The sequence below is a fragment of the Akkermansiaceae bacterium genome, assembly GCA_024233115.1.
In the GTDB taxonomy this organism is placed as follows: domain Bacteria; phylum Verrucomicrobiota; class Verrucomicrobiia; order Verrucomicrobiales; family Akkermansiaceae; genus Oceaniferula.
Genome location: JACKQB010000004.1, coordinates 403,701 through 461,371, shown reverse-complemented (window position 1 = coordinate 461,371; position 57,671 = coordinate 403,701). Strand labels below are relative to the sequence as shown.

At 55.7% G+C, this 57,671-nt stretch carries 49 protein-coding genes (2 of these 49 cut by a window edge); 33 read left to right on the top strand and 16 right to left on the bottom strand.

The window, feature by feature from the left end; translation table 11 throughout:
* From nirK to H7A51_12895, 10 genes are all read left to right on the top strand, one after another.
* Positions 1-1,236, top strand: the 3' portion of a protein-coding gene (nirK, locus tag H7A51_12940) for a nitrite reductase, copper-containing (GenBank protein ID MCP5537119.1). 237 nt of this gene lie to the left of the window's left edge; the window shows 1,236 of its 1,473 coding nt (coding positions 238-1,473); its start codon lies off the left edge, out of view; the stop codon is at positions 1,234-1,236.
* A gap of 157 nt (positions 1,237-1,393) precedes the next feature.
* On the top strand, positions 1,394-2,107 hold the full coding sequence (locus H7A51_12935; protein ID MCP5537118.1) for a formylglycine-generating enzyme family protein: 714 nt from the start codon (positions 1,394-1,396) through the stop codon (positions 2,105-2,107).
* A 20-nt stretch (positions 2,108-2,127) separates the two neighbouring features.
* Positions 2,128-2,817, top strand: coding sequence for an SCO family protein (locus H7A51_12930; GenBank protein MCP5537117.1), 690 nt, complete (start codon positions 2,128-2,130; stop codon positions 2,815-2,817).
* Between the two features lie 20 nt (positions 2,818-2,837).
* Positions 2,838-3,536 carry a cytochrome c gene (locus H7A51_12925; protein ID MCP5537116.1) on the top strand — a complete coding sequence of 233 codons (699 nt, stop codon included), beginning with the start codon at positions 2,838-2,840 and terminating at the stop codon, positions 3,534-3,536.
* 33 nt (positions 3,537-3,569) lie between these two features.
* Positions 3,570-4,916, top strand: coding sequence for a cbb3-type cytochrome c oxidase subunit I (locus H7A51_12920; GenBank protein ID MCP5537115.1), 1,347 nt, complete (start codon positions 3,570-3,572; stop codon positions 4,914-4,916).
* Positions 4,913-5,725: a CbbQ/NirQ/NorQ/GpvN family protein gene (locus tag H7A51_12915; GenBank protein MCP5537114.1), complete on the top strand. Its 813-nt coding sequence runs from the start codon at positions 4,913-4,915 to the stop codon at positions 5,723-5,725. The genes H7A51_12920 and H7A51_12915 overlap by 4 nt, the downstream gene beginning before the upstream one ends.
* A 76-nt stretch (positions 5,726-5,801) precedes the next feature.
* Entirely contained in the window at positions 5,802-7,511 is a 1,710-nt protein-coding gene (locus H7A51_12910; GenBank protein ID MCP5537113.1) for a VWA domain-containing protein, read from the top strand.
* 144 nt (positions 7,512-7,655) lie between these two features.
* Positions 7,656-8,246, top strand: a complete 591-nt coding sequence (locus tag H7A51_12905; protein MCP5537112.1) for a cytochrome c oxidase subunit 3 — start codon at positions 7,656-7,658, stop codon at positions 8,244-8,246.
* Positions 8,247-8,250: 4 nt separating this feature from the next.
* Positions 8,251-8,490, top strand: a complete 240-nt coding sequence (locus H7A51_12900; GenBank protein ID MCP5537111.1) for a cytochrome C oxidase subunit IV family protein — start codon at positions 8,251-8,253, stop codon at positions 8,488-8,490.
* 28 nt (positions 8,491-8,518) lie between these two features.
* Positions 8,519-8,839: a hypothetical protein gene (locus tag H7A51_12895; GenBank protein MCP5537110.1), complete on the top strand. Its 321-nt coding sequence runs from the start codon at positions 8,519-8,521 to the stop codon at positions 8,837-8,839.
* Between the two features lie 7 nt (positions 8,840-8,846).
* Here H7A51_12895 and H7A51_12890 read toward each other — a convergent pair whose 3' ends face one another.
* The gene (locus H7A51_12890) at positions 8,847-9,869 is read right to left on the bottom strand and encodes a hypothetical protein (protein MCP5537109.1); all 1,023 of its coding nucleotides are present in this window, start codon (positions 9,867-9,869) and stop codon (positions 8,847-8,849) included.
* A 590-nt stretch (positions 9,870-10,459) separates the two neighbouring features.
* Between H7A51_12890 and H7A51_12885 the strand changes: the two genes are divergently transcribed.
* The gene (locus H7A51_12885) at positions 10,460-10,693 is read left to right on the top strand and encodes a hypothetical protein (GenBank protein MCP5537108.1); all 234 of its coding nucleotides are present in this window, start codon (positions 10,460-10,462) and stop codon (positions 10,691-10,693) included.
* On the opposite strand, the gene H7A51_12880 is transcribed toward H7A51_12885, so the two are convergent.
* Complete coding sequence (locus H7A51_12880; protein ID MCP5537107.1) at positions 10,621-13,047, bottom strand: heavy metal translocating P-type ATPase; 2,427 nt, start codon at positions 13,045-13,047, stop codon at positions 10,621-10,623. The two genes, H7A51_12885 and H7A51_12880, sit on opposite strands and share 73 nt — an antisense overlap.
* Before the next feature lie 5 nt (positions 13,048-13,052).
* Positions 13,053-13,412 (bottom strand): winged helix-turn-helix transcriptional regulator, encoded by a 360-nt coding sequence (locus tag H7A51_12875; protein ID MCP5537106.1) that lies wholly within the window; start codon positions 13,410-13,412, stop codon positions 13,053-13,055.
* Between the two features lie 921 nt (positions 13,413-14,333).
* Here H7A51_12875 and H7A51_12870 point away from each other — a divergent pair.
* From H7A51_12870 to H7A51_12855, 4 genes are read left to right on the top strand one after another with little or no spacing between them, the layout of a single operon-like run.
* Entirely contained in the window at positions 14,334-15,434 is a 1,101-nt protein-coding gene (locus tag H7A51_12870) for a TolC family protein (GenBank protein MCP5537105.1), read from the top strand.
* Positions 15,435-15,444: 10 nt separating this feature from the next.
* Positions 15,445-17,007, top strand: coding sequence for an efflux RND transporter periplasmic adaptor subunit (locus H7A51_12865; protein MCP5537104.1), 1,563 nt, complete (start codon positions 15,445-15,447; stop codon positions 17,005-17,007).
* A 56-nt stretch (positions 17,008-17,063) separates the two neighbouring features.
* Entirely contained in the window at positions 17,064-20,183 is a 3,120-nt protein-coding gene (locus tag H7A51_12860) for an efflux RND transporter permease subunit (protein MCP5537103.1), read from the top strand.
* Between the two features lie 4 nt (positions 20,184-20,187).
* Positions 20,188-20,790, top strand: coding sequence for a cation transporter (locus tag H7A51_12855; protein MCP5537102.1), 603 nt, complete (start codon positions 20,188-20,190; stop codon positions 20,788-20,790).
* Between the two features lie 57 nt (positions 20,791-20,847).
* On the opposite strand, the gene H7A51_12850 is transcribed toward H7A51_12855, so the two are convergent.
* From H7A51_12850 to H7A51_12825, 6 genes are all read right to left on the bottom strand, one after another.
* A complete protein-coding gene (locus H7A51_12850; protein MCP5537101.1) occupies positions 20,848-21,588 on the bottom strand; it encodes a two pore domain potassium channel family protein in 741 nt (246 codons plus the stop codon).
* A 78-nt stretch (positions 21,589-21,666) separates the two neighbouring features.
* Positions 21,667-22,215: a DUF3347 domain-containing protein gene (locus tag H7A51_12845; GenBank protein MCP5537100.1), complete on the bottom strand. Its 549-nt coding sequence runs from the start codon at positions 22,213-22,215 to the stop codon at positions 21,667-21,669.
* 50 nt (positions 22,216-22,265) lie between these two features.
* Entirely contained in the window at positions 22,266-26,195 is a 3,930-nt protein-coding gene (locus H7A51_12840; GenBank protein MCP5537099.1) for an efflux RND transporter permease subunit, read from the bottom strand.
* A gap of 44 nt (positions 26,196-26,239) precedes the next feature.
* On the bottom strand, positions 26,240-28,495 hold the full coding sequence (locus H7A51_12835; GenBank protein ID MCP5537098.1) for an efflux RND transporter periplasmic adaptor subunit: 2,256 nt from the start codon (positions 28,493-28,495) through the stop codon (positions 26,240-26,242).
* Positions 28,496-28,517: 22 nt separating this feature from the next.
* Positions 28,518-29,834, bottom strand: a complete 1,317-nt coding sequence (locus tag H7A51_12830) for a TolC family protein (GenBank protein MCP5537097.1) — start codon at positions 29,832-29,834, stop codon at positions 28,518-28,520.
* Positions 29,835-29,897: 63 nt separating this feature from the next.
* The gene (locus H7A51_12825; protein MCP5537096.1) at positions 29,898-30,248 is read right to left on the bottom strand and encodes a hypothetical protein; all 351 of its coding nucleotides are present in this window, start codon (positions 30,246-30,248) and stop codon (positions 29,898-29,900) included.
* 809 nt (positions 30,249-31,057) lie between these two features.
* On the opposite strand from H7A51_12825, the gene H7A51_12820 reads away from it, so the two are divergent.
* On the top strand, positions 31,058-31,792 hold the full coding sequence (locus H7A51_12820) for a TIGR02206 family membrane protein (protein MCP5537095.1): 735 nt from the start codon (positions 31,058-31,060) through the stop codon (positions 31,790-31,792).
* 38 nt (positions 31,793-31,830) lie between these two features.
* Here the strand turns inward: H7A51_12820 and H7A51_12815 are convergent, their stop codons facing one another.
* The 6 genes from H7A51_12815 to H7A51_12790 form a co-directional block, all read right to left on the bottom strand.
* Positions 31,831-32,313, bottom strand: coding sequence for a hypothetical protein (locus tag H7A51_12815; protein MCP5537094.1), 483 nt, complete (start codon positions 32,311-32,313; stop codon positions 31,831-31,833).
* 121 nt (positions 32,314-32,434) lie between these two features.
* Positions 32,435-34,012, bottom strand: coding sequence for a hypothetical protein (locus tag H7A51_12810; GenBank protein ID MCP5537093.1), 1,578 nt, complete (start codon positions 34,010-34,012; stop codon positions 32,435-32,437).
* Positions 34,013-34,416: 404 nt separating this feature from the next.
* Positions 34,417-35,979 carry an arylsulfatase gene (locus H7A51_12805; GenBank protein ID MCP5537092.1) on the bottom strand — a complete coding sequence of 521 codons (1,563 nt, stop codon included), beginning with the start codon at positions 35,977-35,979 and terminating at the stop codon, positions 34,417-34,419.
* A gap of 75 nt (positions 35,980-36,054) precedes the next feature.
* On the bottom strand, positions 36,055-36,726 hold the full coding sequence (locus H7A51_12800) for a C40 family peptidase (protein ID MCP5537091.1): 672 nt from the start codon (positions 36,724-36,726) through the stop codon (positions 36,055-36,057).
* A gap of 15 nt (positions 36,727-36,741) precedes the next feature.
* Entirely contained in the window at positions 36,742-37,899 is a 1,158-nt protein-coding gene (locus H7A51_12795) for a lipid A deacylase LpxR family protein (GenBank protein MCP5537090.1), read from the bottom strand.
* Positions 37,900-37,990: 91 nt separating this feature from the next.
* Entirely contained in the window at positions 37,991-38,641 is a 651-nt protein-coding gene (locus H7A51_12790; protein ID MCP5537089.1) for a hypothetical protein, read from the bottom strand.
* A gap of 99 nt (positions 38,642-38,740) precedes the next feature.
* Here H7A51_12790 and H7A51_12785 point away from each other — a divergent pair, with 99 nt between their 5' ends.
* Positions 38,741-39,652: an MBL fold metallo-hydrolase gene (locus tag H7A51_12785; GenBank protein MCP5537088.1), complete on the top strand. Its 912-nt coding sequence runs from the start codon at positions 38,741-38,743 to the stop codon at positions 39,650-39,652.
* Positions 39,642-41,027, top strand: coding sequence for a hypothetical protein (locus tag H7A51_12780; protein ID MCP5537087.1), 1,386 nt, complete (start codon positions 39,642-39,644; stop codon positions 41,025-41,027). Before H7A51_12785 ends, H7A51_12780 begins: the two co-directional genes overlap by 11 nt.
* Positions 41,028-41,049: 22 nt before the next feature.
* On the opposite strand, the gene H7A51_12775 is transcribed toward H7A51_12780, so the two are convergent.
* Complete coding sequence (locus tag H7A51_12775; GenBank protein MCP5537086.1) at positions 41,050-41,544, bottom strand: GNAT family N-acetyltransferase; 495 nt, start codon at positions 41,542-41,544, stop codon at positions 41,050-41,052.
* Between the two features lie 154 nt (positions 41,545-41,698).
* Here H7A51_12775 and rpmH point away from each other — a divergent pair, with 154 nt between their 5' ends.
* From rpmH to H7A51_12700, 15 genes are all read left to right on the top strand, one after another.
* Positions 41,699-41,887, top strand: a complete 189-nt coding sequence (gene rpmH / locus H7A51_12770; protein MCP5537085.1) for a 50S ribosomal protein L34 — start codon at positions 41,699-41,701, stop codon at positions 41,885-41,887.
* Between the two features lie 124 nt (positions 41,888-42,011).
* Complete coding sequence (gene rnpA / locus H7A51_12765; GenBank protein MCP5537084.1) at positions 42,012-42,374, top strand: ribonuclease P protein component; 363 nt, start codon at positions 42,012-42,014, stop codon at positions 42,372-42,374.
* An 18-nt stretch (positions 42,375-42,392) separates the two neighbouring features.
* Positions 42,393-42,662: a membrane protein insertion efficiency factor YidD gene (yidD, locus tag H7A51_12760; protein ID MCP5537083.1), complete on the top strand. Its 270-nt coding sequence runs from the start codon at positions 42,393-42,395 to the stop codon at positions 42,660-42,662.
* Positions 42,663-42,732: 70 nt separating this feature from the next.
* Positions 42,733-44,682, top strand: a complete 1,950-nt coding sequence (yidC, locus tag H7A51_12755) for a membrane protein insertase YidC (protein MCP5537082.1) — start codon at positions 42,733-42,735, stop codon at positions 44,680-44,682.
* 63 nt (positions 44,683-44,745) lie between these two features.
* Positions 44,746-45,090 carry a cupin domain-containing protein gene (locus H7A51_12750; protein MCP5537081.1) on the top strand — a complete coding sequence of 115 codons (345 nt, stop codon included), beginning with the start codon at positions 44,746-44,748 and terminating at the stop codon, positions 45,088-45,090.
* 31 nt (positions 45,091-45,121) lie between these two features.
* Positions 45,122-45,487: a CoA-binding protein gene (locus H7A51_12745; GenBank protein ID MCP5537080.1), complete on the top strand. Its 366-nt coding sequence runs from the start codon at positions 45,122-45,124 to the stop codon at positions 45,485-45,487.
* A gap of 104 nt (positions 45,488-45,591) precedes the next feature.
* Positions 45,592-46,011: a hypothetical protein gene (locus H7A51_12740; protein MCP5537079.1), complete on the top strand. Its 420-nt coding sequence runs from the start codon at positions 45,592-45,594 to the stop codon at positions 46,009-46,011.
* Between the two features lie 479 nt (positions 46,012-46,490).
* Entirely contained in the window at positions 46,491-47,522 is a 1,032-nt protein-coding gene (locus H7A51_12735) for an endo-1,4-beta-xylanase (protein ID MCP5537078.1), read from the top strand.
* A 66-nt stretch (positions 47,523-47,588) separates the two neighbouring features.
* Entirely contained in the window at positions 47,589-48,587 is a 999-nt protein-coding gene (locus tag H7A51_12730) for a TIM barrel protein (protein MCP5537077.1), read from the top strand.
* Between the two features lie 8 nt (positions 48,588-48,595).
* On the top strand, positions 48,596-49,447 hold the full coding sequence (locus tag H7A51_12725) for a sugar phosphate isomerase/epimerase (protein ID MCP5537076.1): 852 nt from the start codon (positions 48,596-48,598) through the stop codon (positions 49,445-49,447).
* A gap of 10 nt (positions 49,448-49,457) precedes the next feature.
* Positions 49,458-50,270 carry a sugar phosphate isomerase/epimerase gene (locus H7A51_12720; protein ID MCP5537075.1) on the top strand — a complete coding sequence of 271 codons (813 nt, stop codon included), beginning with the start codon at positions 49,458-49,460 and terminating at the stop codon, positions 50,268-50,270.
* 244 nt (positions 50,271-50,514) lie between these two features.
* Positions 50,515-51,108, top strand: coding sequence for a PEP-CTERM sorting domain-containing protein (locus H7A51_12715; protein ID MCP5537074.1), 594 nt, complete (start codon positions 50,515-50,517; stop codon positions 51,106-51,108).
* A gap of 164 nt (positions 51,109-51,272) precedes the next feature.
* The gene (locus tag H7A51_12710; protein MCP5537073.1) at positions 51,273-51,836 is read left to right on the top strand and encodes a sigma-70 family RNA polymerase sigma factor; all 564 of its coding nucleotides are present in this window, start codon (positions 51,273-51,275) and stop codon (positions 51,834-51,836) included.
* Between the two features lie 57 nt (positions 51,837-51,893).
* Positions 51,894-53,543: a FecR domain-containing protein gene (locus H7A51_12705; GenBank protein MCP5537072.1), complete on the top strand. Its 1,650-nt coding sequence runs from the start codon at positions 51,894-51,896 to the stop codon at positions 53,541-53,543.
* 108 nt (positions 53,544-53,651) lie between these two features.
* Positions 53,652-57,671 carry the 5' end (the start) of a hypothetical protein gene (locus tag H7A51_12700; GenBank protein MCP5537071.1) on the top strand. The gene runs 4,329 nt beyond the window's last position, so 4,020 of the gene's 8,349 nt are visible here — the first part of the coding sequence; its start codon is at positions 53,652-53,654; the stop codon falls past the right edge of the window.

Below are 57,671 nucleotides of genomic sequence, written 5' to 3'. Positions count from 1 at the left end.
GACTACACGTTCTGGACGTTCGGCGGTAGCGTACCTGGGAAATTCATGCGTGTGCGTGAAGGGGACTTCGTCGAGTTCCACCTCGCCAACCACCCCACCAGCAAGATGCCACATAACATCGACCTGCACGCCGTCACCGGTCCGGGTGGTGGAGCGGCCGCATCCTTTACCGCGCCAGGACACGAATCCGTGTTCTCATTTACCGCACTCAACCCCGGCCTGTTTGTTTACCACTGCGCCACGGCTCCCGTGGGGATGCATATCGCCAACGGTATGTATGGCCTGATCCTGGTCGAGCCCAAGGAAGGTTTGCCGAAGGTCGACAAGGAATACTACGTCATGCAGGGTGATTTCTACACCAAGGGCAAGTATGGCCAGGCCGGTCTCCAGCCGTTCAGCATGGAAAAAGCCATCCGCGAGGACGCCGACTACGTGGTGTTCAACGGTTCTGTCGGCGCACTGACCGGCGACAATGCACTGCAGGCGGATGTGGGTGATACCGTCCGTCTCTTTGTAGGTAACGGCGGCCCGAACCTTGTTTCCTCCTTCCACGTGATTGGTGAGATTTTCGACAAGGTCTACACGGAGGGCGGGTTCGGTCAGCCCAATCTCAACGTGCAAACCACCCTTGTTCCCGCAGGTGGCAGCACCATGGTCGAGTTTACCCTCGATACCGAGGGCACATTCATCCTCGTGGATCACTCCATCTTCCGCGCCTTCAACAAAGGTGCCATCGGCATGCTCAAGGCTGGCGGTGGTGACAAAGGCACCAACACGGCGGTCTATTCAGGAAAAACCGACGACCGCGTTTACCAGCCCGAGGGTGGAGCCATCCAATCGATGCCTAACAACGGCAAAGCCCAGGCTCCCGCCAAAAACAAGGAAGAGCGTATCGCACGCGGAAAAGACACCTACACCCAGATCTGCATGGCATGCCACCAGGCCAACGGTGCCGGTATCCCCGCTGCCTTCCCGCCACTTGCCCAATCCGACTACCTCAACGCGGACAAGTCCCGTGCGATCAGCACCGTGGTCAATGGCCTCGCCGGCGAAGTCGTGGTCAACGGCAACAAGTTCAACAGCGTCATGCCCAAGCTCGATCTCAACGATGAGACTGTCGCAAACGTCCTGACCTACGTCTACAGCCAATGGGGTAATAAGGGTTACGAGGTTACTCCTGAAGAGGTCAAAGCCATTCGTGCCAAAGGGGGCACAGCTCCTGACGGTGGGCACTAACACCTGGTGTTTCCGTCAAACAACAACCACGTAACCGACAATGAAAGCGCTCCACACCCTTACCAGCCTACTGCTTCTCAGCGGTGGTCTGGCGATGGGTGTGGAGCCTTCGTCTCCGGCCACAGAAACCAATGCTGTGGCGGGAGAGGAAGGCTCCATGGCGAATATCCCCGCAGGCTCCTATGTCCCGCTTTATACCACGGACAAAACACCACGCAAGGTCGCGGCATTCCGGCTCGATAAAACCTCCGTCACCAAGGGTCAGTTTCTTGCATTTGTCAAAAAACACCCGCGCTGGCAACGGTCGAAGGTCAGCCGCCTCTTCGCCGACAAATCGTATTTAAAAGATTGGAAATCTGACACCGATCCCGGAAACGGCCTCGATGCCCCGGTCACCCATGTTTCCTGGTTCGCCGCCCGCGCTTATGCACAGTCGCTCGGGAAGCGTCTGCCAACCGTTGATGAGTGGGAATACGTCGCCCGGGCGGACAGCACCAAGGCCGACGCCACCTCCGACGACGCCTACACCCAGGTGATCCTGAAGTGGTACTCTGAGCGACCCTCCACAGCCATGGCGTCACCGGAATCCTTTCCCCCGAACATCTACGGTGTCCGCGCACTCCACGGTCTCATCTGGGAATGGAACGAGGATTTTAATAACGCCATGGTCACCGGTGAATCGCGCGGTGATTCCGGCATCGAACGCAATCTCTTCTGCGCTGGTGGTGCGCTGACATCGACGGATGTCAACAATTACGCCGCCTTCATGCGCTACGCATTCCGCTCATCGCTCAAAGGTAACTACACCACGGCCAACCTCGGTTTCCGCTGTGCGGCTGACCTCGTATCCGACGATACGCCCGCCAAGTAATCATCAACCTATTTATTACCATGAAATTCACAGTGTCTCTCATGACAGGATGTCTTCTAACATTGGTGTTTTCATCCTGTGATTCCAAACAGCAAGCATCTAACACCGCCGAAGCCACCACCGCTGAGGAGGAGGCGAACGTCGGCTTCCCGGTGATTGCCGAAGGTGAGAAAAAATCCTGCTGCTCCGAACACCCCACGCCTGAAGCGGTGGAGGCTAGCGCCGATTCCATCTATCAGATTGACAGTGATTGGAAGGACCAGGGCGGCCACGACCGCAAACTCAAGTCACTCGGTGGCCGCGTCCAGGTTCTCACCATGGGATACTCCACCTGCAAGTTCGCCTGTCCCCGTTTGCTTGCGGACATGCGCCTGATCGAAGCAGGGCTGCCCAAGGACGTCGCCGCCAAGACGGGTTTCACCTTTGTTTCCATCGACCCCGAAACCGATACCCCGGCCCGGCTCGCCGAGTACCAGGAGGAAAATAACATCGACCCCACCCGCTGGACCCTGCTGACCGGGGAAACCTCGTCCGTGCAGGAGCTTGCCGTCGTTCTCGGCATACAATACCGCAAGATTGACGCCAGGGACTTCGCCCACTCCAACCTGATCACCGTTCTCAACGCCAAAGGCGAAATCATCCACCGTCAGGAAGGCCTCGCGGCCGACCCTGCCGCCACCATCAAAGCCATCATAGAAGCTACCCAATAAACCAACCCACAACCCGAATTATGTTATCCAAATCACAAGCGCGCGCCTTCTTTCTGGGAGGCACTGGCGTCTTTACCGCCGCCTTCCTCGCCCTCACCTATGACTCCCACAGGCAGGTGCCCAAACAGACCAACGAAGACAAGCTCACACCCGAGGTCATCGCCGGTAAGGTCATCTGGGAGGACAACAACTGCATGGGCTGCCACACCCTCTTCGGCGAAGGCGCCTACTACGCACCGGAACTCACCAAGGTGGTCGAGCGCCGCGGCAAAGGTTTTATCAGATCCTTCCTGAAAGACCCCCAGGCCATGTTCCCGGGTGAGCGGAAAATGACGAATTACAACTTCACCGATGAAGAAATCGAAAACGTCATCGCATTTCTCGAATGGTGTGGCGAGGTGGATCTCAATGGCTTTCCCGCCAAACCACCGCTTGGCCGCGTCGCCACGCAACCCGTGGTCACCAGCACAGTCCCCCAGCCTGAGCTGTTCACCACCAAGACCTGCATCGGATGCCACAGCGTCAGCGGCACAGGTGGAAACATCGGTCCCGCTCTCGATACCGTCGGCGCAAGGCTCACCCGTGATGAAATCAGGGCGCAGATAGAAAACCCACGCCCCGTCGAACCCGGCAAAATGATCATGCCCAAACTACCGATCACTCCTGAGGAGCTCGACATCCTGGCCGACTACCTCGAACAACTCGGAAAAACCAAGTAACAAGAACCCGTTCACTTCTAACATTTTACAATCATGAAATTCAAGACACAGAAGATCGCCTACTGGTTCTTCGCGCCCGCGCTGCTGTTGCTGGTGCTCCAGATCGTTTACGGTTTCATCATGGGCTTCGCCCACATGGGCTACGACGTCCTGCACGACATCATCCCCTTCAACACGGCCCGTGCGGTCCACACCAACCTGCTTATCGTATGGTTGCTGCTTGGATTCATGGGTTCGGCCTACTTCATCATCCCCGAGGAGGCCGATCGCGAACTCGCCTGGCCGAAACTCGCCTACGCCCAGCTCATCTCGTTCCTGCTGGTCGGCGTGACGGCGGTGATTTGCTATCATCTCAACATCTGGGAGGGACGCAAGTTCCTCGAAATCCCTCGCCCGCTCGACTATCTGGTCGTCGCCAACGTGCTGCTTTTCCTGGCCAACATCGGCTGGACGGTGTGGAACGGCAAACGTTTCACCACCACCGCCATCGTCCTCTACATGGGCCTGCTGGCCGCGGGATTGCTCTATCTGCCGGGCATGATCACCTTCGACAACCAGACGCTCGATTCGTTCTACCGCTGGTGGGTCGTCCACCTCTGGGTCGAGGGCGTGTGGGAACTGATCATGGGCGGCATCCTCTGTTTCCTGCTCATCAAGCTCACCGGCGTGGACCGCGAAATCGTCGAAAAGTGGCTCTACATCATCGTCGGCCTGACATTCATCTCCGGCATCCTCGGTACCGGCCACCACTATTACTACATCGGCGTGCCGCGCTACTGGCTGATCGTCGGCGGCATCTTCTCCGCCCTCGAGCCGCTGGCCTTCCTCGGCATGGCGATCTACGCGATCTACATGGCGAAAAAGGGCGGTCGCAAGCACCCGAACAAGACCGCCCTGACCTGGACACTGGGTTGCGCGGTCATGTCCTTCGTCGGCGCCGGCTTCCTCGGCTTCGCCCACACCCTGCCGCAGGTGAACCTGTGGACCCACGGCACCCTGGTCACCGCCATGCACGGCCACCTGGCCTTCTGGGGTGCCTATGCGATGATTGTCTTCGCGATGATCGCCTACGCGATGCCGCTGTTGACCGGCCGCAGGTTGTGGGACACCGCCGCCTCGAATTTCGGATTCTGGATCTCGAACATCGGCATGGTTTCCATGACCGGAGCCTTCGCAGTGGCCGGAGTGAGCCAGGTGGTGCTCGAAAGGCGCACCGGAGTGGATTTCCTGGAGGTGCAGAAGGAAGTCGAACCGCACTTCCTCGGCCTGGTGCTGGCCGCCGCCCTGTTCACCGTCGGCATCCTGCTCTTTGTTCTGAACTTCATCCGCTATGGGCGCCCGTCCGACGAGGCGCTCGGCAACGACCCCGCCGAGTCATGACACCGACCCTGATTCAGAACGCGCCTGCGATGGCAACGGATCTGCCGTTTTACCTGCCCGCCGGGCGCGAGGTGGAGCTGGGCGAAAAAGCCCACCGCTCGCAGCTCCCGCTTATGCTCAAGGGACCGACCGGCTGCGGCAAAACCCGTTTCGTCGAGCACATGGCCGCGCGCCTCGGCCGCGAGCTGGTCACCGTGTCCTGCAACGAGGACACCTCCGCCACCGACCTGCTCGGCCGCCACCTGCTGGTCGGCGGCGACACCGTCTGGAACGACGGTCCGGTGACCCGCGCGGTGCGCTCCGGCGCCCTGCTCTACCTCGATGAGATCGCCGAGGCCCGCGCCGACGCCGTCGTCGTCATCCACTCGCTCACCGACCACCGCCGCGAGATCTTCCTTGATCGCACCGGCGAGCGCCTGCGGGCGGCCGGCGACTTCATGCTCGTGGTCAGCTACAACCCCGGCTACCAGCGCAGCCTGCGCGAGCTCAAGCCCTCGACCCGCCAGCGTTTTGCCGCCCTGAATTTCGGATACCCGACCGAAGCCGACGAAATCACCATCGTGGCCACGGAGTCCGGTGGCGATGAGGCGACCGCCAAGAAAATCGTCCGCATCGGCCGCAAAATCCGCCAGCTCACCGAGCTGTCGTTGATGGAGTCGGTCTCGACCCGCCTGCTGATCGCCGCCGGCAAGCTCATCACCGCCGGCATCCCGCCGCGGCTCGCCTGCACCACCGCCATCGCCGAACCCCTCAGCGATGACGAGGAAGCCGTCGCCGCGATGCGCCAGGTCATTGAAATTAGCATTTAAAACCACGGAAGACACAGAAGGCACGGAAGTTTTACCTGCTTGCAACCCGCTACCAGCTACCCGCTACTAACAAAACATGTTTGAATGGGAGGAAAGCACGTTTTTGGGGCTGAAATCGCTTTACCAGCGCTTTGTCACCAAGCCGCAACAACGTGAAATCGAGGACCGACAAGCCGGGCTAAGCGACCACCGAGGCTCGCTCATCCTCCTTGCGCGTATGCTGTCGGGGAAAAACCTGGGCATTTTTGAAACCGGGCACCGTATCCTCAGCACCAAGGACCGGGTTTGTTTGCCACCGCAGTTTCATGAGGCGGACTCCGTTGAGGCGAACACCCGGCTCTACGAACTGAAAACCATCGTCGCGGCACTCGCCATGCGCGACGACTGGACGGGCAACGTCTACGAGCTTGCCAATTACGTCAACCAGCTGTCTGACGAATTCCCCTTTCTGGCGGAAAAAGTGGTTTGGTTGGAAAACAGGCTCGTGGATGACGAGGATACCCTCTGGGATATCCTGGGCGCCCCCAAGCATACCGTCGAATCGACAGCTAAAGACCAGCTCTCCGCCGCCGTCGAGGAGCTTGACCAGGCTTCGGTGGATATCACCACCGAGATCGAGGGTAAGGGTCAGATGGATGTCGAGGTGCTCGCCGCACCCGAGGACGATGGCCATGGTGCCGACATGCCGATCCACACTTTTGAAAAAGCCGAGTGTCTGGAGGAAACCAGTGGCCTGAGCCGTAAGACCGACGATGAGGACGAGCTGGAGGAACACGCGGAAGCGCTCAAGGAAGTCGATATGAAGGAGGTCATGCGTTCGCAGGAACGGCCCAAGTCGATTTACCGGAGTGACATCATCCTCGACGGACTCAATCTTGAGGTCAACGACACCACACCTTCCGCAGGCATCCCCTACCCGGAGTGGGACTACCGTAAACGTGATTACAAACAGGACTGGTGTTATCTCCAGGAAAAGAGAAACCGGGAAAACCACCCCGACTGGATTGCCGCTACGGAAATCAAACACGCCGGCCTGGTCGCGCAGCTGAAGCGGCAGTTTGCCAGTCTGACCTCGGAGTATCTCAAGCTGAAGCGGCAACCTAACGGAAATGACTTTGATATCGATGCCGTGATCGATTCCCAGGTGCAGCTTCGCACTGGCCACACACCGTCCGAGGCGATCTATCTGAATCAGAAAAAGGACATCCACGATGTCGCCGCGGTGCTGCTCCTCGACCTCAGCTTCTCCACCGACGCCTGGGTGCGCGACGTGCGGGTGCTCGATGCCATCATGGAAACGGTTTACTGTGTCGGTGAGGTCATCGACGGCGCCATCGAGTCCTTCGCCGTCGCCGGTTTCTCGTCGAACACCCGGCGGTCGTGCCGCTACGAACTGCTCAAGGACTTCCACGAACCGTGGCGGAAGGCGAAGCTCCACTTCGGCGCGCTCCAGCCGCAGGGCTACACCCGGATCGGCCCGGCGCTGCGCCACGCCCATGAGATGCTTCTCAACCAGCACGCCTCGCACAAGGTCGCCATCCTCGTCACCGACGGCCGTCCCTGCGACTACGACCGCTACGAAGGCACCTATGGCATCCGCGACGTGCGCAAGGCGATCGAAACCGGCAAGCTCCACGGGCTTCGCACCCACGCTTTCGCCATCGAGAAGCAGGCCACGGAAACTTTTCCGATGATGTTCAGTCGTCACCACTTCGATGTTGTCAACTCCCCCCAACAACTCAGCCAGTATATGAGCAAGCTGTTTTCAAAACTGATTGCCAGTTAGATTTGTTGGACAGCATGAACAGAATGAATCAAATTAAGAAAACTCTTAGTGATGGCGTCTAAAAAATTCTGTTACACTCTGTAAATTCTGCCCAGCGCCGCAGGCATCAACCCTGGAAATTATCCTATTCACCCTATCAAAATAATGTCTGCCCAAGCCACCACATCCATCGATCCGAAAAGCATCTGGTACCCGCCGGGCGGCCTGTTGATTTGGTCGCTCGTATTAATGGAGCTGTTTACCTTCGGTGTTGCCCTGATCGCATTCATGGTATCAGCCCAAAACGACCCCGGGGTATTCCACGCATCACGCCTCCTGCTGAACCCGCTGTATGGCGTGATCAACACGGTTTTTCTGCTGACCAGTGGCTATTTCATGGCGTGTAGTGTGGAGCAGGTCAAACGTGGCGACATGCAGCGCGCGCACCGTTTGTTGTTATTCACCATGCTGGGCGGCCTGCTGTTTCTTGTGCTCAAAGCCGTCGAATATCATGGGAAAATCCAGGATGGCCTGGTCCTGGGCTATGACACCTTCTTTACCTTCTACTGGTTGCTCACCTGTTTTCATGTGATGCACGTCCTGGTCGGGCTTGTGATCCTCGCCAGCATGGCATTCCGACTCAAAAACCCGAACAAAACGATTGCAGCGGAGGACTACGAGGCCGGGGGCGTCTTCTGGCACATGTGTGACCTGATCTGGCTGCTGCTGTTTCCGGTCATCTACCTACTTGTCTAAAGCTATGAAAAACATCACCACGCTTGGCGTTCTACTATTACTAACAGCCATCGCTGTATTCGCCGCAAACATGCTACAGGACAGCGGCTACCTGGTCCTGGCCGTGCTTGGTCTCGGTGTGGTCAAACTCCTTCTCGTCGCCTTCCAATTCATGGAACTCAAAAGAGCCAACCTTTTCTGGAAGGCCGCGTTATCGATGGTGGTCGTGCTCTTCCTTGCCTCCTCCTGCATTATCCTCCACTGACCACAGCACAGCGATTATTCATAAAACCATGCGAAAGAAAAAGCCCCACCTCTTTGTAGCCCTTGGCGTCCTAATGATGATCGTTGGAACTGTTGCCATGGGAACCTGTATCTTTGGTGGTCGGCTTAGCCCGGGGGAATCCTTTGCGCTTCCGTTTGGTTTTGTCACTGTCGCCGTGGGTGCCATGTTGCTGACCCGGTCCGCCATCTCGGTCTTTTTCCTGTTTCTCTACGCCATCACCATCCTGGTCATCAACATCGTCCACGGCGATTTCTTGAACCCGCTTCCCGTCTCCTGTCTTATACTGTTAGGTTTGTGTTTTCCCCTGGCGAAGAATGCCAGGAAGTAGCCGGGCACTACTTCTCGAACCTGAGCGTGTGCAGGACTTGCTGGACATAGCCGTTGTTGAGTCGTTGCTGGAGTTTTTGGGGGTCTCCTGTTGAAGGGTCGAGCATCATGACGGCGACCAGACCATCGGCTTTACCGGGCTGAATGATCGCTACGAACTTGACGAAGTACTTTTTGTCATCCTTGCCGGACATTTGTCCCAACAGGACACCTGCGTCGTAGGGGCCGACTTTGGTCTGGTAGCGGTCGACAATTTTTCCACCGACGTAGCCGTTAAAAAACTTCGGCACCATCTGACTTTCGATCATGGCCAGAGCCTTTTGCACCCGCAGTTTGGAGGAGTCCTTCACGCCGACCTTCAGGGAGGTAAAGCGGATGTTTTCCATGAGTTTCTTATCCTTGGTAGCCAGGCTAACACGAATGATCTCCGGCACCTTGGGTTTTCCCGTGATAAAGATGCCTTGATCAGCTGCCGCTTTGGGTAACACAATGGAAAATGGTGCGTCTGGCGCCTCATCCGACCCTTGTTTCCTCAGGTATGCCTTATCGACAACGATGAGCTTGCCTTTGTGGCGCATGTCGTCGACTTTCTCCTCGACGGCCCTTAGGTCTGTTAGGGTGGGCGCTGTGGGGGATGGTGCCTTGGGAAAGGTGAATGCCGGGAACTGTGCCCCGATGAGCTGTTTAAGCCATACCGATTTACTTTTATCGGCCATGTCGAGCATGCTGGCCTTTTTATCGGGTGTTGTCCGGGTGACAAACTGTCGGCCAATCAACGTTTTCCCATCATGGGTGGTATGGAAAAAGAAAAGGTTGAACTCCACGACCTGCTCATTGGACTGCACAAAGGAGATCGCCGCAGTTTGATCGTTTTTCATCGGCATGACCTCGTAGCTCATGCCTTGTTTTTTGAGGTTTTCCGCCATGGCATTGACACGCGCCCTGGCATCGTTTGTCCCCGGATAGATGAACATGCTCAAGAGCCTCGTCCAGTTCTTCACCCCTTGTTTTGGCGGAAAATACTCGTTCACGAGAGTATGTTTGTTCCCGCCAACATATCCCAGAGTGAACCGGGTACCAGTAAAAGTGACCTATGGCGGGGTTGGCCTGACTTCTCCAGCGTCATCCGTGGTCGCCGGTGCTTTTTCCTGGGCAGCCAGTGTCAGGCTCCCCATCAGCCACGTGCAAAGAGTTAAAAAATGCCGACGAGTATGATGGTAATGAATGATCACGTCTGTCACCTTAGCATAAACTTACAGCACCAACAAAGTAGATATGGATAAAATAGGGAGAGCCGGAATAGGATGGATGGTCGTTCCCAGGTCTCGTAAACAGACAAGGACCAGGAGGGATGCAGATGGATGTGCTCAAGTTGCACACCTGTTTAGCCTGCCTTCAAAGGGGCCTCATTTTTATTTGGATCCAAGGTGAGCTTTCCTTGGACAATCATTGTTTCTTCTGCCCGATACGCAAGAGCTCGGGGAGTATTTTTCGTTCTGTGTCAACCAGGGCCTGTTGGGCTGGCGTTACTTTCGCGCTTTCATTCCCGAGTATATCGGTGCGGTAGATATGCATCATGAGGTAGGCTGCGTCGAGGAGCCTGAACCCGTCAAAAAACAAGATGCCACCGGGCATCATGTGGGTGCATCAGGGCGCGCTGCTGTTTAAACAAAAGATCGTCGTCACCGATCCGGAAAACTTCCACCTGGTCCTCCGCACCTATGCCCAGGTGTGCGATGAAGAACGGTGCAGCGAACTGCGGGCCGTCTATGCCAATCAGGGTCAGGGAGTCATTTTCACCGAGTATCGCGGAGACTTTGAAGAGCTGCCCAAGGTTGATTTGGACATTTCATAACGCTTGAGCCTGAGGGCGTTGACGATGACGGAGACGGAGGATGCGCTCATCGCCGCGCCGGCAATCATCGGGCTGAGCAGATGCCCTGTTAGCGGATAGAGCACTCCGGCGGCGACGGGGATACCGACGGCGTTGTAGGCGAATGCAAAGAACAGGTTTTGGCGGATGTTTTTCATCACGGCCTTGCTCAGTTGGATGGCTTTCAGGATGCCGTTGAGGTCGCCTTTGACCAGGGTGATGGCGGCACTCTCGATGGCAATGTCCGTGCCGGTTCCCATCGCGATTCCCACGTGGGCTTCGGCGAGCGCGGGCGCGTCGTTGATGCCGTCTCCGGTCATCGCGACGATGGCTCCCGAGGCCTTGAGTTTTTTGACAATCTTGATTTTGTCCTCCGGTGACAGCCCGGCATGGACTTCATTGATGCCCGTGGCTTTTCCCACGGCTTCGGCGGTGGCCGGGTTGTCTCCGGTGCACATGATCACCCGCACACCGATGGCGTGCAGCCGTTCGATGGCTTCGGACGAGGTGCTTTTGATCGGGTCGGAAATGCCGAGGATCCCGAGCACCCGGTCGTCCTCGGCAACCCAGACGATGGTTCTGGCATCCTTTTGTAAATCGTGTGCCGGTTTTTCGAGGAAGGCGGGAATGGCGATGCCGCTGTCCGCGATGAACTCCTGCTTGCCAACCCAGATGGTTTTTCCATCGACCACTCCGGTCACCCCGCCACCCGTTTTGGACTGGAAACCGGTGGCATTGGGGATGTCGATGGCCAGATCCTTGGCTGCGTCGATGACTGCCTTTGCCAGTGGATGCTCGCTGCCCCGTTCCAGTGCCGCGGCGACTGTTAGCATGTGTATCTCATCGACACCATCAGCGGGTATCTTGCTGGTGACGCTCGGTTTTCCTTCGGTGAGCGTGCCCGTCTTGTCGGTGACCAGGGTGTCCACTTTGCCGGCGGTCTCGATGGCCTCGGCATTTTTTACCAGCACGCCCGACTGCGCAGCCCTGCCGACACCGACCATGATCGACATCGGAGTGGCGAGTCCCAGGGCACAGGGGCAGGCAATAATCAGTACGGACACGGCATTGACGACGGCAAAGGCCATCGCCGGCGCCGGGCCGAAGACCGCCCAGACAACCAGGGTGACCACGGATACGAGCAGCACGATGGGGACAAAGTACCCGGCGACGGTGTCGGCGACCTTCTGGATCGGGGCGCGGCTGCGCTGGGCTTCCGCAACCATGTGAACGATCCGGGAGAGCACGGTATCACTGCCTATTTTCTCGGCCTGCATCAGGAAGGTGCCGGTCTGGTTGACGGTGGCGCCGATCACGGCATCGTCCCGGGTTTTGGAAACAGGAACGGGTTCGCCCGTGATCATGGATTCATCGACGTTGCTTTGTCCCTCGGTGATGTGACCGTCGATCGGGATTTTCTCGCCCGGACGTACACGTAGAATGTCTCCTATCTGGATATCCTCGATGGCGATTTCCTGTTCGTTGCCATCGGTGACGCGGAAGGCGGATTTGGCGGCCAATCCCATCAGCGCCTTGATCGCCTGCCCCGTCTGGCTGCGTGCCTTGGCTTCTAGCAGCTGCCCGAGCAAAACCAGCACTGTGATGACGGCCGCAGCTTCAAAGTAGAGACCGACCTCGCCATGGGAACGGAACGAGTCTGGGAAAATGTTAGGCAAGAAGACAGCAATTGTGCTGTAAACATAAGCAGAGCCAACACCGAGCGAGATCAGGGTGAACATATTCAGGTGCCGGTTTTTGACGGAATTCCAGCCCCGCATAAAAAAAAAGCCGCCCGTCCAGATCACCACCGGGGTGGTCAGCACGAACTCAATCCACTTGGAGGTTTTTTTGGATATGATCGACTCAATGTCCAGCCCCGGAAACATCCCCGCCATGGCGATCACAAAGACGGGAACCGTGAGGATGAGGGCGATCCAGAATTTTCGGGACAGCTCGGCGATTTCCTGTTGGGCATGATCGTCACCAGAGTCGCCTTCAATGGGCTCCAATGCCATGCCGCATTTGGGGCAGTCGCCGGGCACGTCGGAAATGACTTCAGGGTGCATCGGGCAGGTCCACTGTCCGGGCGCGGCTTTCATTTCGTGTGATGCGGTGGGTGCAGAGTCGCCACCCTTATGGTAGCAGCAAGATGAATGCTCATGATCCATCGTGTATGAATCGGGATGAGATTTGAATTTCTCCAAGCAGCTCTCGCTGCAAAAATAGTAACGTTTCCCCGCATGGTTACACTGGTACGCGGTGTCACTGGAAACGGTCATGTTGCAGATAGGGTCTTGGTGCTGATCGTTTTTTGGGAATAGTTTGTTAGTAGTCATCGAGGTTAGATTATTTTGTCGCAATTAGCGTCACCTAAATCCCTCAGATTCCGAGCCGTCAGAGTCAGGGAATAGATAATGAATTTCCCATCCTTTTTGAATTCCACGAGTCCGGCTTTTCTCAGTATTCTGAGGTATTGTGACGCTGTAGGAATCGGAATACCCATGACGTGAGACAAATCGCAGACACAGCAAGGCTCCAGACTTAGCAAATGCATCACCTGCAAGCGGCACGGGTGCGACAGCGCCTTGTAGATAACCGCCATGTCAATGAAGGTATTCTCAGCCAACTCTTTTTTTAGACGGGATACTTTGCTTGTATTAAGGCACTTAGGGGTATCGGATGTTGCAGGAACGGCTTTCATTATACGAAATTGTAAAATAATACTTGATTGGTTCAAGTGTTGAATTACATTATACGCAATCGCATATCGTTCGTGCCGTGTAAAGAAGCCGTTTGATGAATGAAAATGATGTTTCGTAAGCTTACAGCAACAGTTTTGCTTTGGTTGATGTTAGTGGTAGTCGCCACTTCGCAGCCAGGCCTTGGCTATTGTCTTTGCCTACATAAAGTTTTCGTGGGAGAATGCGAGTGCCTTGATATTACTCCCGAAGGAACCTGCTCACGTGTTAGTGGTGAAGGCTCTTGCAAATGTTCTTCGCAAGACACCTCTGAGATTGATGCTTCCCCTAAGCGAGCCCAAGATTGTTCGCTAAATCTCTGCATCGGGCTAGACAATTTTGTTGTTGTAGATGCTGCTCAAACCTCTAGCCGGGACGGGTCTGACTCCATGGCCCCTCCAAGGCAGTTTGGGGAAACCGCCGCCGCCATTTCGCATAGAAGCTCCATCTATGGCATACGTGGAAGCCCACCGTTTGTGGGGCTCATTCCCTCTGTACCTTTTCGTGTGAGGTATTCAGTGTTTCTCGTTTGATTCACTGGTTTGACAGCGAGAGCTCATTTTTTGCGCACGCTTTTTTGTGCCCTGAAGCCGCCGTTATTTTTTGCGACATCTCAGCCATAGCCGAGTCCTCTGTTAGGACAGGCACCCATTCAAACCAAGTGACTTCAAACCTATATTCCTATGTATTTAAGGCTCCCTATTTATATTATTTCTCCACTACTATTCATTTCCTGCGCCTCTGACCCCCAGTCTCGATCAAGCAGCGAATCAGCCAATGGATTAACTTCGGGACACAACACCCGAATACAATCAGCCCCTCTTTTGACGGGGGTCATCTCCCGCAATCGTGCTATCCGATATGCGTTGACCTATAGCCCCAGATTGCAGTCCCAACGCGCAGAACTCCGGGCTCTTCAGGCGGAAACAATCCAAGCCGGACTGCGACCTAATCCCGAACTCGGACTGGACTTGGAGAACTTCGCCGGAAGAGGTGGCAGCAGGGGTTTCAATGGAGCTGAAATCACAGCAGCTCTATCTCAGAAAATGGAACTCGGAGGTAAACGATCCAAGCGAACGATGATCGCGGCACTAAAAGCCGCAGAACTGAAGGCCGAGATTGCCAGCGACGAACGGAATGTCCGGATTGCCGCCGACATCGCTTTCACGACTCTTCTTGAAGCCCGGAAGCTTCGCGAATTGAGCCAACGAAATCTTACCCGTGCAGAAGAAAACTTGAGCACGCTGAATACTTTGCTTGAGGTAGGAAAAAGCAACCAGATCGATGTCGGCAAGGCGAAGCTAGCCATCTCCGAGGCTAAGGAAAGTCTTGCCGAAGCACGTTCTGCGGAGAGTGCCGCAGCCGCAGAGCTGAGTCAGATATGGGGAGGCGGCGCAGCCAATGTCACCGCAGCCGGATCGCTTGGTCCGCCGCAAGGCGCTGCGCCGTCAAACCCAGAATCTGCGATCTCCCGCCATCCGGCGATGCGTGCCGCGGCTCTCCGTTTTGCCCGTGCACAAGCCACCTACGATCTCGAAAAAGCAAAGCGTTTTTCTGATGTGGAAGTAGGTGGTGGAGTCCGCGAAATGCACGATTCCAATGAAACGGCGGCGGTTGTCGGCGTTCGCATTCCCCTACCTCTATTCGACCGTAATCAGGGCAATATCCAAGCAGCCAAGGAACGTCTCGACAGCTCCCGGGCCAATGGACGCGCCACCGAAAGCGAACTTCGCTCCCGGATAGCGAAACTCTCCTCAGATCTCCGTGCCGCCCGTAGCCGTGCCAGCGAGTTCGACTCACGAACGGTCGATGCAGCCCAACAAGGACTGAAAGACACCCTCGAAGCATACAACGCAGGCAAAGCTTCTTTGCTCGAAGTTCTCGATGCCCGCAAAACACTTTTCAAGGTCGAGCGCGGTCAGACCCGCGCCCAGGCCGATCTTCTCCGCGCCCACAATTCCCTAAAAACAATGACTAACACCTAAAACTACCACTATGAAATCAATACAAAAACTAAGCCTGGTCATCTGCCTCGGAATTCTATCTGTTTTTCTGGCCGCGTGCGGCTCCGAAAAAAACAAGACGACCAAAACCTCCGAATCCAGCAAGGAATCCTCCGGTGGTGAAATCGAAGTCCATGCCAAGGCCGACTGCCCCACCGGAGAAGGCTGCTTCATTTGCGATGCTTCAAAACGAGATGCCAAACGTCTCTGGTGCAAGGAGCACGACCGCTACGAAGATCGTTGCTTCCTTTGTCACCCGGACATCAAAGATCCCAAGAGATTGTATTGCACCGAGCACGGTGTCTATGAAGACGAATGCTATCTTTGCCATCCAGAATTAAAGGGAAAGGGCGACAAGACCGGAGCCGCCGCACCATACGCACCTGCTAATGTTTTGATGTGCAAAGAGCATGGTGTCCCGGAAAAGGAATGCGCCGTCTGCCAACCTCAGCTCGCAGCCGGCCTCAAGGCGGGGCAAAGTCTCAAGATTCGTGTCGCATCCGCCGAGTCAATGGAGAGAGTCGGAGTTAAAGTTTCCAATCCCGAAACGACCACTGCTCAGGCTGCCGTCGAAGCATACGCAACGGTCGATTACAATCAAAACAAGGTCGCGAAGATCACTCCTTTGGTCGAGGGCATCGTGCAGAAAATTGCCGTGGTTCCTGGTCAGAAGGTTGCCGCCGGTGAGGTTCTCGGCACAGTGAATTCACCGGATTTTGCCGAAATGAAAAGCCGTTTCCTCTCTGCGAATGCCACTAAGAAGCTCGCTGACCTACAGGAAAGCCGTGAACGTAAGCTGGCGGACAAACGGATCTCAGCAGCCGCCGATCTTGAAGCCGCCGCGGCCGCAGCAGAAGTCGCCGAAGTAAATTTGTCTGCAGCACGCCAGCGCTTACTCAATCTCGGATTGAGCGATAGCGAAATCAATCTGCTCGCCACCGATGGTCGTCCGACTTCTTTGCTCACTCTGAAAGCTCCTTTCGCAGGAACCATCGTTGACCGCGATGTCTCCGTGGGAGAGCGGATCGAACCTGGCGAAGCGATCTTCGTTCTGGCCGATCTCTCGACCATGTGGCTTGAGCTTTCTATTCCTGCCCGCGATGCCGCAGGCCTAACACTAGGAATGGAAGTAAGCGCAACTTTCACGGACATACCGGATACAGTCATCACCGGCAAACTTGTATGGGTGGCGAGTGCGGTTGATGAAAAATCCCGACGCATCCAGGCACGCGCTTTGGTCAGCGCACCTCCAGCCTCTTTGCGCAAAGGCCTGTATGGGGAAGCGCGCATCCACCTTGGCAAGGCCAACCCTTCGCTCGCAGTTCCCACAGGCGCGATCCAGACCATTGATGGAGTGCCTTTCGTCTTTGTCCGCCAAGAACCCGCACTCTACGCAGCAACCCGCGTCGAACTCACACCCGGAGCAGCTTTCGGAGAACTGACCGCGATCCACAGCGGACTCGCACCCGGCGACAAAATCGTCAGCCAAGGCAGCTACATCCTCCGCTCGGAGTTTCTCAAATCACTTCTTGGTGCAGGCTGCGTCGATGATTGATAGCCGCCACACCAGCCACACACCGATCTTTCTATTTTTTAATCTATTCCGCATCCATGTTCACACACCTCATACGTTTCTGTCTGGCCAACCGCCTGTTGGTATTTCTATTCACCGCTCTGATCGCAATCGCCGGGATCTGGGCGGGATCGCGTGTACCCGTTGATGCCTTTCCGGATACCACTCCGATCCAGGTTCAGATCAATACCGTCGCTCCGTCTCTCAATGGCGAAGAGATCGAGCAACAGATCACTCTACCCGTTGAACTGGAAATTTCCGGCCTTCCCGGACTCGTCAGTGTTCGCTCAGTATCCAAATTCGGATTATCCCAAGTTGTCGCCACCTTTGATGACGATACGGAGATCACCACCGCCCGACAGTATATTTCTGAAAGGCTCCTCACTGTCGAGCTGCCCGATGGAGTTGGTACACCGCAGATGGGACCGATCTCGACTGGGCTCGGTGAAATCTTCCACTACGTGATCCGCAGTAACGATGGCAGCCGCAGTCTTGAACAACTGCGAACCATCCATGACTGGATCATCAAGCCCGAGCTTCGCAAAGTCCCCGGCGTTGCAGAAGTAAACTCTTGGGGAGGCCTCGAAAAACAATACCACGTCGTTGTCGATCCAGAGCTGCTGGTGAAATTCAACTTGTCCCTCTCTGATGTCGTCGAAGCTTTGGAAAAAAATAACCGCAACGTGGGCGGAGGCCGGGTCACCGTCAGCGGTCAGGATTTGCTGGTCCACGGCATTGGACGCGTTACTTCCATTCCGGAAATCGAGCGTATTCAGGTCGCCTCCAGCGATGGCACTCCGATTCGTGTTTCGGACATCGCGCAAGTCCGCATCGGCAGCGAGTTGCGCCGTGGCGCGGTCACCGCCGATGGACAGGGCGAGGTCGTCCTCGGCCTCGCCTTCATGCTGATGGGTGAGAACGCCCAGGAAGTCACCCAGGCACTCAAAGTCCGCTTGGAGGAAATCCGACCGTCACTCCCGGATGGAGTGGATGTCCAAATCGTATATGACCGAACCGAACTGACCGATTCGGTGCTCGATACCGTGACTCACAACCTCGTCGGAGGCGCGATACTCGTCACCCTCACCCTATTGATCCTTCTTGGAAACGTCCGCGCCGGCCTGCTGGTCGCCGTCTGCATCCCGCTTGCCATGTTGTTCGCTGTGCTGGGAATGAACTATTTTGCCATCACCGCCAGCCTATTGAGCCTCGGCGCCATCGACTTCGGACTCATCGTTGATGGCTCGGTGGTCATGACGGAAGCCAACCTGCGTGGACTCGCCGAACGCACCCGCCAGGCCGGGCGGAAACTCACCATCGCTGAGCGCTTCGATTGCATCCTCGAATCCAGTCGCTCGGTCGCCCGCCCGATCCTCTTCGGCATGGGCATCATCGCCGTCGTCTTCCTGCCGATCCTCACCCTCGAAGGCACCGAAGGGAAAATGTTCCGCCCCATGGCCATGACCTTTATCCTCGCCCTGATCGGCGCGCTTGTCATCGCCATCGTCATCTCACCGGTCCTGGGCCATCTCTTCCTTCCCCGCAAATTCAAGGACAAGGAGGGCTGGTTTTCGCGCAAGCTCACCGGCGGCTACTCGGCGATCCTCGGCATGGTTCTGAAAATCCGTTGGATCGTCCTCGCCGTTGTCCTCGCGCTGCTCGTCGTCACTGGCTACGTCTCGACCCGTCTTGGCGGTGAGTTCATCCCGCGCCTCAGTGAAGGTGCCGTCGTGGCAAACACCATCCGCTTGGCCGGAACCTCCATCGATACCTCCACCGACTACAACACCCGTATCGAAAAACTGCTCAAGGAAAGCTTCCCCGATGAGATCCGCCACGTCTGGAGCCGCATCGGCACCGCCGAAATCGCCACCGATCCGATGGGCACCGAACTCACCGACATCTTCCTTTCCCTCACTCCCCGCGAGCAGTGGACCCGTGCCGAAACCCAGGACGAACTCGTTGCCAAGATGCAGAAAACCGTCTCAACCCTTCCCGGTGTGAACATCCTCTTCACCCAGCCCATCGAAATGCGGCTCAACGAAATGGAATCCGGCGTGCGCTCAGATGTGGGCATTCTGATTTACGGCGATAGCTTTGAAACACTTACCCGCCTAAGCGATGAAATCCAGAAAGTGCTCGTGGATATCGACGGACAAGCCGACGTTTCCACCGACCAGATCAGCGGCCAGCCCGGACTTCGGATCGAGCTGCAACCTGAAAAAATGGCTCGCCTTGGAATTTCAGCATCCGAAATTTTACCCTACATTGAGGCAATAGGAGTGCTTCGCGTCGGCGAAATCTACGAAGGTCAACGCCAATTTCCACTCGGCATTGTCCTGCCAGAAAAATATCGCACCAACATTGAATCTGTTAGAAACTTGGTCATTCCGACCGCCGACGGTATTCGGGTTCCTCTCTCCGAGGTCGCGGACATCGTCGAAGCACCCGGTGCTGCCACCATCAACCGCGAATGGGGTCGCCGCCTGATCCGGGTACAGAGTAATGTCGATGGCCGGGACGTGGTTTCGTTCGTCGAGGAAGCCAAACGCAAAATCGCTGAAGAGATCGATCTTCCTGAAGGATATGTCATCGAGTGGGGCGGCCAATTTGAAAACCTGGAACGCGCCCATACCCGGCTTTCCCTGGTCGTTCCACTAACCATGATCCTCGTCTTCGTGCTGCTCTATCTCAGTTTACGCAACCTCAAGGATGTCGCCCTGATTTATCTCGGGATTCCCTTCGCCCTTGTCGGCGGTGTCCTCTCCTTGTGGCTGCGTGACATCCCATTTAGCGTCAGTGCGGCCATCGGATTCATCGCGCTCTTCGGAATCGCCGTGCTCAATGGCCAGATCCTGATCGAGGCGATCCGCTCCAATCTACAGGACGCGTCCGATGCCGTCACCGCCGTAAAAGAAGCGGCTACCCAACGTCTGCGTCCCGTCTTGGCGACCGCCATCACCGATGCCATCGGCTTTCTTCCAATGGCCATCTCGACTGGTGTAGGTTCTGAAGTCCAGAAGCCTTTGGCCACCGTCGTTATCGGCGGAGTCATCACCTCCACCGCCCTCACTCTCGTTGTGCTGCCCATTCTTTATCTGATGGTGAACCGTAAACGGCAGAACGCATCAACTCTCGAAGCCACTCCAGCCCAATAGATCCATGTCTTCTTGCGACTGCCACATCGAAGTCACTGATGCCTCACAGAAAGGAATTCTCCGCAAACTGCTCGCCCTGAACGTGACCATGTTCGTCACCGAACTCGTCGTTGGCATCATCGGCGAATCAACCGGTGTCCTTGCCGACTCGCTCGATATGCTGGCCGATGCACTCGTTTATAGCGTAGCTCTTTACGCTGTCGGTCGATGCTCCAGCATCAAAACCAAGGCAGCCTTCCTCAGCGGTGGATTCCAAGTGTTCATCGCCTTGGGAATTGGCACTGACATCGTCAGACGGGCGATCACTGGTAGCGAGCCGTCGTCGCTCCTGATGTTCATCGTTTCCATTATCGCACTCACTGTGAACGCTTACTGCCTGAAACTCATATCGAAGGAAAAGGAAGGAGAAGTCCACATGCGGGCAAGCTACATCTTTTCCAAGAACGATGTCATTGCCAATTCCGGTGTCATTGTGGCAAGCATCATTATCTACCTCACGGACTCAAGGTGGCCGGATCTAATTATCGGCACAATCATTACTGGGGTCGTGCTAAGGGGTGGAATCCGCATACTTGTGGGCGCTCGGTACCAAAGCATGAGGGACTGAAGCCTAGTTTTTAACAGGTTGCCGATTGTCTATGGCTAAGATCTAAAATAGCTTGTTTTATGTTATGTTCTTGGACGCGTGCTGTGAAGCGCGAACGACATGTAACCCAACCAAGCGAGCGATTAAGATGGTAAGGAAAAGCTGGCCTGTAATAGCCTCGGTGCAAGTCAAGACGCGTGCAGCAAGGGTCAATGGTGCGAAATCGCCAAAGCCTAGCGTTGTCAGGGTTGCGAAGCTAAAATAACAATAATTGGCTACTAAGGAGGCCAATGTGTCATCGTTAGAAAATAGTAATGGGATTTCACTGTGTAGTGGAGTGGCACCAGTGACCGAATGTAAAACGATATAGCCATAGGCAAAAGTGATACCGATTAGAACGTAGGCCGAAGCCGCACCGATTAGGTTGTTTATGCCAATATTTGATGAACTAAGTATGCCATAGAGGAGAGAGGATGTGATGAATATCAAAAAGAATAATGTTAGGGTGTTTATTGAGGTGAAAACCCATCCATGAGAATCGCCTAGAAACTGGTAGCAAATCAGGCCTGATATGCCGAGCAAGATGACGAGGAAGCCAAGAAGTCGGGTGACCTTTTTAATAAAAGTCTTGTAGCTGGTGCAATAAGTGGCTGTTAGGAGCATTCCCCAAAATACAAATGTCCAAATAACCAAGCCCATGTCTTGGAATTCAAGAATGGGGTAAAACAAAGCGAGGATCAGTAGCGCAATACCCAGAAGATAATACCTCGGCTCATCTTGTTTGAGATCTGCAACGCTGAGTAATGTTCTGAATTTCATGAGTTTTGCTATTGGTAAATAATTCTTTGGTTGCCGGTGATGTTAGATACATCGGCAACCAAAGCATTTATGTTGGACTTATTTTTTGAAACTCCCGCAGTGAGCCATTGCTGCTCCGAAGTATGGGTTGTTCACTCTTGTGTCGCTGGCTTTCTGGAGCCAGTCTCCACCTTTGTTTCCATTGGCCATTGGGCAGTGCGCGACTTTCCATTCCTTACTAGTTTTAGCGATCTTAATGGCAGCAGCACTCAGATCATTAAATATTGAGCGAGCTTCCTTGATGGTTTTGGCTTGGGATAGCTTCTTGGCGGAAGTAGCCATGGAGCTTTTCTCATCATGTTTAGCTAAATTAGCCGCAGCTTTCTTGGCTGATCCCAAATCATCTTTGTAAAGAGCGGTTGCAACTGCATTGTAGCCCTCTAATATACTGTTGGAGTTAGAAACTGCTGTTCCTGAGGTTATAGTTTCTGTTGAGGTTGATTTACTAGCCGGTGTTGTTTTATCCCCACAGCATCCGCCTTCAGTAGGGGGCGGGGTTTCTCCGCAACAGCCACTTTGTGCAAGCAAGTTGGTGCTGGAAAATGTTAATCCGAGGGCGCATATAGCGATGGTTTTTATTGGTTTCATTGGTTTTCTGTTTATTGGTTTCTGTTGGTTGCCTCGTTAGAGGCGAGAGTTTACAATTTCCTTTTCACCTCCTGCATTGCACAAAAGAGAACCGGAACGACAAACATGGTGAGTAGTTCCACGAGCATGCCTCCGAAGATAGGCACGGCCATGGGTCCCATGATGTCGGCTCCGCGCCCAGTGGATGTCAGCACGGGGAGCAGGGCTAACAGAGTAGTGGCGGTGGTCATCAGGCAGGGGCGGCAACGGCGTTTGCCCGCGGTGACGGTGGTGGCGCGGATTTCAGCAAGGCTCTGCGGCTTGTCTTTGGCAAAGCGCTGGCGCAGGTAGGTGGAGATGACCACACCGTCGTCGGTGGCGATGCCGAAGAGGGCGATGAAACCGACCCAGACGGCGGTGGACAGGTTGACGGGGTGGATCTGGAACAGCTCGCGCAGGTTGTGGCCAAAGACGGTGACGTTCATGAACCCGGGCTGGCCGTAGAGCCAGAGCAGAAGGAATCCTCCGGAAAAGGCGACGCCGATGCCGCTGAAAATGATGAGGGTGTTGAGCACGGAGCGGTTTTCCAGGTAGAGAATCAGGAAAATCGACAGCAAGGCCAGCGGCATGACGATCATCATGTTTTTCTCAAACTCGAGCGCGGACTCATAGTTGCCGGCAAATTCGTAGCGGATGCCGCTGGCACGTTTTAGATGGCCCTCTTTTTCTTGTGTGTCGAGATAGGCCTGGATTTCCTCGACCACATCCACCTCGGCAAACCCCGGATTGGCGCCGAAGGTGACGTATCCTGTTAGGAACGTGTCCTCGCTTTTGATGACCTGCGGGCCGCGGACGTAGTTGATCTCGACGAGCTGGCCGAGCGGCACCTGAGCACCTTCCTTGGTTTTGATGAGGATTTTTTTGATCGATTCAATCGAGTCGCGCGCCTCGCGGGCGTAGCGAACCTGGACACCGTATCGCTCGCGCCCTTCCACCGTGGTGGTGACAATCTCGCCGCCGATGGCGGTCTGGATCGTCTGGTGGATGTCGATGACGTTGAGGCCGTAGCGTTTGGCCGCCTCGCGGTCGGGGTGGATTTCGAGGTAGGGTTTGCCGACAATGCGGTCGGCGTTGATGCTGTTGGGGTCGAGTCCGGGGATACCGCTTTCACGCATCAGCCGCTCAATCTGGAGGCCAAAATCCTCGAGGCTGAGAAGTGTGGGTGCCTTGATCTTGATTCCCATGGGTGCGCGCATACCGGTGCGCAGCATGACCAGTCGGGTTTCGATCGGCTGGAGCTTGGGCGCGCCAGTGACACCGGGAACCTGGGTGACCTTGCTGATTTCCTGCCAGATGTCATCGGCACTCTTGATGTGGGGCCGCCACTGGCGGAATGGCTTGCCGCGTATATCCGGAACGAGTTTGCCTTTGCTGTCGTAGATGTAGTCGCCGTTCGCACTGACGGCGAAAGTGAGCACGTGGCCCTTTTCATCCGTGCGGAATTCCGGGCGGTAGTTGACGATGGTTTCGATCATCGAAATGGGTGCTGGATCGAGTGCCGACTCGGCGCGGCCGATTTTCCCCACGACCTGGGAAACCTCCGGGATGGCGGCGATGGCGGCGTCGAGGGCGCGCAGTGCCTCGGTAGCCTCCTCGATGGAGGCGTGCGGGCTGACCGTGGGCATGACGAGGAATGAACCCTCGTCGAGCGCGGGGCGGAACTCTTTGCCGAGGCCGGGGAACTTTTTGTCAAGATCCTGGTAGAGCGAGGTTTCACGGATGCCATCGGGCAGCCCGGACATCAGCTTTCCAAAACCCATCCAGATGCATCCCGCCGCGGCGAGCATCATCAGCGGAATACTGAGGAACAGCGCCTTGTGCTCAAGACACCAGCCAAGGATGCGGGCGTAGCCGAGCTCGAATATTTTAAAGGAAACAAGAAGTCCGCCGAGCAGGAAGGCAACAAAAAGGAAATTCGTGAATGTGGCGGAGGCCAGCCCGAGGGGCATCCAGTTTTTAGCCAGCAGCCAGCCGACAATCAGGGCGGTGCCGACATTGATGCTTATCACGCCCGCTTGTTGCAGCCTGGCGGGGAGCCGGGCGTGGAAGGCGTTAAGGAGCGCCAGGACGACAAAGGCGGAAGCGAGAGGCGCGGAAAACCCGAAGGAAATGCCTGCTCCAATTCCCAGGAGCGCGGTAATGAGATAACTGCGGCTAAGGATTTTGGCCGACCATTTCCGATGGTCGTTTTCATCCTTTTTCAACCAGCGTGGTAGAACACCTAACAAAAAGTGCGCTATCGGCGGGATGATGGTGAGCGCGACAATGATGGAGGCGATCAGGGCGAAGGATTTGGTATAGGCGAGCGGACGGTAGAGGCGGCCCGCCTCACCCGTCATGGTGAAAACAGGCAGGAAACTCACCACGGTGGTCATCACCGAGGTGGTGACGGCACCGGCAACCTCGGTAACGGCCTCATAGATCACGGCGGCGGAACTGGCGCCGGGCTTCGCCTCCTTGAGGTGCTTGATGATGTTTTCCGTCAGCACAATGCCGACATCCACCACCGTTCCGATGGCGATGGCGATGCCTGACAGGGCGACGATATTGGCATCGACGCCAAACAGCTTCATGGCAATGAAGGTGAGCAACACCGCCAAGGGCAGCATGGAGGAAATCAGGATACTGCTGCGAAGGTGCAGCACCATGATCACCACCACGATGATGGTCACGAGGATCTGCTGATAGAGCGCCTCGTCGAGGGTGTTGAGGGTTTCATCAATAAGGCCGGAGCGATCGTAAAAGGGGACGATGGTGACCTTGGAGGTGTTCATCCATGCGGGCCAGTGGTCCCGTGCATGGGTATTGGCCCACGCCAGCCACGCCTCCTGGCTCAGGCTTGTGTCTGCCGGGGCTTCACTGGCAAAGGGGGGGGAGATGTTGTGCTCGCCGGCAAATTTTGCAACGGCGGCGCGATCGGTTTTCTGCCAGTCAACCACGACTTTCATCGGCAGGGCCGCGGAGACCTCCCTCACCTTCGCCTTGGTGTTTTTGATAGTCTCCAAGGGATTGGCTCCGTAACGGGCGACCACGATTCCGCCTGCGGCGTCGGCTCCGTTGACATCGATGACACCGCGCCGCAGTGCCGGGCCGAGCTGGACGGTGGCCACTTGCGCCACGGTGACCGGGGTGTTGTCCCGCACGGCGACCACGGCATCGCGCAGGTCGTCGAGTTCACGGATGTATCCGGTGCCACGGAGGATGTATTCCACGCCGTTGACCGCGAGGTTTCGGGCGCCTGTTTCCATGTTGCTTTTGCGCACGGCATTGGCGACGTCGGCCAGGGTGACGTTCCACGCCTGGAGTTTGACCGGGTCAACCTCGACCTGGTATTGTTTGACGAAACCGCCGACGGAGGCGACCTCGGCGACCCCGTCGGCACCGAGCAGGGAGTAACGCACATACCAGTCCTGCAGGGAGCGAAGCTCCTCCGGGTTCCACCCTGGGGTAGGGTTGCCGTCTGGATCGCGCCCTTCCAGATAATACTGAAACACCTGTCCTAGTCCTGTGGCATCCGGGCCAAGTGTCGGTGTGGTGCCACCAGGAAGTAGCCCGGCGGGAAGGCTGTTGAGTTTTTCCAGAATGCGACTACGGCTCCAGTAGTAATCAACGTCTTCCTTAAAGATGAGGTAGACATAAGAAAACCCAAACATGGAATAGCTGCGAACTTCCTGGACCCCGGGAATGCCCAGCAACGAGACGGTGAGCGGGTAGCTGACCTGGTCTTCCACGTCCTGGGGTGAGCGGCCCATGTACTCGGTGAAAACGATCTGCTGGTTGTCGCCAAGATCAGGAATGGCATCGACCGCAACAGGATCACGGGGGATGGTTTTTGTATCCCAGTCAAAGGGGGCAACCCGCACACCCCAGCCAATGACGACAGTAAGCAGAATGAGAACAACCAGTTTTTGGTTGAGGCAGAAGTGGATGAGTTTGTGCATTGGGAGTATTCAGTATTCAGGAAAAGCGGGAAAAGCGGATGCTTCTAGTGACCGCTGTGATCCTCTGTTGGAGTTTGGATTTTAGAGTTTGAATCTTCTAACGAAAGGGTGTCGGTGACTGAGCCGCAGTCATACATGGCATCACCAAAGTAGGGGTTTCTGACCCGGGGGTCGGCGGATAACCAGTCGGCTCCCTGGCCATTGAGGGCCATCGGGCAGTGCATGACATAAACATTGCCGATATAATCCAATCCATGCTGTCGGATGAGGTGGATCAATGAATCGCTGACCGGCTTGAACGCCCTGCGTAATGCCTTGACGTCCTTTTCTTTTAGGAAATCGGCGACCGCCTTCCGGAGGGTCACTGTTTCATCTCCCTCGGGGATGGATGACAAGGCCCCGGCGAGTGCGGCGGCGGCCTTGATCGCTTCCCCCGGCTTATCATCGGAAAGCGCCTTGCTGACTTGCAGGTAGGCACTTGTCGCAGCCTTGAGTGAAGAAATCCACGACTTCTCTGGAGAGATGGATGGAAGGGCCTTTGATGATAATCCAAGATAGCGGCCCGTCTGGTTTATTTGATCGCGTACAGCAGAGAGTGTGGCGCGATCCATTTTCCGGGTCTTTGAAATGGTAAGCGTGTTATCCAACCGCATGTAAAATTCTTTCCAGAGCGCGAGTTCCCTTGGTTGGAGTTGGGAATGCTCAATCCGCTGAAGCGCATAATGCATGGATGTTAGGTTTTTGCTCGCACTGGCAGGATCTCCCTGCTGGATACTTTGCTCAAACTTTCCGTATGCGCGCAGTACAGGTGACCATTGTCCGGTGATCTGACCGGCGGCCCGTTTGGCGGGACGCTCCTCCAGTCCGGAGTCGGGATTCATCATCGATGGACGGGCTTTGATTTGCAGCTCACTGTCGAGTTTGAAAGCACCTTTGGTAACGACCATTTCACCCGCATCGAGTCCACTATAGGCGATGAAATAATCGCCTGTTTTAGGTCCCAAAACGATTTCGCGTCCTTCAAAAACCGGTTCCTCCTTTTCCGGGATACGCACGTAAACAATGGCACGGTTACCTGTGCGTAGTACTGCCGATGCCGGGACAAGGATCGGATTTTCCGTTGGTTGATCTGATGCCACAAATCCAAATTTTTCAGTGGGGACAAGTGGCATACCGCAGATGTCGCACTCGCCAGGACCGTCTTTGACGATTTCCGGATGCATCGGGCTGATCCACTTGCCGGCAAGGTCGGCACTGAGTACGCGGCCATGGAGAGCAACTTTGGACTGCGCGGATGCGTTGGCAAACATGCCGGGTTTGAGCAAGCGCTCTTTATTCTCGACGTTGACGCGAACTCTTACAATGCGACGTTTGGGGTCGAGCTGTGGATCGATAAAAGCGATACGTCCATGGAAGGTTTTCCCAGGGATTGCTTCGACATGAAAGGAAACATCCTGGGCATATCGCAGCCATGGGAGGTCCGACTCATAGGCTTCCATTTTCAGCCAGACAGAATCAAGATTAGCGATGCTGAAGAGCGGCTCTCCTGTCTTGAGATACTCCCCCTCCTTGACGTTGAGCTTGACAATAATGCCATCCTGAGGGGCGGTCAGGGTAATGTGATCACTGGGTTTATGCTGTTTTTCTATCGCAGCAATTTGCAGCTCAGTGAGTTCTAGCAAACGTAGCTTTTCACGGGCGGCCGTCAGGAAGTCGGTTCGTATCTTACGGACGTTAGGCGTTGAGGATGTGGTGAGGGATTGCACCGCCTGAATGAGTTCCTGCTGGGCTACATATATTTCCGGGCTGTAGATCTCCGCGATGGCATCCCCCTTGCTAACCGACGTGCCGGTGAAGTCGGCAAAGAGCCGATCAATCCGGCCGCTCATGCGTGCGGTGGTGGTGACAACACTGCGTTCATCGTAGTCGATTTTTCCGAACATCTTCACATCCACTTGCGCGGGTGCACGGAGCACAGGGCTAACACGGAGGTCGAGTAGTGCGGCGGCTTCGTCACTGACCGTGATTTCCCGCAAGCCCTCGTCACTGTTTCCAGTTTCCAGAGGAATGAGGTCCATGTTGCAGATCGGGCATAAGCCGGGGTTGGGCTGGCGGATTTGCGGGTGCATGGAACAAGTCCACACCTGGTTGCTTGCCGATGCCGAGGCTCCATGATGATCGTGTTTTTCCGATGGCAGGCCGAACCACCAGCCTGCAAAAAAGAGGACAACGGGTAGTAAAATGGCTACTGGTTTTTTGCTTACCAAAGCAATGGTTTTGAATACGTTGGAAATTTTCATGGCGAGATGTAGGTTAGTGGGATTAACGAATGGCGGCAGCACTTCTGAGAGAAGCAGAGGCTTTTCCTAATGAGGCACGATTACCTTCTTGCTGGAGTTGAAATTTGAGCAGGAGTCGCCAGGTATCGATTACATCGACGAACGACTGGGTGCCTACGCTGTAGGCTTGCAGTGCCAACTCATGAGCTTGCTGGGCATCGGGGATGAGCCGGGTATCGAACAAGGCAATCATTTCCCGTGATGAGTTGGCTCGGAACCATGCATCTTCGACACGTTGGCGGAGTTCTGCACGCGAGTTGGCAATGCTTGCCTGCATTTCTGCAATACCCGCCTCGGCTTCGCGGATTTTTGCCTGGCGTGGTTTTTGCCAGAGAGGAAGGGTCATACCGAGAGTGAACATGGTTTGATCATGACCATTGGCGACGGGTGACAGACCTGATTCGGAGACCCACGAGTGTTGAGCGCCGATCAGAAAATCGGGATAGGCATCGAGCTTTGCATTGCGGAGCCGATGTTGGAAAGCAGTAAGGCGTGCCTGACCTGCCTTGACGCTGGGATGGGCTGACTCAGCTCTTGCGATGAGACTGTCAAGCTTGCTGGAAGAAGGAACAGAGGAGCGTTTGGGATATGGTAAGCTGGAATGGCTAGGACGATTAAGCAATGCGTTCAGCGTGGCCTTGGCGCTGCCTGTTTGCTGCCTCGCAGCAATGAGTTGTTGATCAACCTTGCTGATCTCAGTGGAAATTCTGAGCAGGTCGGCCTGGGTTCCTTGGTTGGCTTTGACCCGTGCCTGAACGACTTCTTCGATGGTTTTTAAAACCTCTTTGCTCTCGCGGCTGATACGTTGATTTTGAGCTGCAAGGTAGTAATCCCAGTAGGCAAAACGGACGCGCTCGGCGATGCGGAGTTTCAGGTTTTCCCGTTCCGCTCTGGCGGCGTCAGCTTCTTTCTGGGCTGCATTTGCCTTGGCGCGTCGTTTGCCGGGAAACGGGATCGCTTGTTCGACACCTGCCATGGCATCAACTTGTCCAGCGGCTGTCTCAGCAAGACTGCCTGCACTGATCCTGGCCTTGGGATCGGGTAATGCTTGTTCCTGTGCGACTTTGGCTTGGAGTCGATTTATTTTCTGGCCTGCGGCAACGAGTGCCGGGTGATGTTGCAGGGCATGGGAAACAAGCTGCTCTACGCCGGCACTGGATGGTATGCTGTAGTGGGCTGCTTGCGTGGGCACTGGTGACAAATCGATCGAACCCGGTGACCTGTTATCGTTAGAGCTCGGTGTCTGGCACCCTGACAGGGCTACAATGACGATACCGGGAAAGAGGGTGGGGATTTTCATTTTTTGATGGAGTTAGAGTATTGTGGCCCCCGGGGATAACCCCCCGGGGACCAATTCGAATATTTACTCGTGGTTGTGGCCACTGTGATCCTCATGATCATGAGCATCGGTGCTAGCTTTTCCCTTGTTCAACATGGCCAGGTATTTGTCTGGGTCGGCGTTGAATTTCTTGAGGCATTTTTTGCAGCACATTTTGATTTCCTGGCCTTGATGGACGAAGACGTAGGCATCGCCCATGGAGCCAAGTTCCTCACCGGAAACGACACAAGTATCGAGCGGGTAGGGTTTGACGGCTGGGTTTTCGGTATCGGCTTTTCCGGTGCCGCCCTCTGTTTTTTTCTCCCCACATGAGGTGAGTATAAGAGGAGCAGAAATGAGAATAGCGGCCAATTGGATGTATTTTTTTGTTTTCATGGAATTGATATTGGGTTGGTTGTTATTGTGAAAATCGCGCCTGTTTTTGAATGATGCAGATACGCGGGCACGAGGACGCTGGACTGCTGTTTGATCAGCCTGTGGTCGTGGGCACAAATGTCCTGATAATCGCGTAGATGACCGCCGCAATCGGGCTATTGTGGCCCGGTGCGATGTTGATGAAATATACACTAACGAACTAACGCGTGGACAGTTCACCAGTCATCCATAGATCCGCAGGGATGCCCGATGACACAGGGGCACGCGGATAGGTTCCGTTTATCAAAGGCGGAAAACTGAATAGAGAATACGGAGTGAAACCCCAGGAGGGTCGTGTGTTGTCCGTGGTGGCTTCACCACACGTATGGGTACACATGGATCCGTTGGTATCGTAACAACACAAGGCTCGGGAAGGAGTGCATAGACCGGATTATGAAGATCTGTTTTCCCTTGTTCTGTATACTGCTTGTTGAGCGAGCACATGCATTGGTGGTCGTTCTTGGAGGGGGATTCATCATCACCCTGATCCTCGGATGACCCGCCGCAGCATGATCGAACAGGTGTTTTCTCAGTTGCGGAACCACACCCATTCAAAGCACAGCAACAGGCCGGGTTGACCAGTAGCAGCGCCAGGAAAGCGGTGATGATGTTCTTTACGAGTTTCATGGTGCTGAAAATAACACGCGGAGTCAGTTTACTACTATGAGTGTCTGAAAGCAAACTCTATTTCCAGTGGAAATTAGCCGACGAATCACTGTTTTTTGATTTTAACATGGTACCATCAATGAAACAATCCCCACCCAGCCATCATGGACAGCAGGGAATTTACGGCATTTGGAGTTTCGCATTGGGCGGCATTGGCAGCGACGGCGGTCGCGGCCGTGGGCTTGATTGTGTTCGAGCGGTCAAAGGTGTCCGACACCATCAAACGCAGGGTCGAAATTGGTCTCGGCATTTTGCTCATCCTCAGTGTGCTGGCCGATCCGCTGACAAACTGTTTGCGTTACTCCCGTGGAATCGACGGCTCGGTGGGGCAGGCCCTGGAAATGATTCACGACAACTCGTACCCGTTCTACCTCTGTGACGTGGTGGCGATTGTGTTGGCGGTGGCACTTTTCCGCCGCAGCCAGAGGCTTACCGAGCTCGGCTATCTCTGGGGGGTGGCGGGGACCTTGCAGGGGATGATCACACCCACGCTCTACTTCAATTGGGATGCGCCGGAATACTATGCCTTTTTCCTGCAGCACGGCGGCGTGCCGGTTGCGGCACTGACGCTTGTCTTCGGGCTCGGCCTCAAACCGGAAAAGGGCACCTTCATCCGGGTCGTGCTCTGGGGCTGGGTTTATATGGCTATCGTCATCGGGTTGAATGCCCTGTTAGGAACCAACTATGGTTTCCTCAACGGCAAACCCGGTGTGCCGACCCTGTTCGACTACATGGGGCCATATCCCTGGTATCTGGTCACGCTGAACGTGATAGCTTGTGTGTTGTACGGATTGCTTTTGCTTCCGTTCAGGCAAAGGGAGCGGAGTCGGATCAACTAGCTTGTCACTGCAATGGAGCGAGCGTGCATGGGATTCCACTACCTCCTTTTGTTATTCTTCTTATTGTTTTTCTGATTCTGCTTCTTGGCCGCGTCTGCCGCCTTTTTGTTCGCGGCCCTGGCCTTTTCGGCGAGTTTGTTGTCTACCCGTGCGGTGATACGTGTCGCGATGTAGGTGTTATCCGCACCGTCTTTGCCGTAGGTATGAATCCGTGCGGAAACCAGTGCCTGCATACCTGCCCTGAGCTGACCGGTCGTTCCTTCCTCACCGTTGATAAAGACTTTGATGTTATCGGCGAAGTAATAGATCTTGCCATTGAAGACGATGGAGTCTTTTTTAACGGAATTGATTTTGGGAAGCTCCGAGGCCGCGCCTTTTTTCGAGGCGGGCTGCTTGTTCTTGTTTTTGTTTTTATTGTTGTTTTTGGCATCGAGTCCTGTGGGCAGGCAGAGGGTTGCGATGATGACAACGCAAAACAGGCGGCTTAAAAAACCGGGGTTGAAGTAGGTGTGGGATTTCATGGCCGTGGGTAGGATATCCTAGAATACGAGAGGATTGGGACGCAGGGTAACGGGTCACGACCATTTTTCCCAGCCTTAAATCATGGGGGCCAGTGCGGGTCGTCATTCAATCGCCAACTGGCTATTCGGCTGTCATGGTTTGGCCTTTGGAGCGTGCCCAGTCGGTGATGGCTTTCATCTTGGGGGCTTTGCCGGGATCGTCATCGTAATACTGCATGGCGCCCCAGCTGCCCCATTTGGTCCACTTGCCTACAGATGAGAAGCTTGCAAACAGGCCACCCCCTTCCGTATCCCAGGCGGTGAGGTATTTCTGATAGATTTTCCCCATCCCCGGGTGCTGGTTGGCGGCGATAAAGAGGTCTGTCATCTTCTGGTTGTTTTCTCCGCCGGCGACACCGACCATGTGCTGGCCGCCCTCGTAGGCGATGAGTTTGAGTTTGTACTTGTCGGCGACTTTTTTGGAATCCCGGATCGCCTTGATGGATCGTGGCAGGGAAACCGATTCCAAATGAGCCAGCGCCTGGTCCACCGACCATCCAGCGACCTGTGACGCCGTGAGCTTGTTTCCGTTTTGCGGGACGTTCATACCCATGTAGGGAGCGATGGCGAGTGCATCCGCCTGTTTCCAGGCGTCGTTGTGGGTGAGTACGATGTTTTCCATCCACCATGTGTTGCCCGCCTGCCAGGCGAGGACACGGACCAGGCGATTGCTGTCGCCAAACACCTTTTCCCAGAGATTGAAAATCTCCACCGACCTCTGGGCATAGTACATTCCCGCGCCTTCCCATGGCCGGTCTTTGTTTCCCAGACCTAACAGCGCAGACTGTTTCTGCGCATACTTATGCTGTGCAAATATACCGTTCCAAACCTCGTTGGAGTATTCGATGTAGATCTTCAGCCCGGGATCGAGCCTCTGTTTCACCATTTCTGCAAACCGGCGGATGTAGTCGTCGTCTGCCTGGTGGGGCATGCAGAACCAGGCATCGGCTTGTTGAAGGTTGCAGAGCTCGATCATGCGCTCGAGGGCGATGCCTTTCTTGGAATAGGTGGCATCTGTTAGTTTGGGTCGATCCGACCAGGTTTTTACGTTCGAGCCATTGGTATGCATCCAGTCCATAAAGCGGATACAGGTAACGCCGTTCCAGCGTTTGAGGAAGGCGGGGTGAAAGGGTTGCCTTTGATAGGTTTTTTCGAAGCCGGGCATCACCACGCGAATATTTCTTACATAGTTGGCAGGGTTTGTTTTCATCACCCTGAGCCAGATGGCGCCTTTGGAGGCGTCCGCCTGAATGATCATGTGCCCGTTTGCCTCGGATAGCGTTTTGGCAGCACCAGCGAAGGCCAGTTTTCCCTCACCCTCGAAATACACGTGATAGCGTCCGGACGGGTAATGGTTTCCTTCGATGGTGCAGAGCGGGGTTTCGGCCCAGCAGTCGGGTTCGAGTTGTTTTACCCAGCCGTGTTGATCGAGCTGGAGAGCGGGGCCTTTACCCCATGCCTGGCCTTTTCGTTGGCTGATCCATGGTCGGGACATCCGGAAAACATCGACGAAGGGCAGCTCGGTGTTCCAGTCGGCGGGGCCTGCAAGGTTGATGCCGAGTCGGGCTTTGGGCTCGGATTCCCGGGCGCAGAGGGAGCTGTAGGAGAGTGACAGGATCGCCAGGGTGGCTATCACAGGAGAGTATTTGCCAGGTTTCATACTGCCGGCATAGTGGTAAATCCTAGATCGTCCGTCCAGCCTGATGATGTGGGGCGTGGGCAGGTGCCTGCACTTTGGGAGTGCGGGGATGTGAATCACCGCTTTTGATTCTCCCTGACGCTCGGCCTCGTAGACTCAGGTTCGTCCTCTTTAAAACTGCACCTTTTCTTTCGCTTACATGCGTATTGGCGGTTGGGAGGTTTATGGCGTAGTGGCGCCGCACCAGAATCCAAAGCGCAGAGCCCTCCTGGCGTCGGGGTCCGCGCACTCCAAGGCGATGTACGGTGCTGGCAAGCTAAACCGCGATTTGCCCACACCTTGCAATTACATTCCTGATGACGTGCGGGTGGCTCGGGGGAAGTTGTTGGGCGAGGCGGTTGAAAACCGCCGCCACGTCCGGCGGGTTACTTACCCACGGCGTCACGCACTCCCTTGGTAGACTTAACCATTTTTTGCAGCAGCTCGTCCATGGCTTTGGCGCGCTCCGGATGTTTGTCGATGATGTTGGTTTGTTCGCCGATGTCGTCGTCTAGGTTGTAGAGTTCGCCTTTGGGCTGTTTGGCGGGTTTACCTTTGTTTCCTTTCCTGGCTTTTCTCGGCTGGATGTATTTCCATGGGCCTTGACGGAGAGCCACTCCACCGGCTTCTTCGATCATCGAGGCGAGGCCCTTGGGATCTTTGCCGAGAAGGGCGGGAAGCATGTTGCGGCTGTCGATACCCTGGTCAGCCTCCAGTGCAACGCCGACGAGATCGGCGAACGAGGCCATCAGGTCGATCTGGCTGAACAGCGCCCTGGAGGTGCCGGGTTGGATTTTTCCAGGCCAGCGGATGGTAAAGGGAACGCGGGTGCCGCCTTCGTAAATCTGGTACTTGCCACCACGATAGGGGCCGGAGCCGTCGTGACCGCGGTCGTTTTCCTTAGTCGAGGTATGCACCTTGGTGCCGTCTTCATAACCGTCATCGTAGACAGGGCCGTTGTCGCTTGAGAAAATCACGATGGTGTTGTCGGCGAAGCCGTTATCCTCCAGTGCCTGGGTGATCTCACCCACACACCAGTCGAGCTGCACCATGGCATCGCCTCGGTAGGAAAGTTTTGATTTGCCCCTGAAGCGAGGGTTGGGGGCGCGGGGCACGTGGATGTCCGCAGCGGCCCAGTAGAGGAAAAACGGCTCCTGTTTGCCTTTGCGTGAGGCGAGGTATTTTTTCGCCTGCTTCACAAACTCGTCCGCCATCGTTTCATCGTTCCAGAGAGCGGATTTGCCACCCCACATGTAACCGATGCGACCGATACCGTTGATCACGGAGTTATTATGACCGTGGGTGCTTTGATAGTAGGTCATGGCGGCCCGGTCTTTTTTTCCGTCGGGGTAAACGGTGCCGGTGAAGCCTTCGGGCTTTTTGTTAGAAACATACAGGGGGTCTTTTGGATCGAGTCCGACAACACGATGGTTTTCGAGGTAGACGCAGGGGACGCGATCGTTGGTCGAGGGGAGCAGGAACGAGTAGTCGAAACCAATTTCCAGGGGGCCGGGCTTGACATCGCCATTCCAATCGACGGGAGTATTGCCGTCACCGATACCGAGGTGCCACTTGCCGATCACCGCTGTGGAGTAACCCGCCTTTTTTAACATCTGCGGCAGGGTGAACATCTCGGGCTTGATCTTCATCGGCGCGTTGGGAGGCAGTACGTGGACACCGTGGCGGAACCCGTGGATACCTGTCAGCAGGGAAAAGCGTGAAGGGGTACAGGTAGCGGCCGAGCAGTGGCCGTCGGTGAACCTGAGGCTCTGCCTGGCAAGTTGGTCGAGATTCGGGGTGGGGATGAGTTTGGCACCATAAGCACCGAGGTCACCAAAGCCGACGTCATCGCCGTAAATAATCACGATATTCGGTTTTTCAGCAGCCTGTAATCCTGTGCAAAGCGCAAAGCACAGCGCCGACAATATGAGTGAAGAAGTTCGTTTCATGGGACGATTACCATACTTGGTAGCGTCTTTCCCCCTTTCAACCTAAACATCGTCAATTTTGATGAACCCGCCACATTACCTAGCGGTCAACCCGGGCGGCGGACCAAACCCGACAAAGCGTGACTTGCTACCCGCCCTCGGCAATTGGAAATCATAGACGCCGTAACCGTCCCCCCTTTTCCCCCGGTAGCTCCTGCCCCTGGTGGCGCCGATCATGACGTGCCGACCGTCTTTTTCCTTGCCGAGATAGATTGAAACGTGGGTGATCTTCACGCTGCGGCCATCCGTCGGGGTGTATGTGCCACTCCAGAAGACGAGGTCGCCGGGTGTCAGTTTGGAAAAGGCCTTGTGGTCGGGTGATTGAGGGTAGCCATCGACCCGGGTGATGTTGTTGGCGTCCCTGGTCCAGACAAACTGCTGGGCGGAGGTGCGTGGTGCTGGGTAACCCGCCTTGCGCAACACGTAGTACATGGCACCCGAGCAGTCAAAACCGCCAGCCGATGGAGAGGCGCCGCCGAATTTGTATTTCAGCCACTTGTTGTTGCTGGCTATCCCGAGCGCGGTGGTAATGAGCTTGCGCCGCGGCTCTGAGAGTTTTGCAAAACCTTCCAGGTCGGATGCCTTGAGTGTCGCCGGCCGGTGGTAGGTCACCCCACCTTCACGGTAGCTGTCTTTTGCGGCGTGCAGGGGAAGTGTGGAAACCACAGCCCACAGCCACAATACGGAAAATCGGCGGGTAGAAATCACGTTGCAAGCTCTGTGTTAGAACCGCGTCCTGATAGCGATGGACCCAAACTCCTGCGGAGACCTCTGGGTTTTAAATCGCTTGGTGCGGTAGGTATGCACGTAGCCGACCTCCCATCTGCGGTAGCGGACACCAAAGCCGGCGTAGAGCTCGCCTACCCACGGCTCCCTGTCGACCCCAGTGTCATAATTCCTGAACACGGGGCCGTCGAGGGTGATGTCGTGGAGGATGCCCGTGCCGCGCGCGCCCGCCAGCACGTAGCACGACCAGGCCTTGGTGTTAACGTCTTCGTCACTGTAGAGTTTCTGCGTGTGGGCGGAGGTAGTCAGGCGGCGGTCTGAAAACTCAACCGGCAGGTTCCAGCCCATCCTGACCATGGCGCCGACGTGCGCAGCCGTCAGGTAGTTTCCCAGGGAGTATCCGGTTTCATGGAAACCGTCGATTTCCAGACCTAACGGAAGATCGGTATCATCGAGCAGCGTCCACCGCCGCCGCTGGTTAAAATCCACGTTGATGGTGAACTCCTCCGGGATCTGGCTGTCCCAGCCGTTGAATTTCTCAACATCCAACAGGTCATGGATGAAGTCCTGCGATTCATGGGCGTAGGAATGAGGTCCGACCACACCAAAGGAGATCTCCACGGAATTCAGGGCTTTCGAGTCACGCGCATGAAGCGAAAAACCGATGCCCAGCCATCCGGCGTAGGGATGTTCGCCGGGTGGTGGTGTCAGGGTCTCCCGTGTTTCGGGGGTAAACATCATCTGGGTCAACGCGAAGCCATAGCTGTATTCAACTTCACGGGGCGTCTCAAACCCCCATATTTTCTGCGTCCAGTGAGCACTGTCCGTATCACCACTTAACAGGTGCAGGTTTTTTTGTACAAACGGAATATTGATCACCGGCTTGGCCTCGGTGATGTATGATAGGCGTCCACCGTTGGTGTAGTTGGCATCGGTGCCGGTAAACAGGTCGTTGTCGAGAAAAAATGTTAGATAGCCGCTGTTGTCGGCGACAGAACCCGACGCGGCGGCGATCACAGCCTCCGTATCGGGTTGTCCCCCTGCCATACCCGTCTGGGGAACCAGGCCAATCAGGGCGGCCCCGGCTGACAAGACGGCCAGGGGCTTCAACGACTGCGCGGGCAGGAGGTGGTTTTTCCAAGTTATCATACGCATGGGGTGTAATACTAGGATTGCTCCCGTTTATTGCAAATGGTGATGACACAATTTCCTAACGGGGATGGCATGTGCCTTTTTACCCTTGTTACTAGAGCGGCGGGACAATCAGCTCGTCCCCGACCTTGACATCGATGTTTCCGCCCGGAAAGGATCCGTTCAGCGGGTCGGCAAAGTAGTTGCCGCCCTCATCGATCCTGGATACTGATAGCCGACCGATGATTCCGGTGCCACGGCGGATGGCGAGCTCGGTTCCCACGCGGACGTGTTCACGCATTTTGACATCGATCACGATCACATGGATGCCGTCCTGTTCGGCGACCTCTGAAACCTGTGCCATGAGCATCGCCTGGGCGATCATTTTGGCGCGGCGCTCCTCCTTGTTCAGTTTGCCGGACTGGCGTTCGGTCATGGCGAGGGTCTCGGCCTCCGCCTGCTCGCGTTTTTTCTTCTCAGCGGCAAATTGCTCCTGGAGCAGCCGGTTTTGCTCTTCGATCTCGCGAAGCTTTTCTTTCGACATGCTGTCGGGTGCGTCGACCTCGGGCGCTGTCGCTGGTGTCGGCTGGCCTGTGCGTAGGCGCGTGATTTCCGCTTGAAGACGCGCGTTTTCCTGCATCAGCTCGGTTGCCGAGTGCCTGCGGCTATCCTCGCCTTCGCCACCCTTCATCGCACTGTAGGAAAGAATCAACGCCGCCAGCAGCATGGCAGCGGTTGAGCCAAGTAGGATCTGTGTGATGTTCATGGGCGGAATCTGGTCTAAGATTTCCAATTTAACAAGGTCTAATCCATCGATTCCGGATAAGCAAACCCCCGGCGCAAGCACACAAGACTCACTCCACACTTGAATGTCGGGGTATTCGGGCGCACACTGCAACGCATGGTTCCACAGGGGAAAACACAGGGCATTGACATGGCGGTTTTGGGTAGCGGAAGCGGTGGAAATGCCACCCTGGTCCGTTGTGGCTCGACCCATATCCTGGTGGATGCCGGCCTGAGTGCCAAGCAATTGGTGTTACGCATGGAAATGCTCGGTGTGGTTCCGGATCAACTGGACGCCATCCTGCTGACCCACGAACACAGCGACCACGCACGCGGGATTGATGTTCTTTTGCGGAAGCGCGAGGTGCCGGTTTTTGCCAACGCCCTGACTCGCGAAGCCCTCAGCCATAAAATGAAAAGCGCCATCCCGTGGAAAATTTTCCGCAGCGGCCAGGAATTCGACCTTGGTGATCTCGTTGTCAACGCGTTCCGTATCCCCCACGACGCCGCCGAACCCGTCGGGTTTGTCCTCACAGGCAACAACACCCGGCTCAGCATGGTCAGTGATGTGGGCCACGTCACCCACCTCATGAGGGAGCAGCTCAGGGGCTGTGATGGTATCTACATCGAGGCGAACTACGACCAGGCACTGCTCGATCAGGACACCAAGAGGCCATGGGCCACCAAACAGCGAATCGCATCACGGCACGGTCATCTTTCTAACAACCAAACGGCGGACCTTCTAGCGGAAATCGCCTGTGATAAACTCAAGGTCGTGATGTTGAGCCACCTGAGCTCGGATTGTAACCACCCCGACATCGCCACGCTTGCCGTTGGCAATTCCTTGCAGCAGCAGGGCCTGCATCAGGTGGATGTGCTCTGCGCCCACCAGCATGAGCCGACTGGCTGGATCGAAATTTGTGCGTCGTCACTGGCCGGTCCCGCAATCAGCCAGTCAACAACCCCCCCCTCTCCACCCGTTCATGCCCAGTAACGACATACCGGCGATGCCGGCCCCCAACGCAGGCGCTGGCAAACCAGTGAGGGACCGGACGAAACTCCTCCCCCCCGTCGAGGATGATGCACCGGTCCGGTTGGAGCCCGCCATCGATGTCTTACCCAAGGTGGAATTACCCATGGAGGCCCCTGACACCACCCTCGCGGCACCCCGGCAGGAGCCAGGCAGCAGTTCCGTCGTCTTTACCAAACAGTCGACCACCCCCTCGCTCCCACCCGGTTGCCCTACCCAACTCAGACCCAGGCAAACCGATGCTGACCGCGATGAGGAAAGCACGGCCCCCATCACCGAGCCGATCACCAGTGAGACCTCGTGGAGCGAGGCTGTGCTCCGTCAAGACAGTAACACCAACAAACTCACCCGACTCGCCGTCCCAGCGGCCATGGTACTGGCCGTGGGACTCATCGGGCTGATCATCTGGAGTCTTGCCATCAACGGCACTCCTACATCGACCCATGACCAGGCTGCCACCGCCGCCAGCCATGGCGCCAAGGCAAAACCAGAATGGGAAATGGAGGCAAGAAACGTGCTCGACAAGTACCTGCGGGCGGAGGGAGACACAAACCAGCAATTGCTCTACGTAACCCCCACCCGCGAAACCCACGCGCTACTGCCGGAGTACCAACCACCTCGCAACGCATACGATGTGGTGCAAGCCACGGCCTTTGTCGTCAAACCACTGCCCAAGAGCTTTACCGACAATGGTATTTATTTGATGTACTACCAACGTCCCGACACACCGCCGGAGGACGCGGTGTTCCGTCCACTCATGCCCATCCGTGTCCAGCTTGCCCTCGATTCCCCCTCGTTTCTTGAATTGGCGGCCCAGAGCGGTCGTCTGCGGGCGGGAAACCAACAGAACATCTGCGCTTTTTTTAAACGGGGAAATGACGACCGCATTACGCTCGACTGGCCGGTTTTCGTCCAGACCAGGCACCGCTTGCTCTCCCGCTTTATCGACAGTCCGCATACGGAATCACATGGTGTATTCCGTTTGATGGTGTACCCGGTCCTGCCGTCACTGGTAAAGAATGTGTATGCCCCGCACTTGAGGAACCACGACTGGTATCGCATCCACTGTCCGGGCTATGACAGGGAAACCCATGTGGTTGCGGTGGCCAGAGACTCCGCTGCCGGGAAAATCCTGCGGCATCGCTTCGGCCAGGATGCGCCGGGAGGACGCGCTGTCCATGCCATCACGGCCGAACTGGTATGGAGGGTCTCGGAAAAAGACGCTAGCCCGGTCCTTGCTGTCTCAGGTATTGTTAGCTGGGAGTTTTATAACCTGAACTCACCAGAGCAAAGCCAGCCGACCATGCGACGACCAGGCACCTCCCGGAAAAATATTTAAAAAACCGCCGGCCTGTTGACCATCAATCGATGACCCTGCGCATCGGGATCATGTTGGAGTACTCAAAACCTTCCTTTTTAAAGAAATTCTGTGAGTCGGTTCCCATCTTGTCCGTTAACAGGGTAATGCGCTTGAAGTTTTTCTTTTTCGCAAAATCAGCCACGTAGTCCAGCAGCATCGAGCCATACCCCTGGCCCCGGTGCTTCGGATGGATCACAAAATCCTCAAGCAAAATCACCAGTCCGCCCATAGCCGTGGAGATGGTGAACAGCAGGTTGACCATCCCGAATATCCGGTCGTCATTGCGCAGGACGAAAATACGGCCCCGGTTCGGCTGCTCAAGGATCAAGGCGACACCGCGCTCGTGTGCTTCGGGATTGGGTACAAATTCACCCTGAAGCATCATCAGCTCCTCCACGAGCTGGACGAGTTCCGGCAAGTCTTCGATGGTGGCGGGCTCAACGCGGACGTTCTGTCGCTGCGCGGCCTCTTTGATGGGTGCGTCGTTGCTTGGCATTTACGACCGCTTTTTAGCATCATTTGGGCTGCTCTGTGGAGTTTTTTTTAAGAAAATTGCAATTCCTTGTGAATGCCGGGTTGACAAGAGGCGGAAAATCCCTAGTTTGCCCGCCCGCCCAAGGCGAAAATCTTAACCATTAACCTCTTTCACCATGAAACGCACCTACCAACCATCCAAGCGCACCCGTAAACGCCAACACGGTTTCCGCGCACGCATGAGCACCAAAGCTGGTCGTGACTGCCTCCGCCGCCGTCGCCAGAAAGGCCGTAAGCGTCTTCTCCCTAAGGGTGCCGAGATCCACTTCAAGCGCCACGTCAAGCAGCACACGAAGGCCGCTTAACGGCAGCCTCAAGGGTATCCCGCTTGATCGACGCACAGTGAGTAATTTTCCACGGCCACCCTCCCACAGGTGGCCGTTTCTACGTCTCAGGAGAAGATCACAGGTATCATGCCCCCTCGTCATCATGCGCCTTACCAGAAAATACAGCATGACACGCCAGGCGGAGTTCGCCCGCACTCGCACGGAGGGCGAAGCCAAGGGCGGTGCCTACCTCGTGCTCAGCACCCTGAGCGATCCGCAACTGCCGCACCACAAGACCGGTGTCATCGTCACCCGCAAAATTGGTAACGCCGTCACCCGCAACCTCCTTCGCCGCCGCATCCAGGCCATCCTCACCAAGCACTTCCACCTAATCAACAACGACCATGGAAACCGCTATGTCGTTACCGTCTTGCGCTGGCGCGCACCACAGGCCACCTTCGACGAACTGGAAAAAGACTGGCTCAAACAAGCCCGTCGACTGGCCCTCCTGACCCCCGCTCCCTGACCCTCGCCTCCCGATCCGTTGAAACTCCTTGCCACAACCCTCAGCCACCTGATCCACGGAGCCATCCGCCTCTACCAGAAATTCCTCAACCCTATCCTCAAAGCCGTTGCCGGACCAAATTCCGGTTGCCGGTTTCACCCCACCTGCTCAAACTACTTTCTCCAGGCTGTTCACATTCACGGCCCCTACCGCGGATCATGGCTTGGCATTCGCCGCATTTGCCGCTGCCATCCCTGGGGCGGCTGCGGCGACGACCCCGTCCCTCCAAAAACGCACACAGAAAAATAGTCTCCCCGGCTCGTCCGAGCCACCGACTCTTTCCAATAACCGATAACTATTAACCGATAACTAATTCACCATGGACCGTAAAGGATGGATCATACTCACAATCTGCGGAATTCTCCTCGCGCTGAACTTCTACTTCAGACCCGAGCCGCCCAAGAAAGACACCCCCGCCGCCGATCAAACGGAACAAACGGCCAATCCGGACGGCGCCAGTACCCCGGCGGGCGCAGCGACACCCGGTGCTGACGGCGCCACCCCACCGACAGGAAAAGGCAAGGGCGGGCTCGTCAAGGAGCCCCCGGTCGAAACCGTCGGTGAGAATATCGAATACCTCACCACCAAAAACAAAAAGGGACAGGAGGTGGCGAGGTTTGCCATCAGCTCCCACGGCGGCGGTATCAAGACGGCCACCATGCTCAACCAGATGGCGGTCGGCTCGACCACGGAAAAGGTGGTTCTCAACCAGCACTCACCCGCACCCATCGGCACCATCTGCAGCGGCCCGGACGAATACCTCACCTCCTATTACGATCTCGTCACGGGAGACAATGCCGTCTTCTGTGAGGCCACCACACCCGATGGCCTGAAGATCACCAAAAAATGGTCACTCGTGCAGGACGAAAACCTGGCCGGTGCCCCATGGATGCTGAAACTCGACATCACCATCGTCAACACCGGCACCGGCATCGCCAATCTGGCGAACTACTCACTCTACGCAGGCGCCGCATCCCCCCTCCACCCGCGCGAATGGGAGAACCAGGGCGGTGCCTTCTACCTCGACGACGGCTCGCTCACCAACAAAGACAGCAGCTGGTTTAAAAAAGGATTCTTCCGCGGTGCACGCCCCCTGTTCCAGGAAAGCGCGGAAGACCTGGAGTTCGCCGGTGTCTCCAACCAGTTCTTCACCACCCTCATCCGCCCGTCCGGCAAATACGCCTCCACCATCTGGGCAAGGTCCGAGAAGGTCCGTATCCCCGGTGATGATCCGGAAAGCCCCAAGTATGCCGTGCGCTCCGGTTTTTCCATGCCCGACCGCCGTCTCGCCCCCGGTGAACTCGCCAACTTTGCCTACTCCATCTACATCGGCCCCAAGCACTACAGCGTGCTTAAGAAAATGGAGGCCGGCACATCCGAGGTCATGAACTACGGCTGGTTCACCCCCGTCAGTGTGGTCCTCAACAATGTGCTCAACTGGCTCCATGATGGTGTCTTTTCCAAAACCGCCAACAAGTGGGCGTGGGGTCTCTCGATCATCGCACTCACCATCCTGATCCGCATCGTTATCTGGCCACTGCACAACAAGTCCACACGCACCATGAAGCGTATGAGCAAGCTTCAGCCGATGATGAAGGACATGCGTGAGAAGTACAAGGACAATCCCAACAAGCTGAACCAGGAAACGATGAAGCTTTACAAGGAATACCAGATCAACCCGATGGGTGGCTGTCTGCCGATGTTCCTGCAGATCCCCATTTTCTTCGGCTACTACCGTATGCTCCAGTATGCGGTCGAACTCCGTGGACAGGGTTTCCTCTGGGTCGATGACCTGTCGATGCCCGATACCCTGCACGTCTTTCACCTGCCCTTCGACCTGCCGCTGTTAGGCAACCAGCTCCCCATCAACCTCCTGCCCATCCTGATGGCCGTCACCATGGTCTTGCAGATGAGGATGACACCGAAGACCGGCGATAAAATGCAGCAGCGCATCATGATGTTCATGCCGCTGATGTTCTTCTTCTTCTGTTATAACTTCGCCTCCGCGCTCGCACTCTACTGGACCACCCAGAACATCTTCTCCATCGGCCAGACATGGCTCACCAACAGGCTGCCCGAGCCGGAGTTGACCAAACGCAGCAAACCTGGCAAGCCCGGTAAAAAGTCCTTCATGGAACGCATGGCCGAGCGTGCCGAACAAATGCAGCAACAGCAAAATGCCCCAAAAGACAGCGGCAAACCTAACATGCGTAACGCAACACCCGCCGTCAAAACCGGCAAAAAACGCACTCCCAAAACCGGTGGCTAGGCGGCACCCCGTCGTCCCCCCATCCAACTGGCCTTAGCTTTGAGGTGTGTGTCGATTACAACGATGAAAAAATACCTTGTTGAACACCTTGACGAAATAGAGCCCACCCGATGCCCGTGTGGAATGACTAGACGGGCATTTGTCTGTGGGGACAATGATGTGGCGTCGATCCATCTGGTGGATATATCGGAAGACAGCAAATCCCATTACCATAAAAGGCTAACGGAAATCTATTTGGTGCTCGAAGGGGAGGGGTATTTGGAGTTAGACGGCGAGCGGGTGCAGGTCAGGCCTATGACCGCGGTATTGATAAAGCCGGGGTGTAGACATCGGGCATTAGGAAACCTGAAAATTGTAAATATCCCGGTACCTGCATTTGATCCGAATGACGAGTGGTTTGATGTTTGATCTCCTGGGTTGTGGTGGTAGATTGAGCTGCATGAACCGGACAACGATAATCATCGGAGCAAGCCCGAGAGAGGACAGGTATTCAAATATGGCACAGAAGGCCTTGACTGCTGCCGGGCACACGGTGCTGCCCTATCATCCGAGCGGGGGTGAAATTGATGGTGTGGCAGTAATCACCGATCTGAATGATGAGCTCCCGCCTATAGATACGGTGACAATTTATGTTAGGCCGGAAATTTTGTCTACCATGATAGAGAAATTGATAGCCCTGAAGCCCGGCAGGGTGATTTTCAACCCTGGTACTGAGGACGCTGTCCTGGAAAAGGGGTTGCGGGCTGAGGGGATCGAAGTAGTTGAAGCGTGTACGCTGGTAATGTTGAAAACCGCTCAATATTAAACGTATGCAGTAGGTATCGTTGGGGGATTGGTAGTGTAGGCCTTAGCCATCGGCATTCATCTTGCGTTGACGGTCATGGTTTAACCCTCCATTCAAGGAGCAGCATGTTCATCGCAAGATTCGGGATTGTAGGTTTACTCATTGAGAAGGGGGTCGAGGCCATAGCCGACCGCTTGTTTAAATCACCACTTGAGCAGGATTTGGGTGAAGCCGGTGAGAATGATATCATCTTACCTCATGCACATTGTATATTCCAAGGGGAGGTAGATGAATTTACTCCTCGTTTGAGGCAAATGTTCCCGATGATTGATGGGCTGGAAGCCATGCATCTGGACAGGGTGCTACAACGGCTGGTTGAGCTTAAGAGAAATCGGTCAGCAACATACCTGTTTCAAATCAATGACTCGGGTACGCCGGTCGAGTTGCAGATGATACTTACCAGGTATGCGAACCGTCAGGTGCAGATTGACTTCCGCTGCTCTGAGTCTGTTATCCGGCTTATCGAATTGGCATTTTCAGGATGATAACGAATGGCGAGCAATACCACGGGGGGATGGTATGGTCGGATGTATAATGCTGCTATGTAGCCAGACAGAAAGAAGCGGTGAATTGAGTCGACACAAAACAAGCAGCAAATAGCTTGAATGGGAACAAGTGATGAAGCCTGATCAAACAGCTGGACAATACGACCGGATTGCGACTTGGTGGCGGGAACGGCATGCGAAGTCAGATTACGGTGTCGAGTCGTTAAAGCGCGCAGTCTGGTTCTGTAAAAACAAGAACCTGGTTGTGGATGCAGGATTCGTCAGTGGTGGAGAGTTCAGAGGGATTCATCAAGAGCATGGGTTTGCCATTCGACACATGGAATATGACCATGGGCCGGCGGGGAAACACGTTTGATTTATCGCAGAAAATACAAGCTGATTGACAAATGAAGAGTATAATTATTATAATTGTTAGTGCTGTGGTTCTACTAACTGCAGCTTTACCAGCGGTGCCACCCGTGCCCTCTGGAAAGCGTCTGAAAGACATTGTCGCGGAGAAATATGCGGAGGGCAACGTCTATATTGGCGGCACGACAGGTTGGGGAAAGCTGGAACGTGGATCGGGAATCGTGCTCGACCGGGAGTTCAGCTACGTGACACCCGAAAACGATTTCAAACAGCCCTACATCCATCCATCGCCTAACAAGTGGAATTGGAAAAATTCAGACGCCTGGGTAAAACGCTGTGCTGGTAATAAGCAGGTAATCCGATTACACGGGCCCATCAGTCCGCAATGTTCCCGATGGGCAATGCACGATGATCGTACGGCTACCGAACTCCAGCAAAACCTGGCTGAGTTTATGACGGCGCTTTGTAAGCGATACGATCACTACAAACACGTGAAGTGGATGGATGTGGTCAATGAAACCGTCTCCACCAACGGCGAGTGGTTTGGTCCGAAACCCGGCACCGACAAATGGGAAAACCCGTGGCCGAAGATCGGCTATGATGAAAGCGACCCCCTCCGCCCTCCGCTTTATATCAAGATGGCATTCGAGATTGCCACCAGACAAGCACCTAACACCAAGCTGATTATCAACCAGCATGGCAGCATGGAAAAACCGATGTGGGACAAGGTAAAGGCCCTTGTTCCTTACCTGAGAAAGCATGGCTTGCGCGTTGATGGCATCGGCTGGCAGGCGCATGTGAATGTGGGCTGGGAACGGGAGCCCGGCAACGAGCGGCGCTTGCGTGAGTTGATCGATTGGGCACATGCGAACAAGCTGTCGTTTCATGTCACGGAGAACAATGTCTGGTTGCGGAAAGATAAAAAGGACTACGAGGCGCAGGCAAATACCTTCGCCGCAATACTCAGCATACTCCTTGAAAAGCGGCACACCGGCGTAGTCACCTGGAATGTTTGGAACATCAGCGACGGCGACCAGTGGGTGAAAACAAAAGCGTGGAATGGCTGTATTCTCTACGATGACTTTAAACCCAAACCCGCCTACTACGCCATTCAAAGGACGTTGCTTGAGGCAGCGAAGTGAGTAACAGGGTAACAAGAAAATGCATCCAGGAAAAATGTAACAATGGGTTGGAAACTACATAACGCAATGTGGCCCGGACTGGTGGGCAAGGAAGTGGGCTCTGCTGAACCGCCCGTCAGTCTGGACCGGATGCTTGAACTCACAACAAACAGCGATGTCGAAGGCAAGACTTTCGACGGAGTGGACCTGTTCTTGTTTCACCCGCATCTCGACATCGATGCAGACGAGGACGAAGTACTGCGCCTGGCTGACAAAATTGCCGACATGGGGCTGAAGATCGGATCGGTGGTGGCTCCTGTTTGGCAGAGTGCGGTCGGTGGTAGTGCCATGGGTAGTGTAGAGGACAGGAAACGCTTTGTTCTGGCCATGGAAAAAGCCTGCCGTTATGCCGGCCTCCTGAATCAACATGGCGTGCGACAGTATGGTTCGATCCGGATTGACTCCGCAACCGGCGTGGAGGAATGGGCGAAGGACCCCGTCGCCGGAACGAGGCTCATAGCCGGGACCTTCAAAGAATGCGCGAGCATTGCGGCTGACTACAACGAGGTATTGGTCGCCGAAGGCGAAATCTGTTGGGCGGGAATGCACTCGTGGAAGGACATGCTTGACCTTCTGGAGGAGGTTGGCATGCCCGGCAGGCTCGGATTTCAAGCGGATCTCGCCCACAGCTACCTCTACCTGCTGGGATACAATGCCGGTGAGCACGCCCTGTTGAAGGAACCTTATTCGGATGAGGAATTCTGGTCGGCTTACCAGCAAATGACCGACCGGCTCCGTCCGTGGACGTATGATTTTCATGTCGCCCAAAACGACGGCACGGTGCATGGTGCCGGCAAGCACGATCAAACAGGCCGCCACTGTCCTGCCGACGACCCGAATGGTCGGCTCGACATCACCAGGTGTGCCGGCTACTGGTTGCTGGATGAGAATGGCAACCAGCGCCCGGAAATCAAACATCTGTGCTGGGATGGCTGTATGTTTCCAAACGCGACACTGGAGCAGCAACAGACCTGGAACACCATCCTCAGCGTGATGCTCGATATCAATACCACTTACACCAAATAAAAAAGAATATGAAAATCGGAATGAACATGCATCTGTGGTCGACCCACATCACAGATGAACACTACGCAGACATCGGTGAACTCAGGGCAATTGGTTACGAGGGCATTGAAGTCTTTCTCGCCGAAGACGACCGGCCCGGATATGTGGAGCTGGGGAATTTTCTGAAATCGATTGATATGGAGGTCAACGGCTGCCTCGGCCTGGGACCCGACCAGAACCCCATCTCCGAAGACCCCTCGGTCAGGCAGGCGGGGCTCGACAAAATCAAGGAGGCCATCGACAACATGCATGCCGCCGGAGGAAAAAACATCTGCGGGCCGTTTCACTCGGCCTTTGCCACCTTCTCGCGTAATTTCCCCCAGGAGGATGAGTACAAACGCAGCGCGGATGTACTCCGTGAAGCCGCTGAACATGCTGCCACTGCAGGAATCACCCTGACGCCCGAGGCTCTGAACCGTTTCGAGTGTTATCTCTGCAACACCATGGCCCAGCTCCGCAAACTGGTCGATATGGTGGATCACCCGCATTTGAGGGGGATGTTTGACTCCCACCACGCCAACATCGAGGAAAAATCCTTTGCCGGTGCCGTGGCTGACATCGCACCCGTGATGACCCATGTGCATATCAGTGAAAACGACCGAGGAACCCCTGGCGCCGGCCATATTCCGTGGGACGAAGTCTTCAGCTCGGTCGCTAAAACCGGCTATGACGGCTGGTATTATATCGAAGCATTTTCACGTGATGATGTTGATTTTGCCAATGCCATCAACGTCTGGCGCGAGTTCAATCCACGCATGGATATTTGCCGCGATGGCTACGCCTTCACCAAGGCGATGATCGAGAAGCACAAGGTTGCATAATTCCAGAAATATGAAATTCGGCAACGAGTGTTACACCTGGTTCATGAAGGAGTCGGGCTCCTACTGGAATAATCAACTTGGTCACATGATCGAAATCACCGCCAGGGCCGGCATGGTTGGAATCGAGCCGATGCACTTCTGGATGGGCGATCTGTCCGATCCGGTGAAACTGGCCGATTGTCTCAAGGAACATGGCATCGAGCTTGCGGCGATTGCCTTTGTCCAGGAATGGAACCACCCCGAGGAAACGGAGAAGGAAACCGCCGAAGCCGCCAGAACCATCGGGCTGCTCAAGCATTTTCCCGGTGCCCTTCTTTGTACGGTGCAGCTGCCGACGGGTCGCCATGACCTCGCACAACGTCGCAAAAACCTCGTTGCCAATGTCAACGCCGTGTCACGTCGCGCCACCGATGCCGGTGTGCCATGCAGTTTCCACCCGAACTCACCCGAGACCTCGACGAACCGGACGGAGGAGGACTACAGCGTTATTTTAGAAGGCCTGGATAGCTCGGTGACTGGCTGGACTCCCGACGTGGGCCACATCATCAACGGCGGTATGGACCCGCTTGCCAAGATGAAGCAGTACTCCGGTCTGATCAATCACGTCCATTACAAGGACTGGGACGGCAATCCGGAATTCGCTCTGATGGGCGAGGGGAAAGTCGATTTTTTCAGCATCACCCGGTGGCTCAGTGAGCAGGACTACGGGGGCTGGATCATCTGTGAAGACGAAGCGCCACAAGCCGTCGACGACCCCGACGGAGTCACCCTCCACGACGGCCGGTGGATCAAGGAAATCCTCATTCCCTCCATCGCCACCTGAGCCAGCTGGCTATTTGGGAAAATGGAAGAACAACGATCTTCCCACGCACCACGTGTTACATGGCGAGGGTTGCAAAAGCTGCGGTTCAATGCATTGCAGAAGGTGATTTGATGGTTTGGATTGGTTAAGGTTTTTTTTGGAAAAAAAGCTGTAACCTGCCCACCCGATTAGTGTAAAGCCTATGTCAGATGTGAAGGTTTTCACTTTCGACCAATCAAATTCCAACAATCCAGACATATAATATATGAAAATTCGCCAGTTACTAATGACCTCTGGTTGTGTTCTAACTATCCTCGGAACACACGCCTCAGCAGCCACGATCTTTAATGGCTATGCTTACGTTTCTACCACGACTGCAGGAGTGGATGCTACTTGGTATAACCTCAATGGCGGCGCACAGGCTCAAAGCCTCAATGGTGCCGACCTTGGGGACTTTCAAACATCGCTCTGGCTTGGTGGTCAAACCGGGCTTTGGTCCGAGGGCAATGGTGTGCAATACATCACGATGCACTATAGTATATCCGGAGACGCGACAGCCACAGGCACGATTGCCTTTGACTTCCAATTCTATACTGCGCCGAATGATCAGTGGGGAACCGACGTCAATGGTGCTAACACTACTGACAAATCAGTTGATCTTATAGCTGCTCACGGTCTCACGAACGGTAATTACAACCTTGCCGTCTGGGTGGAGGGAAAACCCAATAATATTGGTTCTGTTTGGGACAATAACGGTGGGGCCAATTACAACGCTACATTCGCGGTAGTCCCAGAACCATCCACTACAGCCCTGCTTGGCCTTGGTGGTCTTGCCTTGGTCCTGCGCCGTCGCAAGTAACCGACCCCACAAACAACCTTAACAAACCGGCTTCTTCACGACCTGAGGAAGCCGGTTTTTTGTGTACTGCAACCCTTCACGACACAGGGGAGAACACGATCTTTGGTATTATCTCCTTGTGGGATCGTTCGGTTGGGTTTGTAGTGACGGACACGGACATGTCCATGCCCCACGAGAATCCACCACCACCATCACGCGACGCACCGGAGGATGCGGCGTTTGACCGCTTGGTGGCGGAGCACCAGCAGAGGATCTATTTCTTTATCCGGTCGATGGTTTTTAATCCCGACGACGCCCGCGACACACTTCAGGATGTCAACATCGTGCTGTACCGGAAAAAGGACGCCTACGAGCACGGTACCAACTTCAAGGCGTGGGCCTTTACCATCGCACGCTTCGAATGCCTTTCGTACCTCAGCCGTTACAAAAAGCAGCAGTGGACCACTCTCGACACCGGGCTGCTGGAATCGCTTGCCGACAAGGCGGAGGAAAAATCAGACGATGTCGAGCCGTGGCTGGACGCCTTGCGGCACTGCATCCAGCTTCTCCCGCAGGACGTGCAGCAGCTGGTTGACAGTCGCTACCAGCAACGCACCCCGCTCGATACCACCGCCATCCACATGCAGACCAGCGTGGGGGCGCTGAAACAGAAACTCTTCCGCGCCCGCAAACAGCTCAAGCAATGCATCCTGCAGCGCGTCCGGCGCGGAAAAAATCCTCCGATCTAGGATGAAAACGCGTAACCTATCGGCGCGGGGTCGGTATACCCACTAGTAACGACCTTCATGGACCATCACTCACAACACCCCCACCCAGGCCCCGACTGGCAGGACTGGATCGACCGGATCGGAAACAACGCAGTTTCCGAACAGGAGTTACGTGATTTTCAACAGCTGCTCGAGCAGTCGCCAGAACACATGGACGGCTATCTCGACACCCTGCTTACCGAGACGGCTCTGGAAATGAAGGACGGTCTGTTAGTTTCAGCGGCACCCCAGGTAAATCCAGTTCCCGCACGACAGATACCCGCCCCAACGCCGATGGTGGCCCAGCCCGTCCTGACGAACAAACGCCAGGGAAGTTTTGCCAAGGTCAGTGTCGCAGTCGCAGCCTGTGTCGCCCTGCTCGTTGGACTTTCCTATTTCCTCGGTCGGCAATCGGTGCCGGTAACACCAGTCGCGGAAATGGCTACCCACGTGGCCACTATCACGGATTCCGACAAGATCGCGGATGCGGCGGGTCTGCGGATTGGAAAACCATTGCAGACCGGTGAGGTGATCGTGCCCCCGGACTCAAAAATCGGCATCGCCATGCGCGGCGGGGCGCGGCTTGAAGTCAATGGTCCGGCACAACTCAGGATCGACGGACCGGAACATGTGTTCCTCCACAGTGGCCGGGTGCAGACCTATGCCCCCGAGTATGCACACGGCTTTGCCATCGATACTGATGAGGGTGAGATTGTTGACCTCGGCACCCGCTTTGTCACCGCCAGCGGCACCGATGCCGGCACCGAGATCCACGTTCTCGAAGGCCTGGTCAAGGCGCGGGCCGGCGAGAGTGCCAAGGACATCCTCATCGGCGGTGAACAGGCTGCGATCCTGAAAAACGGGAGAATGTTAGACACTGAGTTCCTCGCCCGCAGACTGAAAATCCCCATCAACCCCAACCTCGAAGATGCCGACGGCGACCAGGTCGTCGACCTGGTGGAAGCGCACTACGGGACCAATGCCGGCGACCCTGGCTCCACTCCGGAATTGTTGCGGGTTTACGACTCCTTTGCAGGTTATACCGGGGGCGAAGTCTCCATCCCCCTGGGAAAAAACAACTACCGGGGCACGGGGAAAATCGCCCACTGGACAGGAAACGGCACCTTGCTCTCGGACGGGCTGGTTTACAACCGAAACGGCAAATCACTACTGACCACCGGCGGTTGCTTGCAGACGACCGGTGAAAAGGATGTTGGTGCGGCCATCGTGCTCGACGACAAGGAGCTGCCCAAAGACGGCATCATATACATCAGCTTCCTGATGCAGCAGCCTGACAAGGACCTCAGCCGCCCCTTCTCCGGACTGCTGCTCTACCTGGGTGAACACCGGGAACAGTTTTTCACCGGTGAACTCAGCGTTGCTGATTCCTATGGCGCGCGTTATGCCGAGAGTGACGAGGAGGATGTATTTGCCATCCCCACCGATTCGGAGGTTCACCTGTTTGTGATCCGCATCGACCAGACACGGTTTCTGACTGACGTCTTCGTCGATCCGCCGTTGGCTGTTGAGGAAAAAAACATCCAACCCCAGAGGCGCTACCAGAATGCGCCGGATTTTGATCGGATCATGATGCGCTCAGGCAGTGACTCCGGAAACTTCTCTGTTCGCTTTGACGAGTTACGCCTGGGCCTCACTTGGAGTGCAGTGCTGCCTCAAAAACCGAAGTAGCGGAAACACCTTTGCCGCCTTTGGTTGAGCTGTGAGTTTCGACTTGCGGCGGGCCTTTGCAAGGCGAGTTTGTAGGAGCTCTTTAACTTTGGAACCCTCATCGAATTTATGCGCGTATTTTTTTTATCATCACTCCTTTTTCTCCTCGGCCTGACCTCAAGTTTTGGCGAGGCGATGCTGCAGTATTTTAATACCAACTGGCGTGAGATCACCCGCAAGATGCCGGAACTCGCCGAGGCAGGTTATGAATCGATCTGGGTGCCGCCACCGACGAAGGCCAGCGGCGGGCTTTCGGTGGGATACGATTGCTGGGACCGTTTCGATCTCGGCGGCAAGGATCAGCGGGGCTCGATCAGCACCCGCTACGGCACCCAACAGGACCTTCTGGAGATGGTACGTGTAGCGCACCGTTTCGGCATCCGGGTGTACTTTGACAATGTGATGAACCACAATGCGTTCGATGTGCCGGGTTACAACTCGGGTGTGCCCATCGATGTGTATCCGGGTTTTGTGCCCGAGGACTTCCACCTGCGTGTGACCGAGGAGGGCAACTACAGGAAATGGGACAATACCCGCAGCTGGGGCGACGAATGGCAGGTGATGCACCTCGGCCTGTCCGACCTCATCGACATCGCCACCGAGCCGGGCGACTGGAACAATAACTTCGGAAGCAACGAGGGTAACAGCATCAAGAAAATCACCTTCGTCCGCCACCCTGGCAATCCGGAATACTATTGTTATAAACCGAGCGGTGCGGGACAACGGCATGCCAACAGCGAGGGCACCTACGTCGGCTTTGGCCCGGGAAACGGCATTACCCTGACGGACCTAACAACCAACCCGGATTTCTACGCCGAGCAGGTCAATGAAATGCTCTACCGCGCTGCACGCTGGCAGGTGGATATCACCAAGGCCGACGGGTTAAGGCTCGATGCGGTCAAGCACACGCCCTACCAGTTTTTTGGGGCCAGTTACGGCGGCGACAAGGATACCTCGGACTACGGCTATAGTGGCCAGATCCAGCGCCAGTTCAACATCACCCGCGGATTCTCGGACGCGAACCACCGCGACACGGTGTTCAATACCCAGCTGCCGCGCGACGACGCCATGCTCTTCGGCGAGCACCTCGGCCAGCCTCCCGGATACCAGGGCTACATCGACGCCGGGATGCGTCTGGTCGACAACGACCTGCGCAACGAGTTCAACAACCGGCTCGGCAACCCGTCCGCCGGCCTCAACGGTTTCGACCAGCCGGGCTGGGGTGGTTTTCCCGACAGCGTCTCGGTGATGCACGCCCAGAGCCACGACAACTCGTATGCGTCGCGCCGCGAGCTGCAGCACGCGTTCTACTTCACCCGCACCGGCCTGCCGCTGGTTTACACCGACGGCAACTACCAGGCGGAAACCCTGAGCCAGAGCGGTGGCGCCTTTCCACGCCATGCCAATACCAATTTCCTCGGCCAATACGCCGATCCACGTCTTCCGAACCTCGCCTACATCCACCAGCACTTTGCCCGCGGTTATCAATCGGGCCGCTGGAGCGACGCGGACTTCGTTGCCTACGAGCGCATTGATAAACGTGAAAACGGCGGCATGACCGATGCCGATGGTGTCACGGGGCTGTTTCTGTTTAATGACAATTTTTCCTCGGGTCAGGCGCGTGGGTTTTCTACATCGTATCCGGCGATTGGTGGGGGGACCGATGCCTATCTCTATCAATACGCCAGTGGCCCCGGCCTGGCAGGATTTTATACCTACGCTTCAAACCTCGGTAGTGTGATCGTCCCTCCCGGCGGATACTTTGTTTTTTCATGGCGCACGCCCGAGCCGGCAAACAACTGGGCAAACATCGGCGGCCAGCCGGTGCAAATCTATCAGAATGATCAACCTGTCGATACCATCACCGTGGAAAGGCGCGACGGCCCCGATGGCGACCCCGGTTTCAACCCCTACGGCGTCGCCGATGCCGATGGCACCGACTACAGCTACAGCCTTGATATCCCCCGGGTCACAAATGGCAGCGACCTGAAATTCGTTGTGCGGGCAGATGGCTCGGCCGAAAACATCATGCTTCGCCTGGATGGCGGCGTGGATCTCAACGGCACACGTCCCGGAGGAAACACGGACCCCGGTTACCGCGATAACCCGCCGGCGGTGAGTACGGATGTGTTTATGGGTTACGAACAACCTGGATTTGTTAGAAGGCAGGGGCCGGAGAAGTTTGCCGCCGTCGATACCGCGAGATGCACGCTTGGCTCGGCTGGGGCTGAAACCTATGCAACCACGGTGGGTAGTGGCACCGTGACGGTGACCGATGGCGGTGGAACGAATCCGATCCCGGCGGATACCGTGGCATTCCTGTTCCACGACCCCACGCAATTTGTTCACACACCGCCATCCGGCACTCCTAAACACTACGACGAGTCGGGTGGAAACATTACCTTCTGGTCGAAGTCCAACACCGGCCTCGTTGGCTACATCAACTACGTTTACTACACAACCGACGGCACGAACCCCGAGGGCTCGGGCGGTGATCCGGTCGGAACAACCCAAGTGGCAACAATGAACTGGTCGCATGACGCCGATGGTGGCTCATGGTTTACCACGTCTATTCCCAGCGCGGGGATCGTCAATCTCCGCTATAAGCTATCGAGCGTCCGCACCAGCGACGGCACCAACTCGCTCGCCAGCGTCTTTCCCACCGGCGCCGGTCAGGTTGATCAGAAACTGAACATGATGACGGTTTTTGAAATTGATCACTTCAATGCCACCACGGCAACAGTCTATCCGCACAACGATTATGGCGTGGCCGAGACGGGCCTGGAAGAAGGTTTTCATATTCTCCGTGGCCGGGCCTTTCTGAAACGCGATGGCAAGGCATCACTCTACAACACCTTCCAACAAACATTCTACTACGATGCACAGCGCCCGACCGGTGAGGTGGTGTTTCCTGCGGAAAATGACACGCTTGCTGATCAAAGTTATGGGGTGGTTGTTAGGACCGACAGCAGCGTCGATGAAGTATGGTTCTTTATCGATGACGGCACGGGCCCGAACGATGACGTGCAAACAGGCACCTCCAATGGCAACGGCGTGGGGAAATGGGTGCAGGCATCCGAGGTCATTCCGTCGGCTACCATAACCAGCAGCTACCCCAAGGAGTGGCGTTTCAATTACACCAACATCCCGTCGGGCAACATCGCGTCCAGGATCCAGGTGCGTTTTGTCGAAAAATCATCTGCCGACTCCCCGGCATTCACCGGCACGGTGAGTACAGCCGATGACACGGCCAACTGGTACACCACCATCACACGCAATGTGGTCGCTAACGGTCCGGACACAAGGATGTTCATAGCCTTCCCATCGGCTGATGAGGATGTGGTTGGAGAAAACTACACCATGAAGGCGTATTTCTCGAAGTCGATCGGTGACGGCAAATCAGACCAGGAGCTCATCGATGAGTTTTTGATCACCATTGCAAGCCGCGTGTCCGGGTCGACAGAAGGAGCCGTCGCGCAGGACAGGGCACAGTATTCCATCATCCGCAATGAAACGGCCGACTATCATGCCCTGGCATATAATTTACCCAACCTCTACAACGGACAGGTGGGTTTCATCCATCATATCAATGTGACTCACACACGCGGTGGCGTGATGTTGAAGGCGGACCGCAGGGTAAAGGCAGAGGTGGTTGAAACCACCTTCCTCAGCATCACGACACCACCTGCATTTGATAGCGATGGCAAACCCTACGAAGTGCTGCTTCCCGCCGTAGCCAGCCCGACCGCGTCCCAGAGGTCGACGCCGATCCGGATTGAAACCGATGCTGACGTAGTGGAGCTCGATATTGTCTGGGAGCACGGCACGGGAACCCTGTCGGCTCCAACCGTCCAGGTATCCGGTGGAAAAAAACTTTGGGACTACGTCTGGAGCGGTATCGATGAAGGGGCATATCGCTTTAGGGTCGATGCCAGGAAAATCGCCGCGGGTCCGGTCCTCGCATCGCAACGACGTGACGTGTCGGTTATTTTCAGGCAAATCCTGCCAGAAGACCCCAACGACACTGACGACGATGATGACGGGCTGTTGGATGTTAACGAAACCACGCCGGCAGCCCTGCCCGCTACC

Excerpts from the sequence above, each read along its gene's own strand:
- H7A51_12710 (MCP5537073.1), top strand. The coding sequence starts at position 51,273 with ATGCCCCACGAGAATCCACCACCACCATCACGCGACGCACCGGAGGAT.
- H7A51_12925 (MCP5537116.1), top strand. The coding sequence starts at position 2,838 with ATGTTATCCAAATCACAAGCGCGCGCCTTCTTTCTGGGAGGCACTGGC.
- H7A51_12930 (MCP5537117.1), top strand. The coding sequence starts at position 2,128 with ATGAAATTCACAGTGTCTCTCATGACAGGATGTCTTCTAACATTGGTG.
- H7A51_12920 (MCP5537115.1), top strand. The coding sequence starts at position 3,570 with ATGAAATTCAAGACACAGAAGATCGCCTACTGGTTCTTCGCGCCCGCG.
- H7A51_12845 (MCP5537100.1), bottom strand. The coding sequence starts at position 22,215 with ATGAAACCAATAAAAACCATCGCTATATGCGCCCTCGGATTAACATTT.
- H7A51_12895 (MCP5537110.1), top strand. The coding sequence starts at position 8,519 with ATGCGAAAGAAAAAGCCCCACCTCTTTGTAGCCCTTGGCGTCCTAATG.
- H7A51_12790 (MCP5537089.1), bottom strand. The coding sequence starts at position 38,641 with ATGAACATCACACAGATCCTACTTGGCTCAACCGCTGCCATGCTGCTG.
- rnpA (MCP5537084.1), top strand. The coding sequence starts at position 42,012 with ATGCGCCTTACCAGAAAATACAGCATGACACGCCAGGCGGAGTTCGCC.
- H7A51_12835 (MCP5537098.1), bottom strand. The coding sequence starts at position 28,495 with ATGAAAATTTCCAACGTATTCAAAACCATTGCTTTGGTAAGCAAAAAA.
- H7A51_12935 (MCP5537118.1), top strand. The coding sequence starts at position 1,394 with ATGGCGAATATCCCCGCAGGCTCCTATGTCCCGCTTTATACCACGGAC.
- H7A51_12820 (MCP5537095.1), top strand. The coding sequence starts at position 31,058 with ATGGACAGCAGGGAATTTACGGCATTTGGAGTTTCGCATTGGGCGGCA.
- H7A51_12830 (MCP5537097.1), bottom strand. The coding sequence starts at position 29,834 with ATGAAAATCCCCACCCTCTTTCCCGGTATCGTCATTGTAGCCCTGTCA.
- H7A51_12725 (MCP5537076.1), top strand. The coding sequence starts at position 48,596 with ATGAAAATCGGAATGAACATGCATCTGTGGTCGACCCACATCACAGAT.
- H7A51_12705 (MCP5537072.1), top strand. The coding sequence starts at position 51,894 with ATGGACCATCACTCACAACACCCCCACCCAGGCCCCGACTGGCAGGAC.
- H7A51_12720 (MCP5537075.1), top strand. The coding sequence starts at position 49,458 with ATGAAATTCGGCAACGAGTGTTACACCTGGTTCATGAAGGAGTCGGGC.
- H7A51_12795 (MCP5537090.1), bottom strand. The coding sequence starts at position 37,899 with ATGCGTATGATAACTTGGAAAAACCACCTCCTGCCCGCGCAGTCGTTG.
- H7A51_12840 (MCP5537099.1), bottom strand. The coding sequence starts at position 26,195 with ATGCACAAACTCATCCACTTCTGCCTCAACCAAAAACTGGTTGTTCTC.
- H7A51_12815 (MCP5537094.1), bottom strand. The coding sequence starts at position 32,313 with ATGAAATCCCACACCTACTTCAACCCCGGTTTTTTAAGCCGCCTGTTT.
- H7A51_12715 (MCP5537074.1), top strand. The coding sequence starts at position 50,515 with ATGAAAATTCGCCAGTTACTAATGACCTCTGGTTGTGTTCTAACTATC.
- H7A51_12745 (MCP5537080.1), top strand. The coding sequence starts at position 45,122 with ATGAACCGGACAACGATAATCATCGGAGCAAGCCCGAGAGAGGACAGG.
- H7A51_12865 (MCP5537104.1), top strand. The coding sequence starts at position 15,445 with ATGAAATCAATACAAAAACTAAGCCTGGTCATCTGCCTCGGAATTCTA.
- H7A51_12805 (MCP5537092.1), bottom strand. The coding sequence starts at position 35,979 with ATGAAACGAACTTCTTCACTCATATTGTCGGCGCTGTGCTTTGCGCTT.
- H7A51_12855 (MCP5537102.1), top strand. The coding sequence starts at position 20,188 with ATGTCTTCTTGCGACTGCCACATCGAAGTCACTGATGCCTCACAGAAA.
- H7A51_12730 (MCP5537077.1), top strand. The coding sequence starts at position 47,589 with ATGTGGCCCGGACTGGTGGGCAAGGAAGTGGGCTCTGCTGAACCGCCC.
- H7A51_12875 (MCP5537106.1), bottom strand. The coding sequence starts at position 13,412 with ATGAAAGCCGTTCCTGCAACATCCGATACCCCTAAGTGCCTTAATACA.
- H7A51_12910 (MCP5537113.1), top strand. The coding sequence starts at position 5,802 with ATGTTTGAATGGGAGGAAAGCACGTTTTTGGGGCTGAAATCGCTTTAC.
- H7A51_12905 (MCP5537112.1), top strand. The coding sequence starts at position 7,656 with ATGTCTGCCCAAGCCACCACATCCATCGATCCGAAAAGCATCTGGTAC.
- H7A51_12900 (MCP5537111.1), top strand. The coding sequence starts at position 8,251 with ATGAAAAACATCACCACGCTTGGCGTTCTACTATTACTAACAGCCATC.
- rpmH (MCP5537085.1), top strand. The coding sequence starts at position 41,699 with ATGAAACGCACCTACCAACCATCCAAGCGCACCCGTAAACGCCAACAC.
- yidC (MCP5537082.1), top strand. The coding sequence starts at position 42,733 with ATGGACCGTAAAGGATGGATCATACTCACAATCTGCGGAATTCTCCTC.
- H7A51_12860 (MCP5537103.1), top strand. The coding sequence starts at position 17,064 with ATGTTCACACACCTCATACGTTTCTGTCTGGCCAACCGCCTGTTGGTA.
- H7A51_12850 (MCP5537101.1), bottom strand. The coding sequence starts at position 21,588 with ATGAAATTCAGAACATTACTCAGCGTTGCAGATCTCAAACAAGATGAG.
- H7A51_12915 (MCP5537114.1), top strand. The coding sequence starts at position 4,913 with ATGACACCGACCCTGATTCAGAACGCGCCTGCGATGGCAACGGATCTG.
- H7A51_12825 (MCP5537096.1), bottom strand. The coding sequence starts at position 30,248 with ATGAAAACAAAAAAATACATCCAATTGGCCGCTATTCTCATTTCTGCT.
- H7A51_12740 (MCP5537079.1), top strand. The coding sequence starts at position 45,592 with ATGTTCATCGCAAGATTCGGGATTGTAGGTTTACTCATTGAGAAGGGG.
- H7A51_12885 (MCP5537108.1), top strand. The coding sequence starts at position 10,460 with ATGCCACCGGGCATCATGTGGGTGCATCAGGGCGCGCTGCTGTTTAAA.
- H7A51_12880 (MCP5537107.1), bottom strand. The coding sequence starts at position 13,047 with ATGACTACTAACAAACTATTCCCAAAAAACGATCAGCACCAAGACCCT.
- H7A51_12810 (MCP5537093.1), bottom strand. The coding sequence starts at position 34,012 with ATGAAACCTGGCAAATACTCTCCTGTGATAGCCACCCTGGCGATCCTG.
- H7A51_12780 (MCP5537087.1), top strand. The coding sequence starts at position 39,642 with ATGCCCAGTAACGACATACCGGCGATGCCGGCCCCCAACGCAGGCGCT.
- H7A51_12750 (MCP5537081.1), top strand. The coding sequence starts at position 44,746 with ATGAAAAAATACCTTGTTGAACACCTTGACGAAATAGAGCCCACCCGA.
- H7A51_12775 (MCP5537086.1), bottom strand. The coding sequence starts at position 41,544 with ATGCCAAGCAACGACGCACCCATCAAAGAGGCCGCGCAGCGACAGAAC.